General features: G+C 46.9%; 51 protein-coding genes and 2 tRNA genes (2 of these 53 cut by a window edge). 42 read left to right on the top strand and 11 right to left on the bottom strand.

Features of this window, described 5'->3' with window-relative positions; all coding sequences use genetic code 11:
* The 7 genes from ACX1N5_RS03735 to ACX1N5_RS03705 all read left to right on the top strand — a co-directional run.
* On the top strand, window positions 1–306 hold the 3' end of the coding sequence (locus ACX1N5_RS03735; RefSeq protein WP_458799428.1) for an LLM class flavin-dependent oxidoreductase. 1,086 nt of this gene lie to the left of the window's left edge; 306 of the gene's 1,392 nt are visible here — the last part of the coding sequence; its start codon lies beyond the left edge, outside the window; the stop codon is at window positions 304–306.
* A gap of 393 nt (window positions 307–699) precedes the next feature.
* On the top strand, window positions 700–1,950 hold the full coding sequence (locus ACX1N5_RS03730; RefSeq protein WP_458799429.1) for an SfnB family sulfur acquisition oxidoreductase: 1,251 nt from the start codon (window positions 700–702) through the stop codon (window positions 1,948–1,950).
* 915 nt (window positions 1,951–2,865) lie between these two features.
* Window positions 2,866–5,607: a magnesium-translocating P-type ATPase gene (gene mgtA / locus ACX1N5_RS03725; RefSeq protein ID WP_458799431.1), complete on the top strand. Its 2,742-nt coding sequence runs from the start codon at window positions 2,866–2,868 to the stop codon at window positions 5,605–5,607.
* A gap of 433 nt (window positions 5,608–6,040) precedes the next feature.
* Window positions 6,041–6,787, top strand: a complete 747-nt coding sequence (gene msuE, locus ACX1N5_RS03720) for an FMN reductase (protein WP_458799433.1) — start codon at window positions 6,041–6,043, stop codon at window positions 6,785–6,787.
* Window positions 6,788–6,817: 30 nt separating this feature from the next.
* Window positions 6,818–7,918, top strand: coding sequence for a dimethylsulfone monooxygenase SfnG (gene sfnG, locus ACX1N5_RS03715; protein ID WP_458799435.1), 1,101 nt, complete (start codon window positions 6,818–6,820; stop codon window positions 7,916–7,918).
* Between the two features lie 243 nt (window positions 7,919–8,161).
* A complete protein-coding gene (locus ACX1N5_RS03710) occupies window positions 8,162–8,680 on the top strand; it encodes an SRPBCC family protein (protein WP_458799437.1) in 519 nt (172 codons plus the stop codon).
* Between the two features lie 114 nt (window positions 8,681–8,794).
* Window positions 8,795–9,886, top strand: a complete 1,092-nt coding sequence (locus ACX1N5_RS03705) for an NADH:flavin oxidoreductase/NADH oxidase (RefSeq protein ID WP_458799439.1) — start codon at window positions 8,795–8,797, stop codon at window positions 9,884–9,886.
* Between the two features lie 411 nt (window positions 9,887–10,297).
* On the opposite strand, the gene ACX1N5_RS03700 is transcribed toward ACX1N5_RS03705, so the two are convergent.
* Window positions 10,298–11,308 carry a LysR family transcriptional regulator gene (locus ACX1N5_RS03700; RefSeq protein ID WP_458799441.1) on the bottom strand — a complete coding sequence of 337 codons (1,011 nt, stop codon included), beginning with the start codon at window positions 11,306–11,308 and terminating at the stop codon, window positions 10,298–10,300.
* Window positions 11,309–11,434: 126 nt separating this feature from the next.
* Between ACX1N5_RS03700 and ACX1N5_RS03695 the strand changes: the two genes are divergently transcribed.
* The gene (locus ACX1N5_RS03695) at window positions 11,435–12,688 is read left to right on the top strand and encodes an acyl-CoA dehydrogenase family protein (protein WP_458799443.1); all 1,254 of its coding nucleotides are present in this window, start codon (window positions 11,435–11,437) and stop codon (window positions 12,686–12,688) included.
* Window positions 12,689–13,081: 393 nt separating this feature from the next.
* On the opposite strand, the gene ACX1N5_RS03690 is transcribed toward ACX1N5_RS03695, so the two are convergent.
* Window positions 13,082–14,278: an acyl-CoA dehydrogenase family protein gene (locus tag ACX1N5_RS03690; protein ID WP_458799445.1), complete on the bottom strand. Its 1,197-nt coding sequence runs from the start codon at window positions 14,276–14,278 to the stop codon at window positions 13,082–13,084.
* Between the two features lie 355 nt (window positions 14,279–14,633).
* Here ACX1N5_RS03690 and ACX1N5_RS03685 point away from each other — a divergent pair, with 355 nt between their 5' ends.
* Window positions 14,634–15,731, top strand: coding sequence for a sigma-54 interaction domain-containing protein (locus tag ACX1N5_RS03685; protein ID WP_458799447.1), 1,098 nt, complete (start codon window positions 14,634–14,636; stop codon window positions 15,729–15,731).
* Between the two features lie 24 nt (window positions 15,732–15,755).
* Here the strand turns inward: ACX1N5_RS03685 and ACX1N5_RS03680 are convergent, their stop codons facing one another.
* Both ACX1N5_RS03680 and ACX1N5_RS03675 read right to left on the bottom strand, forming a co-directional pair.
* A complete protein-coding gene (locus tag ACX1N5_RS03680; protein WP_458799449.1) occupies window positions 15,756–16,733 on the bottom strand; it encodes an ABC transporter substrate-binding protein in 978 nt (325 codons plus the stop codon).
* Between the two features lie 4 nt (window positions 16,734–16,737).
* Window positions 16,738–17,331, bottom strand: coding sequence for an ANTAR domain-containing response regulator (locus ACX1N5_RS03675; RefSeq protein ID WP_034426382.1), 594 nt, complete (start codon window positions 17,329–17,331; stop codon window positions 16,738–16,740).
* A gap of 510 nt (window positions 17,332–17,841) precedes the next feature.
* Here ACX1N5_RS03675 and ACX1N5_RS03670 point away from each other — a divergent pair.
* The 13 genes from ACX1N5_RS03670 (at window position 17,842) to ACX1N5_RS03610 (ending at window position 33,070) form a co-directional block, all read left to right on the top strand.
* A complete protein-coding gene (locus ACX1N5_RS03670; RefSeq protein WP_458799451.1) occupies window positions 17,842–19,185 on the top strand; it encodes an MFS transporter in 1,344 nt (447 codons plus the stop codon).
* 37 nt (window positions 19,186–19,222) lie between these two features.
* Window positions 19,223–21,769, top strand: coding sequence for a nitrite reductase large subunit NirB (gene nirB, locus ACX1N5_RS03665; RefSeq protein ID WP_458799848.1), 2,547 nt, complete (start codon window positions 19,223–19,225; stop codon window positions 21,767–21,769).
* An 11-nt stretch (window positions 21,770–21,780) separates the two neighbouring features.
* Window positions 21,781–23,391, top strand: coding sequence for a nitrite reductase small subunit NirD (gene nirD, locus ACX1N5_RS03660; RefSeq protein ID WP_458799453.1), 1,611 nt, complete (start codon window positions 21,781–21,783; stop codon window positions 23,389–23,391).
* Window positions 23,392–23,520: 129 nt separating this feature from the next.
* Window positions 23,521–26,289 carry a molybdopterin-dependent oxidoreductase gene (locus ACX1N5_RS03655; protein WP_458799455.1) on the top strand — a complete coding sequence of 923 codons (2,769 nt, stop codon included), beginning with the start codon at window positions 23,521–23,523 and terminating at the stop codon, window positions 26,287–26,289.
* Window positions 26,282–26,896, top strand: coding sequence for a molybdenum cofactor guanylyltransferase (gene mobA / locus ACX1N5_RS03650; RefSeq protein ID WP_458799457.1), 615 nt, complete (start codon window positions 26,282–26,284; stop codon window positions 26,894–26,896). The genes ACX1N5_RS03655 and mobA overlap by 8 nt, the downstream gene beginning before the upstream one ends.
* Window positions 26,897–27,001: 105 nt before the next feature.
* Window positions 27,002–28,009 (top strand): GTP 3',8-cyclase MoaA, encoded by a 1,008-nt coding sequence (gene moaA, locus ACX1N5_RS03645; RefSeq protein WP_458799459.1) that lies wholly within the window; start codon window positions 27,002–27,004, stop codon window positions 28,007–28,009.
* A gap of 1 nt (window position 28,010) precedes the next feature.
* The gene (locus tag ACX1N5_RS03640) at window positions 28,011–28,262 is read left to right on the top strand and encodes a MoaD/ThiS family protein (protein ID WP_458799461.1); all 252 of its coding nucleotides are present in this window, start codon (window positions 28,011–28,013) and stop codon (window positions 28,260–28,262) included.
* 2 nt (window positions 28,263–28,264) lie between these two features.
* A complete protein-coding gene (locus ACX1N5_RS03635) occupies window positions 28,265–28,768 on the top strand; it encodes a molybdenum cofactor biosynthesis protein MoaE (protein WP_458799463.1) in 504 nt (167 codons plus the stop codon).
* Between the two features lie 30 nt (window positions 28,769–28,798).
* Complete coding sequence (gene moaCB / locus ACX1N5_RS03630) at window positions 28,799–29,722, top strand: bifunctional molybdenum cofactor biosynthesis protein MoaC/MoaB (RefSeq protein WP_458799464.1); 924 nt, start codon at window positions 28,799–28,801, stop codon at window positions 29,720–29,722.
* Window positions 29,719–30,948, top strand: coding sequence for a molybdopterin molybdotransferase MoeA (locus tag ACX1N5_RS03625; RefSeq protein WP_458799466.1), 1,230 nt, complete (start codon window positions 29,719–29,721; stop codon window positions 30,946–30,948). The genes moaCB and ACX1N5_RS03625 overlap by 4 nt, the downstream gene beginning before the upstream one ends.
* A 10-nt stretch (window positions 30,949–30,958) precedes the next feature.
* The gene (modA, locus tag ACX1N5_RS03620; protein ID WP_458799468.1) at window positions 30,959–31,726 is read left to right on the top strand and encodes a molybdate ABC transporter substrate-binding protein; all 768 of its coding nucleotides are present in this window, start codon (window positions 30,959–30,961) and stop codon (window positions 31,724–31,726) included.
* A gap of 12 nt (window positions 31,727–31,738) precedes the next feature.
* Window positions 31,739–32,425: a molybdate ABC transporter permease subunit gene (gene modB / locus ACX1N5_RS03615; RefSeq protein ID WP_458799470.1), complete on the top strand. Its 687-nt coding sequence runs from the start codon at window positions 31,739–31,741 to the stop codon at window positions 32,423–32,425.
* Window positions 32,426–33,070 carry an ATP-binding cassette domain-containing protein gene (locus tag ACX1N5_RS03610; RefSeq protein ID WP_458799472.1) on the top strand — a complete coding sequence of 215 codons (645 nt, stop codon included), beginning with the start codon at window positions 32,426–32,428 and terminating at the stop codon, window positions 33,068–33,070. It begins immediately after the preceding gene.
* Here the strand turns inward: ACX1N5_RS03610 and ACX1N5_RS03605 are convergent.
* A complete protein-coding gene (locus ACX1N5_RS03605; RefSeq protein WP_458799474.1) occupies window positions 33,061–34,281 on the bottom strand; it encodes an MFS transporter in 1,221 nt (406 codons plus the stop codon). The two genes, ACX1N5_RS03610 and ACX1N5_RS03605, sit on opposite strands and share 10 nt — an antisense overlap.
* A 117-nt stretch (window positions 34,282–34,398) precedes the next feature.
* Between ACX1N5_RS03605 and ACX1N5_RS03600 the strand changes: the two genes are divergently transcribed.
* The 16 genes from ACX1N5_RS03600 to ACX1N5_RS03525 all read left to right on the top strand — a co-directional run bounded on the left by ACX1N5_RS03600 (window position 34,399) and on the right by ACX1N5_RS03525 (window position 52,744).
* Window positions 34,399–35,328 (top strand): LysR family transcriptional regulator, encoded by a 930-nt coding sequence (locus tag ACX1N5_RS03600; protein ID WP_458799476.1) that lies wholly within the window; start codon window positions 34,399–34,401, stop codon window positions 35,326–35,328.
* A gap of 434 nt (window positions 35,329–35,762) precedes the next feature.
* Window positions 35,763–36,533, top strand: a complete 771-nt coding sequence (gene hutC, locus ACX1N5_RS03595) for a histidine utilization repressor (RefSeq protein WP_458799478.1) — start codon at window positions 35,763–35,765, stop codon at window positions 36,531–36,533.
* A gap of 443 nt (window positions 36,534–36,976) precedes the next feature.
* Window positions 36,977–38,209, top strand: coding sequence for a Glu/Leu/Phe/Val family dehydrogenase (locus ACX1N5_RS03590; protein ID WP_416224749.1), 1,233 nt, complete (start codon window positions 36,977–36,979; stop codon window positions 38,207–38,209).
* 230 nt (window positions 38,210–38,439) lie between these two features.
* Window positions 38,440–39,654: a bifunctional succinylornithine transaminase/acetylornithine transaminase gene (locus tag ACX1N5_RS03585; protein WP_458799480.1), complete on the top strand. Its 1,215-nt coding sequence runs from the start codon at window positions 38,440–38,442 to the stop codon at window positions 39,652–39,654.
* Window positions 39,655–39,666: 12 nt separating this feature from the next.
* Complete coding sequence (astA, locus tag ACX1N5_RS03580) at window positions 39,667–40,698, top strand: arginine N-succinyltransferase (RefSeq protein ID WP_004754719.1); 1,032 nt, start codon at window positions 39,667–39,669, stop codon at window positions 40,696–40,698.
* Window position 40,699: 1 nt separating this feature from the next.
* Window positions 40,700–42,172, top strand: coding sequence for a succinylglutamate-semialdehyde dehydrogenase (gene astD / locus ACX1N5_RS03575; RefSeq protein ID WP_458799482.1), 1,473 nt, complete (start codon window positions 40,700–40,702; stop codon window positions 42,170–42,172).
* 22 nt (window positions 42,173–42,194) lie between these two features.
* A complete protein-coding gene (gene astB / locus ACX1N5_RS03570) occupies window positions 42,195–43,538 on the top strand; it encodes an N-succinylarginine dihydrolase (protein WP_458799484.1) in 1,344 nt (447 codons plus the stop codon).
* A gap of 12 nt (window positions 43,539–43,550) precedes the next feature.
* Window positions 43,551–44,534 carry a succinylglutamate desuccinylase gene (gene astE / locus ACX1N5_RS03565; protein ID WP_458799850.1) on the top strand — a complete coding sequence of 328 codons (984 nt, stop codon included), beginning with the start codon at window positions 43,551–43,553 and terminating at the stop codon, window positions 44,532–44,534.
* A gap of 76 nt (window positions 44,535–44,610) precedes the next feature.
* Window positions 44,611–46,089, top strand: a complete 1,479-nt coding sequence (locus ACX1N5_RS03560; RefSeq protein WP_458799486.1) for an amino acid permease — start codon at window positions 44,611–44,613, stop codon at window positions 46,087–46,089.
* Between the two features lie 380 nt (window positions 46,090–46,469).
* The gene (locus ACX1N5_RS03555; protein WP_458799488.1) at window positions 46,470–47,738 is read left to right on the top strand and encodes a TerD family protein; all 1,269 of its coding nucleotides are present in this window, start codon (window positions 46,470–46,472) and stop codon (window positions 47,736–47,738) included.
* Between the two features lie 23 nt (window positions 47,739–47,761).
* Window positions 47,762–48,337, top strand: a complete 576-nt coding sequence (locus ACX1N5_RS03550) for a TerD family protein (protein WP_004754709.1) — start codon at window positions 47,762–47,764, stop codon at window positions 48,335–48,337.
* Window positions 48,338–48,350: 13 nt separating this feature from the next.
* Window positions 48,351–49,430, top strand: a complete 1,080-nt coding sequence (locus tag ACX1N5_RS03545; protein ID WP_131381931.1) for a DUF475 domain-containing protein — start codon at window positions 48,351–48,353, stop codon at window positions 49,428–49,430.
* Window positions 49,431–49,463: 33 nt separating this feature from the next.
* Entirely contained in the window at window positions 49,464–50,042 is a 579-nt protein-coding gene (locus ACX1N5_RS03540) for a TerD family protein (RefSeq protein ID WP_458799490.1), read from the top strand.
* Window positions 50,043–50,137: 95 nt separating this feature from the next.
* A complete protein-coding gene (locus tag ACX1N5_RS03535) occupies window positions 50,138–51,418 on the top strand; it encodes a VWA domain-containing protein (RefSeq protein ID WP_458799492.1) in 1,281 nt (426 codons plus the stop codon).
* 11 nt (window positions 51,419–51,429) lie between these two features.
* Window positions 51,430–52,146: a TIGR00266 family protein gene (locus ACX1N5_RS03530; protein ID WP_045793407.1), complete on the top strand. Its 717-nt coding sequence runs from the start codon at window positions 51,430–51,432 to the stop codon at window positions 52,144–52,146.
* A gap of 13 nt (window positions 52,147–52,159) precedes the next feature.
* The gene (locus tag ACX1N5_RS03525; protein ID WP_045793406.1) at window positions 52,160–52,744 is read left to right on the top strand and encodes a TerD family protein; all 585 of its coding nucleotides are present in this window, start codon (window positions 52,160–52,162) and stop codon (window positions 52,742–52,744) included.
* 362 nt (window positions 52,745–53,106) lie between these two features.
* Here the strand turns inward: ACX1N5_RS03525 and ACX1N5_RS03520 are convergent.
* Window positions 53,107–53,182, bottom strand: a tRNA-Gly gene (locus ACX1N5_RS03520).
* Window positions 53,183–53,227: 45 nt separating this feature from the next.
* Window positions 53,228–53,303, bottom strand: a tRNA-Gly gene (locus ACX1N5_RS03515).
* A 205-nt stretch (window positions 53,304–53,508) separates the two neighbouring features.
* On the opposite strand from ACX1N5_RS03515, the gene ACX1N5_RS03510 reads away from it, so the two are divergent.
* The 4 genes from ACX1N5_RS03510 to ACX1N5_RS03495 all read left to right on the top strand — a co-directional run bounded on the left by ACX1N5_RS03510 (window position 53,509) and on the right by ACX1N5_RS03495 (window position 55,526).
* A complete protein-coding gene (locus ACX1N5_RS03510; protein WP_131381891.1) occupies window positions 53,509–53,817 on the top strand; it encodes a BolA family protein in 309 nt (102 codons plus the stop codon).
* Window positions 53,818–53,826: 9 nt separating this feature from the next.
* Window positions 53,827–54,216 carry a SirB2 family protein gene (locus ACX1N5_RS03505; protein ID WP_131381890.1) on the top strand — a complete coding sequence of 130 codons (390 nt, stop codon included), beginning with the start codon at window positions 53,827–53,829 and terminating at the stop codon, window positions 54,214–54,216.
* 81 nt (window positions 54,217–54,297) lie between these two features.
* Complete coding sequence (locus tag ACX1N5_RS03500; protein ID WP_116726606.1) at window positions 54,298–55,134, top strand: ParA family protein; 837 nt, start codon at window positions 54,298–54,300, stop codon at window positions 55,132–55,134.
* A gap of 8 nt (window positions 55,135–55,142) precedes the next feature.
* Window positions 55,143–55,526: a hypothetical protein gene (locus ACX1N5_RS03495; protein ID WP_131381889.1), complete on the top strand. Its 384-nt coding sequence runs from the start codon at window positions 55,143–55,145 to the stop codon at window positions 55,524–55,526.
* A gap of 44 nt (window positions 55,527–55,570) precedes the next feature.
* Here the strand turns inward: ACX1N5_RS03495 and ACX1N5_RS03490 are convergent, their stop codons facing one another.
* The 4 genes from ACX1N5_RS03490 to omp33-36 all read right to left on the bottom strand — a co-directional run.
* The gene (locus ACX1N5_RS03490) at window positions 55,571–56,209 is read right to left on the bottom strand and encodes a DedA family protein (protein WP_116726608.1); all 639 of its coding nucleotides are present in this window, start codon (window positions 56,207–56,209) and stop codon (window positions 55,571–55,573) included.
* A gap of 94 nt (window positions 56,210–56,303) precedes the next feature.
* The gene (locus tag ACX1N5_RS03485) at window positions 56,304–56,453 is read right to left on the bottom strand and encodes a hypothetical protein (protein ID WP_458799496.1); all 150 of its coding nucleotides are present in this window, start codon (window positions 56,451–56,453) and stop codon (window positions 56,304–56,306) included.
* Window positions 56,450–56,677, bottom strand: a complete 228-nt coding sequence (locus ACX1N5_RS03480; protein ID WP_458799498.1) for a hypothetical protein — start codon at window positions 56,675–56,677, stop codon at window positions 56,450–56,452. The genes ACX1N5_RS03485 and ACX1N5_RS03480 overlap by 4 nt, the downstream gene beginning before the upstream one ends.
* Window positions 56,678–56,890: 213 nt before the next feature.
* Window positions 56,891–57,671, bottom strand: the 3' portion of a protein-coding gene (omp33-36, locus tag ACX1N5_RS03475) for a porin Omp33-36 (protein WP_131381887.1). The gene runs 119 nt beyond the window's last position; only the last 781 of its 900 coding nucleotides appear in the window; its start codon lies beyond the right edge, outside the window; it ends in the stop codon at window positions 56,891–56,893.

Raw genomic sequence — 57,671 nt, 5'->3', positions numbered from 1 at the left:
AGTGTCGGTGGCAATGGCCCTGTGTTGGTGGGTTCGCCCGAAACCGTGGCGGATGCCTTACAGGAATGGGTCGCAGAAACCGATGTAGATGGATTTAACTTAGCCTATATTTTGGCGCATCAGACCTTTAGTGATGTGGTGGAATTTATTGTGCCTGAGCTACAAAAACGTGGCGTGTATCAGACTGAATATGCGCAAGGTACACTGCGCGAAAAACTGTTTGGGCAAGGGCCGTATTTACCTGAAAATCATCGCGGGGCAGCTTATCGTTTTGGTGAAAAAAATCCGATTGCCGAAGCCAGTTAATCCGTATTTAAAAAATCCATAAGGTGATTTGACGCGCGCTGAGTTTGTATTACTCATCTGGGTGGGAAACTATAAAACCGATATATTTTACTACTGTTGGTTTTTGTGATGGTACTGATGATCGTGATGGGCTTTCTGCTCAAATTTGAAATGACCAAACCTGATGTTGATATGATTGTGGAAAGTAAAACTCGACAGGCTATGTGGGAAAATACGTGGTAGGCCGAGAGCATTCTAGATCTAAAAATCATAAAATGGGCTGTATGGTACAGCCTTTTTTATTGTTGAAAAATCATGTAGTTATTTTGAATAAGCAAAGCATTTTTATCTATAAAATCCCTGAGAAAACAATGCTAACTTAAGGGCATCCAATGATAAAAAGAGTACAACAGCATGACCACATTGAACCAAACGGGCTTTGCATCGCAAACCGCCATTCCACTGAAATTTTTTGAGCATCAGCAAGATGCGCATGTGATTCGTTCCGATGCTGAAGCGATTGCGATTGCGCGTGAACTGGCTCAGGAATTTGCTAAAGAAGCCTCGCTACGCGATCAGGAGCGCCGTTTGCCTTTGCAGGAAATTCAGAAATATTCGCAAAGTGGTTTATGGGCCATCAATATTCCCAAAGCTTTTGGTGGTGCTGATGTCAAATACCGCACCCTCGCAGAAGTGGTCAAAATTATTTCCAGTGTCGATTCATCTTTAGGGCAAATTGCGCAGAACCATTGGGCATTTGTTGAGCATTTACGTTTGGATGCTACCCCAGAACAAAAAAAGTTCTTTTTTGAGCTGATTTTAAAAGGGATTCGTCTCGGTAATGCCTTTTCGGAAAAGGGCAGTAAAACGGTTGCCGATCTGACCACAAAAATTCATAAAACTGAGCAAGGTTATGAAATTAATGGTGAAAAGTTCTTTGCTACAGGCGCATTGCTCGCGCACTGGATTCCGATTGTCGCGGTGGATGAGCAAGGGCGTAGTTATGCAGCGATTGTGCCGCGTGACACCACTGGGGTCGAAATCATTAATGACTGGTCGGGCTTCGGACAACGCACCACTGCCAGTGGTACGGTGCGTTTAAACCATGTATTTGCCCGTGAAGAATACGTGATTCCTGTGCATCAGGCATTTGAGCGTCCAACGCCTGCGGGTGCAATTTCACAGTTTATTCAGGCTGCGGTGGATGCAGGTATTGCACGCGGTGCAATTGAAGAAACCATTCAGTATGTCCGTCAGTACAGCCGCCCGTGGATTGATTCAGGTCTGGAAAAAGCCACAGATGATCCCTACACCATTGCCAATATCGGGGATTTGAAAATCAAGTTGCGCGCCGCTGAAGCCGTGCTGGACTTGGCAGGCGATGCGATTGATGTCGCGATTGCCGATACGATTGAAGCGCATGTTGCCCAAGCGACCTTGCTGGTGGCTGAAGCGAAAGTCCTCACGACAGAAGTTGCACTATTGGCCACCAATAAATTGTTTGAGTTATCGGGGACACGCTCGACTTTGTCTGAGCTGAATCTTGACCGTCACTGGCGTAACGCACGAACTCATACCTTGCATGATCCTGTACGCTGGAAGTTGCATCTGGTCGGCAATTATTATTTAAATGGCGTAGAGTTGCCACGTCATCCGTGGAGTTAAGGGATAAATTGAGTTATCTCAGTCAGTAAAGAAATTGACAGACATTCGCCCCAACAGGCTGCTGCTTTATCAGTAAATACGCTATCTGCTTCATGTAAGCTTTTGCTGACAATGATTCAGGCGATTTGCCAGTAGGCAGCAATGCTGGATTTGTTATGATGAACTCATCAGGAACAGGAAGTTCCAGAACATAAAACAAAAACGATAAGTTCAAGCATCAGGACGTGAGGTACGACAGGAGTTATACCTAGCAATCAAATACGAAAGACCTCAACAGGATGTTGGGGTCTTTTATTTTATGCTTGAGACGTTATTTACGCATGTGTTATGCCAAATGTGTAACTCGTTTTTCAAGTTGACATGAGTCTACATCTTCATAGATTAACCACAAATTTTTTACGGTGAAGTCCTTCAGTGGGTATAAGCTTGAGTCGTTGCTTGGAATATTTATCCGAACAAATGTCAGCACACGGGACTTCATAACATTTCGTTCTGATCTCTTGTTGTTCTGTGAGAGGTCGTCAATATGCCTTTACGGCATACGTCTCATCTACATTGATTGATCAATCGTCGATTAATTGTGTTTTTTCATGAAACTGCATTACTTATATTTCAAAATGCATTTTGGATAAAACAAATTAAAGATTTATTGCACCTGCTTATTGGGTTTCTCACATAAGAGGATTGTAGATATGTATCTATATGATCTGAATAACCTATTTAGAAGATCATTGCATGATGTATCTCATGTGATATTCATTTCCCATTTTTTAGGCAAAGTAACGGTTCCTATACCCCAGCGCAAGATCGGTTTTTGATTTGTTAACGCACGATAAAAAGCTTTGTGTTTTTCATTGTGTATGAACTGATTTTTCTCCATGAATTTTACTCAAAATTCATATTTTGGAGCTCATCATGCGCACATTTTTTTTCAAACAACTGTTTCTGAGTTTTTTAAAAGTACGTCACTTTGGGCGGCATTTTCAGCGCTTTATTAGTCTGGAACATGTGACTCGTGCAAACAAAACACAATCATTTCCACCAGAGCTTACAAAAACGCTCGTTCAGTCTGCACGATATGCGCCCGAGCAGCTTTACCAAGAACTCAATACCAGTCTTGTAGGCTTAGATCAAAATCAGGTTGAACAACGTCAACAACAATATGGCTTAAATGAAATTCAGCAAGAAAAGCCTTTAAGCTGGTGGGTGCATTTATGGTTTTGCTACCGTAATCCATTCAGCTTATTACTGACATTACTGGCATTAGTTTCCTTTTTTACCAATGACATGCAGGGTACGCTGGTAATTGGAACCATGGTTCTGATTGCAACCATTTTACGTTTTTGGCAAGAGCAAAAATCCAATCAGGCTGCTGAAGCATTAAAAGCCATGGTCACCAATACCGCAACGGTGATTCGTCAATCTTCAGGCTCGCAACAACAGATTAATCCAGCCACGTTAAAGGTGCAGACCAGCCAAGAAGTTGCCATTCAGGCGCTGGTACCAGGCGATATTATTTTACTTTCTGCGGGTGATATGATTCCTGCGGATTGTCGGGTTCTGGTGGCTAAAGATTTATTTGTTGCGCAGGCTGCCATGACAGGAGAATCTTTGCCTGTTGAAAAATATGCCATTCAAAAAGATCAAGATGCAATTAACCCATTGGATCTAGAAAACATTTTGTTTATGGGAACCAATGTGGTGTCAGGTTCAGCAACTGCAGTGGTACTGAATACGGGTGGTCAAACTTATTTTGGTGCATTGGCAAAACGCGTTACGGCTAGTGAGCAGGTTACGACATCATTTCAGTTGGGGGTGAATAAAGTCAGTTGGTTACTGATCCGCTTTATGGCCGTGATGGCACCGATTGTTTTATTTATTAATGGTTTTACCAAAGGGGATTGGACGGAGGCCTTATTATTTGCGCTTTCAGTTGCTGTCGGACTCACACCAGAAATGCTGCCGATGATTGTGACATCAACACTGGCAAAGGGTGCGGTGTTTCTGTCGCGTAAAAAAGTCATTGTAAAGCGTTTGGATGCGGTGCAAAACTTTGGTGCCATGGATGTGCTGTGTACGGATAAAACCGGTACATTAACGCAGGATAAAATCATTTTAGCAAAGCATGTGGATATTTGGGGTAATCCATCCAAAAAAGTCTTGGAGCTTGCCTGTCTAAATAGTTATTTTCAAACAGGTTTAAAAAACTTACTCGATGTTGCCGTGCTAGAACATGGTGAAAGTCATTTAATAGTTTCTGATTTACAGACATTCAAAAAAGTCGATGAAATCCCGTTTGACTTTAACCGCCGTCGAATGTCAGTTGTGGTTGAAGATGCATCACAGCAGCACACCATGATTACCAAAGGAGCTGTAGAAGAAGTTCTTGCGGTATGTCGTTATGTCATGCATGACGATGAAATTATCAGCCTTGATGAAAAGTCGCTTCAGCATATCCACGATGTCACCGCAGAGTTCAATGCTGAAGGCTTGCGCGTGGTTGCAGTCGCAACCAAGGCCGGTTTGAGCCATCATGAATATGGCATTGCCGATGAAAGTGATTTGATTCTTGTGGGTTACGTCGCATTTCTTGATCCGCCCAAAGAATCCACAGCGCCTGCGCTTCAGGCACTGTCCGAGCATGGTATTTCGGTTAAGATTTTGACAGGTGACAACGATCTGGTGACAGCCAAAGTCTGTAAAGATGTGGGATTGCACGTGAGCGGTGTCATACTGGGAAATGATATTGAGCAAATGGATGATGCCACTTTGGCTCAGGTGGTCGAGCAATACAATGTTTTTGCCAAACTGACACCTGCTCACAAAGAGCGCATTGTGCGGGTCTTAAAAAATAACGGACATGTGATTGGCTTCATGGGCGATGGCATTAACGATGCCCCTGCCTTACGTAGCGCAGATATCGGTATTTCTGTCGATACAGCTGTCGATATTGCCAAAGAAGCTGCAGATCTTATTTTGCTTGAAAAGAGCTTGATGGTTCTGGAACAGGGAGTTTTAGAAGGTCGCCGTACTTTCTCAAACATGTTGAAATATATCAAAATGACTGCAAGTTCAAATTTTGGCAATGTTTTTTCAGTCTTGATTGCCAGTGCATTTCTTCCGTTTTTGCCGATGCTGCCAATACAATTGCTGATCCAGAACCTTTTATATGATATTTCGCAAATCGCCATTCCGTTTGACCATGTGGATGATGAACTTGTACTCAAACCGCAAACCTGGCAACCTACTGAAATTGGGCGTTTTATGCTGTTTTTTGGCCCAATCAGCTCGATTTTCGATATCGTAACTTTCATCCTCATGTGGTATGTCTTCGGTGCCAATAATATTGCACATCAGACACTGTTTCAGTCTGGCTGGTTCGTGGTCGGGTTATTAACCCAGACCTTAATTGTGCATATGATTCGCACCCCCAAAATTCCATTCTTACAAAGCCGCGCGGCAATGCCATTGATGATGATGTCATTGATGATTATGGCAATTGGGATTTATTTGCCGATGGGAAGTTTGGCTTCGTATTTTAAACTACAGGCATTGCCACCCCTGTATTTTGTATTTTTACCCTGCATCTTGATTGCTTACATGGTACTGATACAACTGATGAAAAGCTTCTACTTCCGCCGTTATGGTTGGCAGTAATCAAGGAATTGTTCAGATACAAGCCATATCGATGAGGCTTTTTTCTTGACTCGAATAACAGCCGATAAACCACATTGGGTTTATGCAAAATGATGCTTTTTTGAGTGAGAATATCGGTAACAGACAGTCGATTTACAAACCGATATTCTTGTTGTAATCGGCGCTGTGAGTTTTGTCGATATGGCTTATCGCCCAGATGGGTATGATGCTGCTGTTCGGGAATTCCCCCGAATTGATCATCAAAAATAACTGAGCTGAATACGAATAACAGCTGCAACAGAATTGCTGTATTGCATTGTAAATGCAAAGGATATCGTTTTTTAACATATCTTAAAAAACGATAAATTTGCCCGTTTTTATTATTTTACGCTGCACACACAAATGTGGATAAATAAACCTCAATAGATTTATATTTCAATTCAGGTTTATGTCCATGTCCAGCACTTCAAATGCAGTCAAACCCTTAAATATTGTCGCTGTTTCAGGCGGCTTAAATAACCCTTCTAAAACCGAAGCACTGGTTCAGGAAATTATTCATGAACTTGGTCAGGCAACCCCGATCAACGTGCATTTTATTAAGTTCAGCGAAATTGGGTCGTTATTGGGCGGTGCGATTTATCGCCATCAATTGCCACAGCGCGTACAGGATGATCTGGCAGCAGTTGAAGCAGCCGATGCCTTAATTGTGGGCACACCTGTGTACCGTGCTTCATTTACTGGGTTATTTAAACATTTCTTTGATTTTGTTGAACAAACTGCTTTGGTCGACGTGCCAGTTTTGTTGGCTGCTTCAGGTGGCAGCGACCGCCATGCCTTGGTGCTTGAGCATCAGTTACGCCCACTGTTCAGTTTCTTTCAGGCGCAGACTTTGCCAATTGGTGTTTATGCCACTGACCGTGATTTTACCCCTGAATACACCATTCAAAGCGCAGCCTTGCGTGATCGCATTATTTTGGCGGTTGCACGTGCCTTACCGATTTTAGAGTGGGCGCCTGCCAAAGGTCAGCGTGCGGAAGTGGTGAAAGCTAAAACAGTTCAAGCCAACCAAAACTTGGGCATTAACCGACAAATTGAACAAGAAGAAGTCTTGCCTTCGGCCGCTGTGCCTGACTTGCAAGCCGCAGAATCCCGTTTACAACATAAAACAGGCAAGACCTCAATTCAGGCCGATGTGGCATAAACCCATCAGTTTCCCAAGGAGAATAAAAATATGGCGCAATCACAACAACAACTTCAGTTTGCTTACTGGGTACCCAATGTTAGCGGTGGTCTGGTGGTGAGTAATATTGAACAACGTACCGAATGGAACATTGATTACAACAAGAAACTGGCACAAACCGCTGAGAAAAATGGTTTTAGCTATGCACTGTCACAAATCCGTTTTACTGCGGGTTATGGCGCGGAAAATCAACATGAGTCTGTTTCGTTTAGCCACGCAATTTTGGCAGCAACTGAAAAGCTCAAGGTGATTGCTGCGATTTTACCAGGGCCGTGGAAACCTGCACTGGCAGCCAAGCAACTGGCGACCATTGATTATTTAACTCAAGGGCGAATTGCGATTAATGTGGTGAGTGGTTGGTTTAAAGGTGAGTTCGACGCGATTGGCGAAGAATGGCCTGATCATGACCAGCGTTATGCACGTTCAGAAGAGTTTATTCGCACTCTGAAAGGCATTTGGACCACCGACAATTTTTCATTTGATGGCAAGTATTATCAGTTTAAAGACTACACTTTAAAGCCAAAACCTGTGCAGCAGCCACACCCTGAAATTTTCCAAGGCGGAACATCACGTGCAGCACGGGATATGGCATCGCGTGTCTCGGACTGGTACTTTGCCAATGGCAACACGGTTGAAGGTATTCGTGAACAGATCGAAGATTTGCGAGCTAAAGCCAAGCAGAATCAGCATCAGGTCAAAGTCGGTCTAAACGCCTTTATTATCGCGCGGGATACCGAAGAAGAAGCGCAAGCGGTGTTGCAAGAGATTATTGCCAATGCCAACCCTGAAGCAGTGAATGCCTTTGCTGATGCGACACGTCAGGCAGGTGCAGCCAGCCCTGAAGGTGAGGGTAACTGGGCAAAGTCTAGCTTTGAAGATCTGGTGCAATATAACGATGGCTTTAAAACCAATCTGATCGGTACACCTGAGCAAATCGCAGAGCGCATTGTGGCGTATAAAGCGGCAGGAGTAGATCTGATTTTGGCAGGCTTCCTGCACTTTATTGAAGAAGTTGAATATTTCGGGCAGCGGGTTTTACCGTTAGTGCGAGAATTGGAACAAAAACAACAACAGGCAAAAGAAGTCGCTTAAATCGGAGGGGGAGATGCGTTTGATCTCCCTGATTTTCTGCATCTAAAACAAAAATACCCAGTAGAGTTGAGCAACTGACAGCGCATTTTCGGATGCGCTTTTTTTATGCTTGATTTTAGATATTAATTTTATCTATGTATTAGATAGAAATTTAAGATTATTTTTATAATAAAACCGCTTGTATGATGGTCACCAGATCCATAGCACAGCGCTGATTGTGAACAAACATGCGAGAAACGGCACATGATGAATTCGATTGTTTGGCCAGCAGGCTATCTTCCTGGCGAAACCGATAATTTCTGCTCCAATGAAGTGATTGTTAAAGGGCTAAGCAGCGCAGAGGTGTGGCCGTATCTGGTGAATGCTTATGAGTGGCCAAGCTACTACGCCAATTGTTCCGATGTCAAACTACCTGAAGGCGCAGTACAACTACAAGCAGACATGGTCTTTTTCCTTAAAACCTTTGGCTTTCCTGTCGATGCCCAAGTGCTGGAACTGGTTGCACCGCAAGCAGGCGAGCCTGCACGTATTGCATGGCATGGCTGGGTGGGCGAAGTCGGTACAACCCAACGTTTGGACGTGTATCACGCATGGCTCGTTGAAGACTTAGATGGTGGTCGGGTGCGTATCTTGACTCAAGAAACTCAACTGGGGCAGCCTGCAAAAGAGTTAGCTCAAGCCAAACCGAATCCGATGATCAATGGGCATCAGGACTGGCTAGAGGGCTTGGTAGCTGCTGCCCTTCAGGCAAAAGATGGCTAATGTCTCTCATAGATTGGTGACTTTGCCATATATGGGGAAATTCTTGAATTTTTCAGACAAATACATGATTTAGATTTGAAATTTAGGCGATTTTATCGCGATTTAGAGGTTAGCATGACGGCATTATTTACTCCCTTTCAACTTAAAGATGTGACGCTACGTAACCGTATTGCTGTCCCTCCGATGTGTCAGTACAGCGCTGTCGAGGGCAAGGTCACCGACTGGCATCTGGCACATTACATCAGTATGGCACGCGGCGGCGCAGGTCTGGTGATTGTTGAAGCGACAGGTGTGTCTCCTGAGGGACGAATTACCCCAGCCTGTTTGGGTTTATGGAGCGATGAGCACATTGATGGTTTGGCACAGATTGCTCAGGCGATTAAAGCCGCAGGGGCAGTGCCAGGCATTCAGATTGCGCATGCAGGGCGTAAAGCCAGCGCCAACCGTCCTTGGGAAGGTGATGACCATATTGCTGCCGATGACCCACGTGGTTGGCAGCCGATTGGTGCATCGGCGATTGCCTATGGTGAAAACTTGCCACGTGTACCAGAGGAAATGAGCCTTGCCGATATTCAACGGGTTCAGGCCGATTTTGCTGCTGCTGCGCGCCGTGCAAAGCAGGCAGGTTTTGAATGGTTAGAACTACATTTTGCGCATGGTTATTTAGCACAAAGCTTTTTTTCCAAGCATAGCAACCTGCGCCAAGATCAGTATGGTGGTGACTTTGCAGGGCGAAGCCGCTTTTTGCGTGAAACTTTTGCAGCGGTACGTGCAGTTTGGCCAGAACATTTACCATTGACCGCGCGTTTTGGCGTGATTGAGTACGATGGCAATGACGAAGAAACCTTGAGCGAGTCAATTGAATTGGTCAAACAGTTGCGTACTGATGGGCTGGATTTACTCAATGTCAGTGTCAATTTTAATATCCCTGAAGCCCGAGTGCCATGGGCAGAACCTGCATTTTTAGCCCCAGTTTCTGAGCGTGTACGCCGTGAAGCCAACTTGCCTGTGGCTGCTTCATGGGGGTTGGACAAACCTGAACTAGCCAACCGTTTAGTGGAACAGCAGCAAATGGATTTGGTGATGATCGGGCGTGCCTTCTTGGCAAATCCGCACTATCCGCTGCAAGCTGCCAAAGCGTTGCAACTGGAAAAACCGACGTGGGTGTTACCTGCACCGTATGCACACTGGTTAGAGCGTTATTAATCGTAAAGTGATACTCACGGAAAAAGTCAGCCTTGTATTAATGCCAGTCAGCTAAACCGTTGACTGGCAATTTTTAGATTTAAGCTGCTACGCCTTGCACTTCGGTTGAAATATATTTCAATCTTGCTCAGGTTCGACCTGAGAAGCATCGCTTCGCAAAGCTTAGGGGATGAATGGCATAGCCATGCAAGGGCAACCCACTTGTGTGGCTATGCTGCTCATTGCAAACATCGGTCAGATGTCATTATCTTTTTAATGTATTGAAAAACAGTATATTAAAGGTGTAGTCCTGACCTAAAACATACAACTGACATGTCTGCATAGTCTCTTATTTTTAGAAATTTTATATCTTGGATACAGGCTCATCTGAATACAGTTTTTCTTAAAAAGTCAGCCTTGTGCTGACTTTTTTCATGTTGTGACCAGCGGAGTGTAGAGCACACAATTTTGTGCAAAATGTTCTTCATTCTGGCAGATTTCTAACATCAGTTGACGCAACCAGCGGTGGCGTGGGTCATGTTCGGTACGTTCATGCCATAGTGCAATTTTACTAAAACTCGGAATCTCCAGTGGCGGTGGCACAATCGCCAAATCCTGACGTTTACAGACCAGACGTTTGGGTACAGTTGCCACAAGGTCGCTATTTTGTAAAATCTCAGGCAGCAGTAGAAAACTCGATGCCGACAGCGTGACACGGCGTTGTCGGCCCAGTTGTTGCAATTGTTGATCGGTAATCCCTGAAAAACTGCCTTGAAAGGAGACCAAGGCATGATCCAACTCACAAAAATGATCTAAGGTTAGGGGCTGTTGCAACGCTGGATGTCCCAAACGCATCACGCTGACATAACATTCATCAAACAGATGCAGATAATGCAAGTCATTGCCACAGCTATGCTCAAAAGTAGACAGCGCCAAATCAATTTCACCCTGTTCCAAGCGCTGTGCTTCTTTATCGGTTGAAGGTAACAAAGCGATTTGCACATGCGGTGCTCGTTGTTTGAGTGCTGCCAAAAATGGCACTAAAATCACCTGATGGGCATAGTCCGTAGCGGCGATCCGTACCGTAAATTCAGCTGTGGCAGGGTTAAACTCTAGCGGTTGTAATAGCAGGTCAATCTGCCCCAGAATCTGCTTGATCGGGCAGATCAGCTCCAAAGCGCGTGGCGTAGGCACAATGCCACGCTGTGAACGGACAAATAATGGATCATCAAAACTGTCACGTAAGCGTGCCAAAATGCTGCTCATGGCAGGCTGGGTAATAAATAGGCGTTCTGCGGCGCGGGTCACGCTACGTTCTTCCAGTAAAATATCCATGGCCTTAAGCAGGTTAAAGTCAAGATGACGCAAGTTTTTGACCATCATTTTTCCCAATTTGGCAGATTGGGCAATCTGGTGCTGATTGCCCAAGTGTTGCTCTGGCAACAGTAATTCAACATGGCGCTGCCTAATCAACAGCAACTAAAAATAAAATTTAAACAAAATCAATTGATTAAAGTTGGCACAACATCTGCAAGAGTCATGTCAAACCGATATAATTAGGATTATGACATGACCAGTTTAACTGCATTACAACAAGATTTATCGCTCGGTACCGATTATGAGGTATTGGCACAGCGCTTTCGCCCGATTTTTCAGAAAATCGCCGAAACTGCCTTGCAACGCGAGCAACAACGAGAACTGCCGTATGAACCGATTCAATGGTTAAAACAGGCAGGTTTTGGCGCAGTACGTGTGCCTGTAGAGTATGGCGGTGCAGGCGCTTCAGTACCCCAATTGTTCCAACTGCTGATCGAACTGGCAAGTGCAGACTCGAATGTACCACAGGCCTTGCGCGGGCATTTTGCCTTTGTCGAAGATCGCCTGAATGCGCACCGTGACCACAGCCAAGCCCACTGGTTTGAGCGTTTTGTGGCGGGTGAACTGGTCGGTAACGCATGGACAGAAGTGGGTGATGTCAAAATTGGCGAAGTGATTACCCGTTTATATCAGGATGAATCTGGACGCTGGACAGTCAGCGGCAAAAAATACTACACCACGGGCAGTATTTTTGCGGACTGGTTCGACCTGTTTGCCCAGATTGATGCCACCAAGCAAAACGTGATTGCGGCGGTGCGCACCTCGCATCCGAATGTCAAAATCGAAGATGACTGGGATGGCTTTGGTCAGCGCACTACAGGTAGTGGCACAGCGACTTTGCATGAGGTCGAGGTTGATCCAGAAAATATTATTGATTTCGATAGCCGCTTTAAGTACCAAACTGCGTTTTATCAACTGGTCTTGCTCAGTGTCTTGGCAGGCACAGCCCATGCCGCAGTTACCGAGTTTAGCCGTCAGGTGAAGGCACGTACCCGTGTCTTTAGTCATGGCAATGCTGATCGGGTCGATCAGGATGCGCAAGTATTGCAAGTGATTGGGCTCGCATCGGCACAAGCCTATGCCGCAGAAGCTACTGCCATTCGTGCCGCAGAAGCTGCACAGCGTGCTTATGAAGCGCACTTTGCCCATGCCGATCAGCGTGAGGCTTTGGAGCAACATGCAAATATTGCCGCCGAACTGGAGTCAGCACAAGCGCAGGTGGCAATTGCACCACTGGTACTGCAACTGACCAGTGATCTGTTTAACGCACTGGGGGCCTCAGCCACCAGTAGCCAAAAAAGTCTGGATCGCTTCTGGCGCAATGCCCGCACCGCAGCATCGCATAACCCACTGATTTTTAAACAACGTATTATCGGGGATTATGCTGTCAATGGCACAGAACCTATCTATGTCTGGCAGATTGGTGGGGGCAGTAAACAGCAATAAACGGTGTGACAGGATCAGTCATTTGGCTGATCCTGTTTTAGTCACTGGAATTAAAAAATGCCGATTCGGTAAAAACCGACTGAAGCATTTAAAAATGAATCAGGAGGATGGAGTCTTCGCATTTTGACTCCTGTTTTAGAATTCACTTGCGATGTCTTACGCTTCGATTGGGTTCAGGTTTGACCTGAGAGACATCGCTTCGTAAGGCTTTCGAGATAAGCAGCATCGCTGCACAAGGGCAACCCACTTGCGCAGCGCATTGCAAAACTTGCTCAAGATCATCTTTTACTAAAAATCTAAAAATAGCATCTTAAAAATATGGGTCTGGCTTAAACCATTGCAGATGATATTTTCATTTCTCCAATTTTTGAAAATATCCCGATTTTACTCAGCTTAACTATAAAAACTTGGCTGAGGAAACTCGGCATTGAGCGCCCATTCTCCCAGTTCCTTGATTTTATAATCCACAGGGTCATGTAGCGTTTGCGTGCGCACATTACGCCAGAAACGGTCGAGACGTAGCGCTGCCTGAGTGGCACGTGCGCCTGTCACTTCAAACATACGATTGCTAATATCCAGACTGACACGGCTTGCCGCCACTTTCGCGGTAGCAACCGCAATCGCCACTTGTCCACGTTGCTCGGTGGTCAGGGCTTCACCAATCTGCCATGCGTGCTGTAACTGTAAAATCGCTTGCTGGTTTAACGCACGCACCGACTCCAGTTGTAACCAGAACTCGCCATAATGTCGCAAGATATACGGGTCTTGGTCAGCGCGTTCCACCCCAGACAAAAACCATGCTCGGCTTTGCGCTTGGGTGTATTGTTTGGCTTCGGCAAAAGCCCCTTCGGCAACGCCCAAAAACATATTGACAAAAGTCAGCTGGGCAATCAAAGGGCGCAGGCAGGCAAATGGTGTACTGAGTGGGCCGGGTTCGAGTAGTAGCTCATGTTGCTCAACGCGTACATGACGAAAAGTAGCACTGCCGCTGTCAGTTTGGCGTTGCCCCATATTGTCCCAGTCATGATGCAGTTCAATCCCTTCGCGTGCCGTTGGAATCGCAGCAAGCAACAGTTTTCCTGTGCCCTGATCAATCCCCGATGCCACCAGCATGTCGGAATCAATTGCACCTGAGCAGAAGCTTTTTTGCCCTGAAAATAAATAGATCCCGTCCTGTTGATGTACTACGGTACGTTGATCTAGCGGGTTTAGGGTATTGCCCCAAAACAGTTGCTGGCTTGCGGTCTGTTGAAACCAGTTTTGCCATTGTTCAGCGCGGGCAAATAGTCGCACCGTTGCCAGCAATAAATGATGAAAACCAAAGACATGTGCTAGTGAGTTATCCACCTGTGCCAAAATTCGCACGCTGTTCATGACATCGAACCAGTTACCATCTAATCCGCCCAAATTTTTCGGAATCGACAGTGCCAGCAAGCCGCTTTCACGAATCAGTTGGCGCTGTGGTAACGGTGAGCCGCCGTCGCGGTCACGTTGCACCGCCGTTTCCGCAAAAGCATCGGCAAGGTGTTGAGTTTGTTGTTGTATTTCAGGGTTAAGTAGCGTAGAAAAATCGGGCAGGTTGATCGACATGATTTAATTCCATATAGCCAAGCAGGGCATCCGTGTGATTGCTTACCATAAAGGGCTTAGGGCGAGCAGGCAAGTTGCTTTTTTAAGCAATGCACTGACTTGGTTGGGTCAATAGTAAGAGTACTGGGTATTACAAAGAGCATGCCAAATAAAAATAAATTAATTTTCAATAGCTTATATTTTTAGCGATTAGAAGGTAGTGTTGCTTGGACAACAGTTGCTGTGACCATGTTGTTAATGCAACAGATACGTTATCTGTAAAAAGAATAAAGATTCAAAAAATTATGATTGGATGTAATTTATCTGCCTCACTTAAAGTAAGGCTTTGATTGTCCAGTGCCTATTTGGAGTTACCATGCCTGTTGTCAAACATCCTCATTCCCGTGAATTGCTGCACTCTGTGCGGGCAAGTGCGATGGTGTTTGAAGATCCGCAGTCACAACAATTGCTAGATTATGTCCAGACGATTGCACCGAGTCAGGCGACTGTGCTGATTATGGGAGAAACAGGCACAGGTAAGGAGTTGATTGCACGGCAGATTCATGAGCTGAGTGACCGCCGTGATCAGGCTTTTATTGCGGTGAATTGTGGAGCATTTTCGGAAAGTCTGGTGGAAAGCGAGCTGTTCGGACATGAAAAAGGCGCATTTACAGGCGCACATGAAGCGCGTACAGGCTGGTTTGAAGCGGCGCATGGCGGCACGATTTTTCTGGATGAAATTGGTGATTTGTCCTTAGCCATACAGGTCAAGTTACTGCGCGTGCTGCAAGAAAATCAGGTGGTGCGTTTGGGTTCACGGCAAACCCGACAGGTCAATTTGCGCGTAATTGCCGCGACCAATGTCGATCTGCAACAGGCTGTGGCTGCGGGTAAGTTCCGTGAAGATTTGTACTATCGGCTGAATGTTGCCAGTGTACAGCTGAAGCCACTACGCCAGCGTCGGGGCGATATTTTGCCTTTGGCACAGCATTTTATTCAGGACTATTGTCAGCAACTTAACTATGCACCTGCGCAGTTAAGTCAGGCAGCACAGAAAGTGTTACTGACGTATGCATGGCCTGGCAATATTCGTGAACTGGAAAATGCCATTCATCGGGCGTTGTTGGTGTGTCGGCAGGCATTGATTCAGCCTGAAGATTTACAACTGAGTGGTTGCCCACAAGCATCGGGACTGGTCAGCCATTTGCCAACCACATCCACCTTGCAGCAAGTTCTATTGCACTGGTTTGAACAGGGGCTGGACAATCTGGATGAGCAGCTCGAAGCCGAGATTACCCAAGCCGCCTATACTTATTGTCATCAAAACCAGATGCATACCGCGCAGTTATTGGGCATCAGCCGTAATATTGTTCGGGCACGCCTGCTCAAACATGGTTTGCTCAAACCGAGTGAGCGCCGCCGTGAACAGCAACGAAAAAGCCTGCCGAGCGTTGCTGCGCGGATGTATTCATGACACTGCACAGCAATCGACTTGAGCCTAAATGATACATGCCTGACTAATGCGCTGAATTTGTGCTTCACTTAACCCCAACTGATCCCACTGGTTCATTTGACTGGTGAGCCAGGCAAAATCGGACAGTTTTGGTGCTGCCGAATGGGTCACATAGTTCTGAATAATATGCACAATGGCATGATAACGCTTGACGTGGGTGTCGGGTGAACAAGGGAACTGTATGATTTCATAGTGAATCAGCATTTGCCACAGTTCGGCAAAATTTTGCAGTTGCTGAATGTCTTGCTGTGCCAAACGTAACGCAGTACCCAACGCCAGTAAGGTTTCAGGGTGGCGCTTTGCCCATTCTTCGGTGACCGCCAGAACCTTGTCAGCAACGTCAGGCACAATATCCAGCCCAGATGCAACAATCTGGCTTTTACCCAAGATTTCACCTTGAGTATTCCACGGTTCACCCACACAAAAACCGTCAATCAGACCCGTAGAGATTGCCTCGACCATGTAGGGTGGTGGCAGGGTCAGTAATTTAATTTCCTTGGCAACATTGCTGTCGGCAAGCGCCAGCCATTCACGTAAACAATAATGATGCAGTGAGTGCCCAAACACTTGCGCCAGACGAATCTGACGTTCGGGTAAGATGGTGGCCAGTTTATGCGCGGTCTGGCTGGCAGAGTCCTGAGCGTTGATGCCCAGTTCATAGCACAGCTTCTGGCTCAGGCTGATGAATGTTGCATTTTGACTGAGAACCAGCGAGGTTTTAAAAGGAATTCCGACCTGATCAGTGCCTGCCTGTGATGCAGGCAACATAGCTGACAGGCAGTGCGCGGCATCTAAAATACCAAATGCCAGTCGGTCACGCAGACTCGCCCACGAAGCTTCCCTGACCAGTGTGACCTCAAGTCCAACCTGCTCAAAAAAACCTTTGTGTTTGGCCCAAAGTATGGCAACCGCATCCAGTAAAGGAATGTAGCCGATGTGCAGATGAGTTTTTTCGATCTTCATGCCGTTAATCCTTAAAAGTCTGGTTGAGCAGTTGCTGTGCTTGAATTAGCTGGCGGGCCAGATCACCCATGGAAATACGGGCATTCATGGCATTTTTACGCAGCAGGCGAAAGGCTTCTTCTTCGGTGAGCTGTTGCAGTTGCATCATCATGTTTTTGGCTTTTTCAATGTCTTTACGATCAGCCAGACGCAGCTTGGTTTCTTTCAGGTCGCTTTCAAGTTGCTGATGTTTTTTATATTGTTCAATCGCAATTTCCAGCACCGTGTCGAGACGTGCGGGGTCAACCCCATCGACAATATAGGCCGTGACGCCTGCCTGAATGGCATGCTTAATCGTGTCACGATTATTGTTTTTGGTAAACAGTACCGTCGGCAAATTACAGTGATTGACAAAAGCTTCGATAATGTCGCGCTGCGGGTGATCCATGTCCAGCAAAATCACATCGGCATACAATGCTTGTAAATCTTGCGGCTGAATGTCTTTAATCAGTAGGCATGCCACTACCTCAAAATCATGTTCGGTCAGGCAGTGCTGCAAATAGCTTGCACGAAATTCATCATCGTCGATCAAGGCGATTTTGAGTTTGGATGTCGACATAGTGGCTAGCTCAAAGGTTGGCTTGACGGGGTAGTGGGCAATTTGATCATGTCAAAGCAAAATCGATGCCATACGACTTGATCTTGCCATGTATTTTGCATCGAATACGACGCTAAAATTTCGGGATTTGATTGCCTAAAAGTACAAGATATAACGAAAAATGCTAATAAAACAAAATAATAAATAGAACACGAGCCAGTGTGATGATGCTGTGCAACTTCACCACTTGCGCCTAGATTTAGTGCGTTTTTGTGGTGCAGTGCACAAAGTGTGCAAAAAAAGCACATACAAGCAGTCCATCATAAAAACATAAATGGATCTTTATCTATTCAAAAACAAGCTGTTTAAAGAGTTGGCATGAGATTTGCTAAGATCTAGGGCATAGATCAAAGATGATCGCCTTTATACCCAATATAACGGCCAACGATGTCCGTTCTGATGAATTCTGCTGACTGCATGGGGTGCATTCGGTGGAGACGTAATTAACGTATCAGTACGCGAGGATTGGTCATGTCGACAAATTTCGAGGCGAAAGCCGCCACTAAAATCAGTTTATTCAATTTTTCTCTACCTGCCATGCGCGCTTTTCACATGAGCTGGCTGGCATTTTTCGTGTGTTTCTTTGCTTGGTTTGCCTGCGCGCCCCTCATGCCCGTGATTTCTGGCGAATTCCATCTCACCAAAGACCAGATTGCCAACATTAATATTGCCGCAGTGGCGATTACCATTCTGGTTCGCCTGATTGTTGGCCCACTGTGCGACAAATATGGCCCACGTAAAACCTACACCACCTTGCTCATTCTCGGCAGCTTACCTGTATTTGGGGTGGCTACCGCGAACAGCTATGAATCGTTTTTATTCTTCCGTTTGCTGATTGGCGCGATTGGCGCAAGTTTCGTGATTACCCAGTACCACACCAGCATTATGTTTGCACCGAACGTGGTAGGAACAGCCAATGCTGCCGCAGCAGGCTGGGGCAATGCAGGTGGCGGTGCAACTCAAGCCTTAATGCCACTGTTGTTGTCTGCCATTGTGATGTATGGCGTTGAGCAAAGCATGGGCTGGCGTATTGCCTTACTGGTTCCAGGGGTAATGATGCTGATCGTCGGTGCTTTGTACTGGAAATTTACTCAAGACTGCCCGATGGGCGATTTTAAAGCGCTACGTGAACAAGGCGTTGAAGTTGGAAGTGCCAAAAAAGGCGGCTGGGCGATTATTAAAGAAGCATCTCGAAACTACCGCGTCTGGATTCTGTTTATCAGCTATGCAGCATGCTTCGGTATCGAAATTTTCATGCATAACGTAGTGACCATGTACTACGTGCAAAAATTCAATTTTGGCTTAAAAGAAGCAGGTATGGCAGCCGGTATTTTTGGTTTGCTGGCGTTATTTGCCCGTGCATTCGGCGGCATTATTTCAGACAGAGTGGCACTAAAACGTGGTCTGGATGGACGTACCGAAATTCTGTTCTTCATGATCTTGGGAGAAGGTCTGTTCCTGATGCTGTTCTCGCAAATGAATGCGCCTGTGATGGCGATCCTGAGCATGACTTTATTTGGTTTATTTACACATATGGCTTGTGGTGCAACTTATGCGCTTGTGCCATTCATTGACCGTAAAGCCTTAGGTGGTGTGGCAGGGATTATTGGCGCAGGCGGTAACGTGGGTGCTGTTGCAGCAGGCTTTATCTTCAAAAGCATGCCTGACTTACAAACCTGCTTAATGAGCCTTGGCATTATGGTGGTGGTGATTGGTTGTGTGGTGTTGTTCATCCGCTTCTCACCTGAACACAAAGCCCGTGAAAAACAACTGTTTGAACAAGCCCTGCTTGAACGTCAAGAAGAAGCTGCTTAATCCAACCCGACAAAAATCACTTTAAAGGACGCCGATGATGAAACTCGTTATGATTGGTCATGGAATGGTTGGACACAAATTTATTGAAAGTGTCTTAGAACATAACAATGATGACCTCGAAATCACCATTATTGCCGAAGAACCGCGTTTAGCTTACGACCGCGTACATTTGACCGAATACTTTTCTGGACGCAGTGCCAAAGATTTATCTCTTGCCCGCGCCGACTTTGCCGATGCTTATGGCATAGATTTACACCTGAATACCAAAGCCATTGCCATAGACCGTCATCACCAGACTGTGACCACGGCAACAGGACAAGTCATTGCTTATGACAAACTGGTTTTAGCCACAGGATCGTACGCTTTTGTCCCGCCGATTCCGGGCAATCAGCGCGAAAACTGTTTTGTGTACCGCACCATTGAAGACCTAGATGCCATTCGTGCAGCCAGTCTGAATGCAACTTCAGGAGTGGTGATTGGTGGTGGTCTACTTGGTTTAGAAGCAGCCAAAGCGCTGCGTGACCTAAACCTACAAACTCATGTGGTGGAGTTTGCCCCACGTCTGATGGCAGTACAAATTGATGATTTAGGCGGCAAAGTGCTGCGCCGTAAAATCGAAAATCTGGGCGTGCAAGTGCATACGCAAAAAGCCACCCAAGCGATTGAAGATGGTGAACATGCTTTCCATGTGATGAAATTTGCCGATGGTTCACAGTTTGAGACCGACATCGTGTTGTTCTCGGCAGGGATTCGCCCACGCGATGAACTGGCGCGCAGCAGCGACTTGGCTGTTGGTGAGCGCGGCGGCATCGTGATTAACGACTACTGCCAAACTTCGGACGAAAACATTTACGCGATTGGTGAATGTGCACTGTGGAATAACAAAGTCTTTGGTCTGGTTGCACCCGGCTATGACATGGCACGTATTGCCGCCAAACATCTGCAACAACAAGACACCCCGATCTTTGCGGGTGCGGACATGAGCACCAAGCTGAAACTGATGGGTGTCGATGTGGCATCGGTCGGTGATGCCCATGCCATGACCCCAAATGCAGTTAGCTATTTCTATGCCGATGAAGACGCACTGGTCTATAAAAAACTGGTGGTTGACCAAGCCAAAAGCAAGGTTTTGGGTGCGGTGCTGGTCGGCGATGCCACCGAATACAGTGAACTGCTACAAATGATGCTCAACGCTTTGCCACTACCTGAACAGCCTGAAAGCCTGATCATGCCGGGCTTTAGCCAAGGGGCAGCCAAAACAGGTGGCAGTGGGGTAGATTTGCTGCCAGACACCGCCACCATTTGTTCGTGTAACAATGTCTCAAAAGCCGATCTGTGCCAAGCCATTGGTGATGGTGCAACTTCGCTCGGCGCACTGAAAAAATGCACCAAAGCCGCAACGGCATGTGGTGGCTGTGCGCCACTGGTCACACAGGTGCTCAAAGCCGAATTACAACGCCAAGGCGTCACGGTCAACAACCATCTTTGTGAGCATTTCGCTTACTCGCGCCAAGAGTTGTATCACTTGGTGCGTGTACATGAAATCAAAAGCTTTGATGACCTGATTCATCAGTTCGGGCAAGGTCTGGGCTGTGATATTTGTAAGCCAACCACGGCCAATATTTTAGCATCTTGCTGGAATGACTTTGTGCTCAAGCCAAGTCATGCAGGCTTGCAAGACAGCAACGACTACTACTTGGGCAACATCCAGAAAGATGGTTCTTACTCGGTTGTGCCGCGGATGGCAGGCGGGGAAGTGACGCCAGATGGTTTGATCGCTGTCGGGCAGATTGCCAAAAAATATAACCTCTACACCAAAATCACGGGCGGTCAGCGCGTGGATATGTTCGGGGCACAGTTGCATGAATTACCGTTGATCTGGGAAGAACTCATCGCCGCAGGTTTTGAATCTGGGCATGCTTATGGCAAGTCTTTACGCACGGTGAAATCCTGTGTCGGCAGTACATGGTGCCGTTATGGCGTGGATGACTCGGTTGGTTTGGCGATTCAACTGGAAAATCGCTACAAGGGCTTGCGTTCGCCGCACAAACTGAAAATGGCAGTGTCGGGCTGTACCCGTGAATGTGCCGAAGCACAAGGCAAAGATGTCGGTGTGATTGCCACTGAAAAAGGCTGGAATCTGTATGTCTGCGGCAATGGCGGCATGAAACCTCGCCATGCCGAATTGCTGGCAGCCGATCTCGATACCGAAACTTTAGTGCGTTATATCGATCGTTTCTTCATGTTCTACATCCAGACCGCAGACCGCTTGCAACGCACTAGCGTATGGCGTGACAACCTCGAAGGCGGTCTGGATTATTTGAAAGCGGTGATTGTGGACGATTCACTCAGCTTGGCAGCAGAATTGGAACAGCGCATGGCGCATGTGATTGGGACTTATCAGGACGAATGGCGCACGGCAGTGGAAGAGCCAAGTGTGCGTAAACGTTTCAAAACCTTCATCAATGCCGATGAACAACGCGACCCACACATTCAGTTTACCCCAGAGCGTGGGCAGATTCGCCCATTGAAAGCCGCAGAACGCGAACACGGTCGTATCGCGATGGTTGAAGCACAGGTTTAAGGAGAGCAGAGATGACCAATCAGCAAATGCAAGAGATGGACTGGATTGAAATCTGTGCCCTTGACGACATTACCCCCAATACAGGCATCGGGGCACTGGTTACCAGTCAGCCAATTGCGTTATTTCGCGTCGGTGACGAAGCGCGGGTGTATGCCTTGAGTGCGCGCGATCCGTTTAGTCAGGCCAATGTGATGCCGCGCGGGATTTTGGGCGACATTCAGGGGGAACGCGTGGTGGCATCCCCGATTTATAAACAGCACTTTAGTCTGGCAACAGGGCGTTGCCTTGAAGACAGCGAACAGCATTTGCTGGTCTATCCGAGCAAGGTCGAAGATGGTCGGGTCTGGGTGTGTAGCCAGCCGATGAAAACCTATCTGACCAGTAACGGGCAACAGCAGGAGAAACAGGCTTTGGTGCTGGTGGGTAATGGTCTGGCAGGCATGCGTTGTCTGGAAGATTTGCTGGACATGGCGCCTGATCGTTACGAGATTACCGTGATCGGGGAAGAACCGTGGGGCAACTATAACCGCATCATGCTGTCACCTGTGTTGTCGGGCGAGAAAAAAATCGAAGACATCATGCTGCATACGCCTGCATGGTATGCCGAAAAAAATATCCGTTTTATTGCCGATGATCCTGCCATCAAGATTGACCGCAGCCATAAAACCGTCACTACACAAAAAGGTGAAGTGGTCGCTTATGACCGCCTGATTTTGGCGACAGGCTCGAAGCCGTTTATTCCGCCTGTGGAAGGTAACGATTTAGATGGTGTCTTAACCTTCCGCGACATTTACGATGTCAACCAGATGATTGAATGCAGCCAAAGCCAACGTGATGCCGTGGTGATTGGTGGTGGTCTGCTGGGGCTTGAAGCCGCCTATGGCTTAAAACGCCGTGGCATGAACGTGACCGTATTGCATTTAACCACGCATATTATGGATCGCCAGCTCGATGCCTGTGCCAGTGCCATGCTCAAAGCCAGCATTGAAGCCAAAGGTATTCGGGTGATCACCTCAGCCTTTACCCAGCGTTTGGCGGGTAATGATGTGGGGCAAGTTACCCAAGTCGAACTGCAAGACGGCACGATTATTCCTGCTGATCTGGTGGTGTTTGCCGTGGGCATTCGCCCGAATATTGCCTTGGCACAGCAGGCAGGCTTACGCTGCAACCGTGGTGTGCTGGTAAATGACACCATGCAGACTTTGGATCCGAGTATTTATGCGGTCGGGGAATGTATCGAGCATCGCGGGCAGACCTTTGGTCTGGTGGAGCCACTGTGGGGGCAAGCCTTTATCTGCGCTTCACATCTGGCAGAGCATGGCAGCCTGACCTTTGCCGCGCAGCCCGTACCGACCCAGCTCAAGGTCAGTGGTTGTGATGTGTTCTCGGCAGGCAACTTTGCTCCTGAAGATGCTTTTGAAGAAATCCTGCTGCACGATGACAAACGCCAGATTTATAAACGCATCATCATTCAGGACAACAAGGTCGTGGGTGCCGTGTTGTTTGGCGACACTGAAGACGGCATGTGGTATGCCGAGCTGATTGCAGATCAGACACCGATTCATCCGTTCAGGAACAAACTGCTGTTTGGTAAAGATTTTGCATTAAAACAAGCAGGTTAATGGTTAAAACAAAAGCTTCTTTCATCGTTATTTACACCCTCTTTATTTTTCTCCCATAGGGAGGAGAAATAAAAGGGGTTGATGAAAGAAGCTTATAGAGGTTGAAAATTTGGCGGCGTGGAATACGGTATGAATAGCATTGCAATGGTAGAACAGCCTCAGCACGGTGACACCCAGACCACTTTTAGCACCTGCCCGTATTGTGGTGTGGGCTGCGGGGTGCAGGTTGATGTGACTCAGACTGCACACGGGCAACAGGTGGCGGTGCGAGGGGATGCCCAGCATCCGTCCAATTTTGGGCGTCTGTGCATCAAGGGCAGCCATTTGGCCGATACACTGGGCTTGCAGACCCGTGTGCTTGAGCCGATGCAGGGACGTCAAGCTGCGCGTCGCCGTAGCAGTTGGGATGCTGCCCTAAGTCAGATTGCTGAGCGCTTTCAGGACAGTATCGACCAGTACGGGGCGGACAGTGTTGCCTTTTATGTCTCAGGGCAACTCTTGACGGAAGACTATTATGTGGTCAACAAATTCGTCAAAGGCTACTTGGGCACTGCCAATATCGACACCAACTCGCGCCTGTGTATGTCCTCTGCTGTGGCAGCACACAAACGCAGTTTTGGCGAAGATCTTGTACCTGCCAGCTATGTTGATTTTGAGCAGACCAAAATGGTGGTGCTGGTCGGCTCCAATACCGCATGGTGTCACCCTGTGCTGTATCAGCGCATCATGCAAGCCAAAGCCGAACGTGATCTGTTTGTGGTGGTGATCGACCCGCGCTTTACCGCGACCTGTGAGCAGGCAGATTTGCACCTGCCGATTTTACCGGGGCAAGATGTCAGCCTGTTTAATGGCTTATTGCAGTATCTGCATCAACATGGTTATACCGACCACAGTTTTGTCGAACGCTATACTGATAATCTTGAGGCGGCTTTAGCAGCCAGTCAGGGCGAGTCGGATTTAGCCGAACTGGCGCAGCGCACAGGCATCCAACTGGATAAGTTACAGCTGTTTTTTGAAAAATTTGCACAAACTTCACAGGTCATGAGCCTGTTCTCCATGGGTGTGAACCAGTCCTCGCAAGGGGTGAACAAAGCCAATGCGATCATTAACTGTCATTTGCTGACAGGGAAAATCGGGCGCACAGGCGCAGCGCCATTTTCCATGACAGGGCAGCCGAATGCCATGGGCGGACGTGAAGTCGGCGGGCTAGCGAATATGTTGGCGGCGCATCTAGATCTGGATGCACCTGAGCATCAGCAACTGGTACAACAGTTCTGGCAAAGCCCGAAAATTGCCACCAAGGCAGGCTTAAAAGCCGTGGATTTGTTTGAAGCAGTGGAGCAGGGCAAAATTAAAGCCCTGTGGATTATGGCGACCAACCCTGTGGTCAGTCTGCCAAATGCCGATCAGGTCAAACGCGCCCTGGAAAAATGCGAATTTGTGGTGGTGTCGGATATTTGTCAAGACACTGACACCACGCAATATGCCGACATTTTATTGCCTGCTTTGGGTTGGGGTGAGAAAGATGGCACGGTCACCAACTCGGAGCGCCGTATTTCACGCCAGCGGGCGTTTTTGCCTGCCCCTGCACAAAGCAAAGCCGACTGGTGGGCAGTGGCAGAAGTGGCACAGAAAATGGGTTTTTCAGGCTTCGATTTTCAGTCTTCACATGAAATTTTCCTTGAACATGCTCAGCTTTCTGCCTACCAAAACAGTGACTTGGTAGGACGTGAGCAGTGCAGTACCTTCCGCTACTTTAACTTGGCTGGGCTGAGTGAACTCAGCGCTGAAGATTATCAGCAACTGCAACCGACGCAGTGGCCAGTGTGGAAGCAGCCACAACCACGCGAGCGCTTATTTGGACAGGGGCAGTTTAGCTTTGCATCGGGTAAAGCCAAATTTGTCGCAACCGCACCCGTTGCTCCTGTCCATCCGACCAGCAGTGATTATCCACTGATTCTAAATACAGGGCGGATTCGTGATCAGTGGCACACCATGACCCGTACAGGCTTGGCGCCTGCATTGGCGAGTCACCGTGCCGAAGCCTTTTGTGAAATTCACCCGCAAGATGCCCTGAAATACGGGATTGCCGAGCAGGGTCTGGTGGAAGTGTTTTCAGCTTGGGGCAAGTGCGTGCTGCGGGCGCAGTTCTCGCAAGGCGTGCGCCGTGGGCAGATTTTTGCACCGATTCACTGGACAGAACAATTTGCCTCCGATGCGCGGATTGGCAAGGTGGTCAACCCTGTGGTGGATGCGATTTCGGGTGAACCTGAGTTTAAACATACCCCGGTCATGGTGCAGCCATTTCATAGTCGCTGGCAGGGCGTGTGTTTTATTCGTGAGGAATATCACGCACAGGTGCGCGAGGCGATTCAGTCAGTGAGCTGGTGGAACAAGGTCACTACGCCGTATGCGGCCCAGTATGAACTGGCAGGACGCCAAAGTTTTAATGACATTACCAGTAACATCAAGGCATTACTGGCTTTTGATGATGACAGTCTGGAATGGCTGGATCTCAAAGACCAGAGCCAGCATTTATGTCATATCGTGGTGCTCAAAGACAACCGTCTTGTGGCGTGTTTGTACATTGCCGACAAAGCCTTTTTGCCCGATCGGGCATGGATTGCCAGCCTGTTTAAACGTGAGCGTTTGAGCGCCACGCACCGTAAAGCCTTGCTGGCCGCAGCACCGATGAATGCTGGCAACAGTGATGGGCCGCTGGTGTGTAGCTGTTTTAAAGTCGGTAAAAACCGCATTCTTGAGGCGATCAAAACCCAGAATATCACCCATGAGAAACAGGTGACTGCCTGCTTAAAAGCAGGTGGCAATTGTGGTTCATGCCTGCCTGAAATTCGTGGCTTAATTAAATCCTGCCAACAGGAGCTTGCCCATGACTGATGCCCCTTATCCCGTGACCGATCTGGTGATTTTAGCGGGCGGACAAGCCCGTCGTATGCAGGGCTTAAACAAGCTGTTGCAGTGTTTTGACAAGCAGATTCAACTGTTAAAAATCTCGCAGCATTTTCGTGGCAAGGTACAGCAGCAATGGATTAACAGCAACCGCGACCATCGCATTTATCAGCATGTGGTGCCGAGTATTCACAGCTTTCAGGATGATAAATCGGGCTTTTTAGGGCCACTTATGGGGCTGAAAAGTGCATGGCGGCATGTGTCGGCAGACTATGTACTGTTTGTGCCCTGCGATGTGACCTATCTGCCCAAAGCGGTACTTAGAAAACTGCATCAAAGTTTGCAGCAGCACCCTGAAGCCGAGGTAGCGTATGTGGAAATCAATGGTGCGGCACTGTATCCATTTTGTCTGTTGAAACGCAGCAGTTTACCAATTTTGAACGCCCAGATTGAGCAAGGCGAATTGAGCCTGAAAAGATGCTTCAAATTGATGCAGGCGCAAGCGGTGAAGTTCCGCAAACATGCACTGATTTTTCACAGTATTAATTCATTCGACGAATTACAACAATATAAACAGTTGAATGTGTTGATTTAGTGCAATGTTGGAATATTTCTTGCATCAATACAGATCATAAAAGATGCGTTGGGCTTTGCCTGATTTGTCCATCTTCCTTTTTTAAACGCTAGGAGTGATCCGTGCATGATGCAGCCTGCCAGTTCGTGGATTGACCAGTTTGGTCGCCAAAAACGTAAACTGAGAATTTCAGTGACTGATCGCTGCAATTTCAAGTGTCTGTATTGCATGCCTGAGCATCCCGAATGGATGGACAAACACAGCCTACTCAGTTTTGAAGACTTGTATGCTTTTTGCCAGTTTATGGTGAAGCGTGGCATCGACAGTCTGCGCATTACGGGCGGCGAACCGCTGATGCGTCAGGGCGTGGTGCATTTTATTGAACAGTTACAATCCTTGCGCGCACTGGGCTTAAAACGCATTGCTATGACCAGTAATGGGCACTATTTACCCAAATATGCACAAGCACTCAAACAGGCGGGTCTGGACGATCTGAATATCAGTCTGGACAGTCTCGACCCACAGCTTTTTCAGCAACTCACCCAGCGCGAGCTGCAACCTGTTTTGGCGGGGGTTGCTGCGGCACAGCAGGCAGGCTTGTCAATCAAGATCAACACCGTGCTGATGCAGGGCATCAACGATTCACAAATCTTGCCGCTGGTGGCTTGGGCCAAACAGCAACAACTACCGTTACGTTTTATTGAATATATGCCACTGGATGGCGATGCACAGTGGCAACGTCAGCAAGTGGTAACCGAGCAGCAGATTTTGCAACAGCTTGCAGCACATTATCAGATTGAGGCTTTGCCACAGGATCATTCACCTGCACGCATCTACCGTTTAGACCAAACCTACGATGTGGGAATTATTTCCACCATTAGCCACGCCTTTTGTGGGCAATGTGACCGTATCCGCCTGACTGCTCAGGGCGAGTTATTTAACTGTCTGTTTGCACCGCAAGGCATTGCGCTGAAGTCTGAGATTGAGGCGTTGGCAGATGATTCCGATACGGCGCGTGAGCAGTTACAGCAGCGCATCGGATCGTATATTTGGCACAAGAAATCAGGTTTTCATGCCATTCATGCTCAAGCGCATGCCCCCCGAAAAATCAGTATGCATATGCTAGGAGGCTAACATGCAAAAAATTTCCGTACAGATTGAAGGTTTTGGCGCAGTGACGCGCTGGCTGCCGAGCGAAGTTCAGCTTGAGTTTGATGCACCTGTACAGATTGCAGCAGTGCTTGAACAACTCGGTCAGCAGCATCCGCAGGCACAAACCGCAATTCAGCAATGTGCCTGTGCCATTGGCGACAGTTTGGTGTCACGTCAGGATGTGCTAAATACAGGCTGTACCTTGGTGTTGTTGTCACCTGTGGCGGGAGGATAAATATGGATTTTGCCCGAATTCAGAATCAGGATTTAAGCCTCGACTGTTTTGCCCCGATTGCAGATTTTCCAGCGTGTGGCGGGATTGGCAGTTTTATTGGTGTGGTCCGCAATCACCATGCAGGGCGTGCGGTTGATGCGCTGTGTTATAGCGCTTATGCGCCTTTAGCGGAAAAAATGATTCGGCAAATTGAACAGGAAGTGCAAGCCAAATATGCCGTTCACTATGTGCGCGTGGTACATCGGGTTGGCAAACTCGGTATTGGTGGCACGGCGATTATTGCGCTGGCTTATGCCGAGCATCGCCGTGAAGCATTTGCCGCCTGTGAAGAAGCCGTAGAGCGGGTCAAGCATGAAGTGCCTGTCTGGAAAGAAGAATTTTATAGCGATGGCACAAGTCAGTTCGTGACGGGCTGCTGTATTCGTAAAGACTATAGTGCCGAGGAGCATGGGCATTCAGATCATTCGCATGCACATACACATAGTCACGCCCATTCCCAGCATTAACCCAATTATTCCTATTTGAGAAACATCGTCATGAAAAACGTTGCCATGAAAGCCGAGAGTTACCGGATTGCAGAAGCCCAAGCGGTGCTGTCTGCGCCGCCGCATTGTATTGAACTCTTGCGACAGGGCAATACTGAAAAAGGTGATGCGCTAAAAACCGCACGTATTGCAGGAATTTTAGCCGCCAAGCGCACCGATGAGCTGATTCCATTGTGTCATCCATTGCCGATTTACCGTGCCGATGTTGAATTTGAACTGCATGAAGCGGCGGTGACTATTGTGGCAACCGTGGAAACCATTGGGCCAACTGGGGTGGAAATGGAGGCGCTGACCGCAGCCAGTCTTGCGGCACTGACCTTGTATGACATGCTGAAACCACACTGTGAGCCTGAAGATTTGCAGATGGATCAGTGCCGTTTGCTCAAGAAAAAAGGCGGAAAATCGCATTTTGTCCGACAGCTCAAACATAGTTTAAACGCCTCGGTAATTGTATTGTCCGATACGGTTGCCGCAGGTAAAAAGCCGGATACCGCAGGGCAGAGCGTCATGCAGATGCTTGAAGACGCCAATTTTAGCGAGATTGCCTATCAGGTGATTGCCGATGACCCTGAGGCATTGCTGGCACTCATCGAACAACAAAAAAACCATTATCCACTGATTGTTACAGTCGGTGGCACAGGCTTAGGCCCGAAAGATTTGACCATTGAAACCTTGCAGCCGTTATTGCAACGTGAAATTCCGGGCTTGATGGAAGCCGCGCGTAGCTTTGGGCAAAAACGTACCCCGTATGCCGCCCTGTCACGTGGCGTGGCAGGTTATATCGACAACAGTCTGGTGATTACTCTACCAGGCAGTCGTGGCGGCGCGAGCGAGTCGCTGACCGCAATTCTACCTGCATTGGTACATCTGTTTGATGTACAAAAAAATATTCCGCATGCGGGAGGCTATCAATGAGTGGCTGTGGTGCAGAACATGGGCTGATTTCGATTGATCAGGCTTTGACCCTGATTGCCGAAACCGTTCAGCCACTTGAGCCTGAGATTGTCGCTGTCGAGCAAGCCTTGCAACGGGTCTTGGCAGAGGATGTGTATGCACCTGTCGACTTACCAATTTTTTCGCAAAGCGCGGTGGATGGTTATGCATTGGCAGCTGCACAGCATCCGATCGATGCAGGGCAATGTTTTCAGGTCATCGGTGAAGTCCGTGCAGGGCAAGTCAGCGAACTACAGCTTGAAGCAGGGCAAGCAGTACGGATTTTTACAGGTGGCAAGATTCCCGAAGGCACAACTACGGTGGCACGTCAGGAAATTGTGCAGCTCCACGTGGAACAACAGATAAAACTGACCGAAGACTTGAATGAACATGCCGATATCCGCGATGTAGGCGAAGAAGTACAGGCAGGACAGGTACTTGCCACTCAGGGACAACGTCTGGGTGTTGGTGCAATTGCGGCACTGTGTATGACGGGTGTGCAGCAGGTTTTGGTCTATCGTCAAGCCAAAATTGCGGTGGTGGTCACGGGGGATGAAGTCGCTAGCCATGTCGATGAATTACAGCAAGGCAAAATTTTCGATGCCAATACCCCGATGCTCAAAGCATGGTGTCAGCAACACGGTTTAGCCGCAGAATTTTTCTTGGTTGCCGATCAGGAAACTGCGCTGACCGAGCTATTGCAGGCTGTGCAATCCCGTTGTGATCTGATCATTACCACGGGCGGTGTGTCGGTCGGGGATTATGATTTTGTGCGACCTGTAGCACTGAACTTGGGGTTTCAGCAGGTGTTCTGGAAAGTTAAACAAAAACCGGGCAAACCGATGTTTTTTGCCTGTGCCCAATCGGCTGAACACACTTGCTATTTGCTTGGATTACCGGGCAACCCTGCGGCGGTGTATGTGGCCTTGCAAGTCTATGTCACAAGTTTGCTGCGTGGTTTAGTCGGGCAAACAGTGAGTCCCGCATGGATCAGTGCAGTGCTGCAACATGAGCTCAAGCCTGATCGCCGCGAGCGTTTTTTAAGAATGTCAGCGCAGATTAAGCAAGGCCAATTACAGGTCACTGCCCTGAAAAAACAGCAGTCGCACATGCTCAGCAACTTATTCGAGAGTAATTTTTTGCTGCGAGTTCCTGCCGATACGGTACTGAGTGCAGGCACATTACTCAACGGCATTTATCTGGATTAGGGTGATAGACATGCGCTTGATTTCTCAACTCAGTCTTTTTATGGTGGGAACATTCACTGCACTATGGGTACATGCGGGTGAGGTAAAAGTCTATGCTGCTGCCAGCCTGACCAATGCCGTGACAGAGATTGCCAAGCTGTATCAACAGCAGCATCCGGGCACTAAAGTCGTGCCTGTGTATGCGGCATCCTCAACACTGGTCAAGCAAATCGTGGCAGGTGCATCGAGCGATATTTTCTTTTCTGCTGATCAGGACTGGATGAGCTATTTGCTGCAAAAACAGGAGGTCAGCCCTCAATACATCAAGCCATTGCTACGCAATCAGGTGGTATTGATCAGCCCGAAAAACCTGAATATCAAGGTTCAGACCAATAGTCATTTTGCCTTTGCCCAAGCCTTTAGCGGTAAGTTATGTACAGGGCAAATGGAATCCGTACCTGTCGGGAAATATGCCAAACAAAGCCTGATCAAGCTCAACTGGCTTAGCAGCCTGCAAGGTCGGATTGTCGGGACAGATGATGTACGCGCTGCGCTGACCTTTGTCGAGCGTGGCGAGTGTGATGTCGGGATTGTCTATAAAACCGATGCCTTGGTCAGCCACAAAGTCAAGATTATCGGGGTACTGCCTGATAACTCGCATGATGCGGTGATTTATCCTGTGGCACTGACCAAAGTTGGTGAGCAAAATCCTGAAGCACAGCAGTTTTATCGTTTTATGAGCCACAGTGTACAAGCCTTGGCTATTTTTAAGCATTATGGTTTTAGCATAAACCGCTAATAGGATGCAGCGATGTTATCGCCTGAAGAACTGAGTGCGTTGGCACTCTCCGCCAAAGTTGCACTTTGGGCGACCCTGTTGTGTTTGCCCTTTGCGATTGCTGTGGCATGGAGTCTGGTGCGCTTGCAGTTTCGGCTGAAATTTTTACTCGAAGCCTGTTTGCAATTGCCGATGGTACTGCCGCCTGTGGTGCTGGGTTATGGTTTGCTGGTGCTGTTTGGCAATCAGGGCTGGATCGGGCATGCCTTGCAGCAGTTCGGGATTCAGCTGGCATTTAACTGGAAAGGGGCAGTTCTAGCCTCCATGGTGGTGGCTTTTCCGCTGATGGTGCAGCCGATCAAGCTGTCATTTCAGCTGATCGACCAGCGTCTTGAGCATGTTGCCGCGAGTCTGGGTGCCAATCCGTGGCAGGTGTTTTACAGTGTCAGTTTACCGATGGCAATTCCTGGCATCATCATTGGCAGCATTTTGTGTTTCAGCCGCAGTCTGGGCGAGTTTGGTGCCACCATTACTTTTGTCGGCAACATTCCCGATGAAACCCGCACCGTGCCGATCGCGATTTATTCGTTGCTACAACAGCCCGATGGAGAGCATATGGCGCTACGTCTGGTGATGCTGTCAGTGGCACTGGCATTTGCGGCACTGATTGCCAATCATGTGATTTTGCAAAAATATCAGCAACGTTTGGGGCGAATGTAAATGCTGAACTGTCAGTTTGAATATCGCCAAGCCGATTTTGCCTTGCAGGTCGATTTGCAGACACAAGCACCTGTATTGGGGATTGTTGGGGCATCGGGTTCAGGGAAATCTAGTTTTTTCAAATGCCTTGCAGGATTGCTGCAACCGCAACAGGGTAGAATTCAGCTCAATCAACAGACTTTATTTGACAGTCAGCAAGGGCTGAATGTGCCTGTACATCAGCGCAATATCGCCTTTATTTTTCAGCAAGCTTGCCTGTTTCCGCATTTAAATGTGTTGCAAAATATTGGTTATGCTCAGCGCTGGAAGCCATCGCAAGCATCGAAATTTGCCAGTAGTTATATTGTGGAATTACTGGGTTTGCTGCCGTTATTGAAGCGCAAGGCACATCAGCTTTCAGGCGGCGAAGCACAACGGGTGGCGATTGCGCGGGCGCTGCTGTCATCGCCCGATTTATTGTTACTAGATGAACCGACGACAGGCTTAGATCTACAACTTCGCCAGCAGCTACTGAGTTTTTTAAATACCATTCAGCAGGAACTGGCGATTCCGATGCTGTACATCACCCATCATGTAGAAGAATTGCAGCAACTGAATGCCCCGCAACTCTGTCTGGCTGAAGGGCATTTGCATTATCAGGATTGAGAGGAGATGCTTTCGACTCGTTGTAAACGGCGACCTTCGACCCAGCGAATCCATAGACTGATCAGCCCCATAATCGCCGCAAGGGTCACCACCGCTTGCCAGCCTGCCACGGCATAGGCTTTGCTGCCGAGCCATGAACCCGATGCCATGCCGGTAAATACACCTGTAAATAACACTGCATTTAAACGCCCGCGTGCAGTCGGTTCTAGGCTATACACAAGGGTTTGATGTGCCACCAGACTGGCTTGTAGCCCCAAGTCAAAGCCAATTGCAGCAATCGCAATTAAAAGCAGTTGAGTATGCATCGACAGCATTGGCAACACCCACATTGCCGTAAACGACAGCATCACCAGTACAGCCCCCAGTTGCGTTACCCGATGTGAGCCATAGCGGTCAGACAATGACCCTGCAATCGGCGCAGCCAAAGCGCCTGCCGCACCTGCAATCCCAAAACCACCTGCTGCTGCACTGCCCAAGTGATAATGCTCCGCCAACATCACGGCAAGGGTTGACCAAAAGGCACTAAACGCCACCGAAAGCAGGCCTTGTGCCAGTGCAGCATGACGCAACGCAGGGTAGTGCCGCCACAAGTGGCGCATTGAACCGAGCAAGGCAAAGTAACCGAGCTGTGCATGCGGCTGAAAGCGTGGCAGCACGCGCCATAAACCCATCGCCACCACAAATACACTAATCGCTGCCAGTTGATACATGGCGCGCCAGCCCCAGTAGGCGGCAATCACACCACTCACGGTTCGCGACAGTAAAATCCCGAGTAACAGCCCTGTCATGACGGTGCCGACAAATTTACCCTGTTGTCCCGCAGGCGCAAGGATTGCAGCACTCGGGACGATGTCCTGTGCCATGGTCGCGGTAATGCCCACCACCAGACTCAACAGCAGCACACTGTAGAGCCCCTGACTCAAACTGAGTACCAGCAAAGACACAATCAGCAATAGGCTTTTGACCAGAATCAGTACACGACGGTCATAGCGGTCGCCTAGTGGAATCAGGAAGAAAATCCCCAAGGCATAGCCGATTTGCGTCAGCATCGGAATCAGCCCCAAATCACCCACTGCGATATGCAAGTCACTGGAAAATAACGGCAAAATGGGTTGAGCATAGTACAGACACGCTACAGCAATACCTGCACCTGTTGCCAGCATAAACACCAATAAGGACGAAACAGATCGGGTGGGGGCAGCAGCAGTCATAATGGCAATCTCTTGATCGGGGCAGGAACAGAGGGCTATTTTTGGGCAAATGCCGGCATTGTGGTAGCGGTGGTCATGGTAAAATAGTTATACGCCAAACGTATAACCATAATCAAAATGAAATCTCTTGAACGTATAGATCGGCTGGAACTGCTGCATACCCTGATTCGGATTGTTGAAACGGGTTCACTTTCGGGAGCTGCACGTCAGCTTGAAGTCTCGCAGGCAACCGTGAGTCGGCGTTTAAGTACGCTGGAGCAACTGCTTGGGGCAAAATTGCTGCTCCGTACCACGCATGCGACCAAACTCACCGATGATGGCGAGCGCTGTTATCAGCATGCCAAAAACCTGATTGATGACTGGCTAAATCTGGAAGAGGAGCTGAAACAGGTGGCGGATGAACCTGTTGGTTTGCTGCGGGTACGCGCTCCGCATGCCTTTGGTCAACAGCAATTGTTGCTGCCTGTTCTGGATTTTTTAAAGCGTTATCCTGCATTGAATATTGAATGGCGGCTCAGTGACGCTGCACCTGATTTTTTAGCTGATCATATTGACTGCGCGATTCATGTCGGTTTTGAACCTGACCCCAATACGGTAGCCATTTTACTGGCTGAAGTGCCACGGATTATGGTGGCAAGTCCTGAACTGTTGGCGCGTTCACCTGAGATTGAAAAGATTGAAGATTTAGAGTCTTTCCCTTGGATTGAACTCAGTACTTATTATCGGCATGAAATTCGCCTCAAAAACCAGCTGACCCAGCAAATTCATAGTGTGCCGATTCAGCCACGGTTAAGTACCGACAGCTTATTTGTCCTGAAAAATGCAGCATTGCGGGGCTTAGGTGTGGCGGTGATTTCCAGTTGGCTGGCGGCTGATGCACTGACAGAGGGAACACTGGTGAATATCTTGCCTGAGTGGCAAGCAGCACCGTTGCCTGTGTATCTGGTCTATCCGTGGGCGCGCTATTATCCTGCACGGTTACGCCAATTTTTAAGCCTGATGCGTGAGGTCATGCCGACCATTTCGGGCATGCAGCAACTGAAATAATCACAGAAGTCGCTATTTAAAATTGGCAATGCTGCTGAGGATTTATGCTATTTTAATTTAAGTTTGACGAATATTTTCCAAAAATTGGAGATATGAATAGGTCATCTGCAACTGTTCGAGCCAGACCAACATTTTAAAGGTACTGTTTTTGCAATATCTTTAATTAGAATATGATGTTAAGCGAGTTTTGCAGATGATAATGGTTTTGCCTACTTTTCCCGAAAGAAAAGTAGGTCGAGCCGAAGGCTAATGCTGAAATATGTGTTAAAACTTTAAGACTCTGCTATCACTATTCATTTATTTTCAATATCTTAAAAAGGTATTGAGTAAACTTAGTTTTTAGTAAAACTTTTGCCCAATCTTGGGTGAATGAATTAGTTTTGTTGGCTTGTGCCTGCGCATTTTATTGTTTATTGATTTTGTTCGAGTTGATCATGACTAACCGTGTTTCTCACCCACAGCAGCAAGCAGAGTTATCGCCATTGCACGACAGCCCGTTGCCGCTGTATGAACAAGTCAAGCAACTGATTACTAAAAAAATCCAAGATGGAATTTGGCCAGCCAACTATAAAATTCCCTCAGAAATGGAGCTGGTCAAGTTACTTGGCTGTAGCCGCATGACCATCAACCGTGCCTTGCGTGAACTGACCGAACAGCGCTTTTTGACCCGTATTCAGGGCGTGGGGTCATTTGTGGCAGAGCGACAAAGCGAAGCGGCACTGTTCCAGATCGACAACATCGCCAAAGAGATCGAAAGCCGTAACCATCGCCATCGTTCCGAGATTATTTTGTTGGAACAGATTCGCGCCAACAAGGAACAATGCCTGCAAATGCAGGTCGCAATTGGGCAGAAACTCTATCATTCGATTCTGGTTCATTTTGAAAATGATATTCCTGTGCAGCTTGAAGACCGTTTGGTCAATGCCGCGCTGATTCCCAATTATATTCAGCAGGATTTTACCCAAATCACTCCGAATGATTATCTGGTGAAACGTGTGCCGATTAGTCAGGGCGAACACATTGTGGAAGCGATTTTAGCCAATGCCAAAGAATGCAAATGGCTGGAAATCAGCAAGACTGAACCGTGCTTATTGCTCAAGCGCCGTACCTGGACAGGCGAGCATATCGTGTCGAGTGCACGCCTGATTTACCCAGGTAGCCGTTATTATCTGAAAGGCAAATTTACCCCGACCATGCGCTACTAAGTTGTCTTGAAAACTCACGAAGTTGTACAAGTCAGATAGAATATGCACTGAAAAATGCGCCTAAAAATTACAAAATGCTTTCGTCTAGTGCGTAAAAAACTGACGAGTTTTGCTGTCAAAATGACAGTGTGATGAAAATGATAATTAAAAATATTATTATAAAATAATGTCTTATTAAATTTTTAAAAAATTTTTAATCCCCTCTCTATTTTTTTAAAAAAAACTGATTTATATTTCAACTTGTATATACAAGTTTATACATATACAGGATGTAGAGAGAGTCATTTTGATGCGCTCTTTGTAGAACTTAAAGCAACGGTAGCGAGTAAATACACGTGGGAAATATGATTTCAGAACAGCTCAAGGCTGAAGCAAACCACAACAAACAGGATTTTGCCGTGGAGACTCATCTCTCTTACGCGCAGCAAAATAACAGTGCATGGATGACCTATCTGGCACAGATCGAACGGGTCAAGCCATTTCTTGGCGACCTCACCCAATATATTGATACCTTAAAAAATCCAAAGCGTGCGCTGATTGTGGATGTGCCTGTGGTCATGGATGACGGTTCCATTCGTCATTTTGAAGGCTATCGGGTACAGCATAACTTGTCACGTGGGCCAGGCAAGGGCGGGATTCGTTTTCATCCCAATGTCGATCTGAATGAAGTCATGGCCTTGTCAGCATGGATGACCATTAAAACTGCAGTACTGAATCTACCATTTGGTGGTGCCAAAGGCGGTATTCGGGTTGATCCACGCCAGTTGTCAGATGCCGAGCTTGAACGTTTGACCCGCCGTTATACCAGTGAAATCAGCCATATTATTGGCCCGCAAAAAGATATTCCTGCGCCCGATGTTGGTACCAATCCACGGGTGATGGCATGGGTCATGGACACTTATTCGATTGAACAAGGTCATACTGTGACAGGTGTGGTCACAGGAAAACCTGTGCATTTGGGCGGTTCATTGGGTCGTGTTAAAGCCACAGGACGCGGTGTGTTTGTCACAGGTTGTCAGATTGCCCAGAAAATTGGTTTGTCGGTTGCAGACAGCCGTGTTGCAGTACAAGGTTTTGGCAATGTCGGCAGTGAAGCCGCGATTTTGTTTGCTGAAACAGGCGCAAAAGTGGTGTGTGTGCAAGACCACACAGGCACGATTTTCAATGAAACAGGTTTAGATACACATGCCTTGCAACAGCATGTGCAGCAGCATGGTGGTGTGGCAGGTTTTGTCGGTGCGACAGAAATTGAAGCAGAGGCATTTTGGGATGTTCAGGCAGAAATCCTGATTCCTGCGGCACTGGAAGGGCAGATCACCGCAGAACGCGCAGAAAAATTACAGGCGCGTTTAGTCCTCGAAGGGGCAAATGGCCCAACCTATCCAGAAGCGGACGATATTTTGCATCGTCGTGGAGTGATTGTGGTACCTGATGTGATTTGTAACGCAGGCGGTGTCACGGTGAGTTACTTCGAGTGGGTGCAGGACATGTCGAGCTTCTTCTGGAGTGAAACCGAAATTAACCAGCGTCTGGACACCATCATGTGTAATGCAGTTGCCGATGTCTGGAACAAGGCACAAGAAAAGCACTGCAACTTGCGTACCTCAGCCTATATTTTGGCATGTGAACGCATTCTCATGGCACGTAAAGAACGCGGGATTTACCCTGGAAAATAATTGAATGCAGATTGCGCCCAAGTGGCGCAAACTGGAAATGGACTCAGTTTGAATAGGGGTGAAAATTTCCCCCTATGCATCATCTGATAGCAGGCAGACTTGCTTTCAGACCTCTATGAGCAGGAGCTAAGTGGTTTAGCTTCGCATAGAACAAACGCGACACAATGCTGCCGTGGCTTGCTTGGTGCATAAAATGAAATTGGCTATTTTTCAATAAATTAGAGGTTAATATGAATCAGCCAATGACGATTACCCGAAATGACTTCAACCAATGGATGGTGCCTGTGTTTGCTCCTGCCAATTTTATTTTGGTCCGTGGCGAAGGTTCTCGTGTCTGGGATCAGCAAGGTAAAGAATATATTGATTTTGCTGGGGGAATCGCGGTCAATGCATTGGGGCATGCCCATCCTGTTGCGATTCAGGCGTTAACTGAACAGGCACAAAAGCTCTGGCATATTGGCAACGGTTATACTAACGAGCCTGTTTTACGTTTAGCCAAACAACTCACCGATTCAACTTTTGCCGAAAAAGTCTTTTTTGCCAACTCAGGCGCGGAAGCCAACGAAGCTGCACTGAAACTGGCACGCAAATATGGCAATGACAGTGGTGTCGAAGGCAAAAACCAGATTGTGGCGTTTAACAATGCCTTTCATGGTCGTACCTTATTTACCGTGACTGCGGGCGGTCAGCCGAAATATTCACAAGATTTTGCACCATTACCAGAAGGTATTCAGCACGTTGCTTATAACGATTTGGCTGCGGCTGCTGCGGTGATCAATGACAAAACCTGTGCCGTAATTGTTGAGCCGATTCAGGGTGAAGGCGGCGTGTTGCCTGCCGATGCTGAATTTTTAAAAGGTTTACGTGAACTGTGTGATCGTCACAATGCCTTGCTAATTTTTGATGAAGTGCAAACTGGCGTTGGTCGTACAGGCGCGTTGTATGCGTATATGAATACTGATGTTGTGCCTGATGTCTTGACCACAGCCAAAGCCTTGGGTGGCGGTTTCCCAATCGGGGCGATGTTGACCACCGATGCCTTAGCGAAAGTGCTGACTGTAGGTTCACACGGCACAACTTACGGTGGCAATCCACTGGCTTGCGCTGTAGCCAATGCTGTATTTGATTTTATTAACAGCCCTGAAGTGCTCGACGGCGTGAAAGCACGTCATCAGCAGTTTGTGGCAGGCATTGAAGCGATTAATGCCAAATATCCAGTCTTTAGCCAAGTGCGTGGCGAAGGTCTGTTGATCGGCTGTGTACTCAAAGATGAATATGCAGGTCAAGCTAAACAAGTCACCAACCTCGCTGCCGAAGAAGGATTATTGGCACTGGTGGCAGGCACAGACGTGGTACGTTTTACCCCATCGCTGATTATCCCAGAAGCGGATATTATCGAAGGATTACAACGCTTTGAACGTGCTGTTGCCCGTCTCGTAAAATAAGGATATTGCCCCATGATGATCGTACGCCACGCCGAGCACCGCGATTTAGACGACATTTATCAGCTTGCCACCAAGGCAGGTACAGGCTTGACCTCATTGCCTCCCAATAAAGATATCTTGTCGGCACGAATCGAACGTACCCGTAACACCTTAAATGGTGAAGCCAGCAAACATGAACAGGGTTATTTGTTCGTGCTGGAAGACCAGTCCAATGGACGCGTGGTCGGGGTCAGTGCCTTGGAAGTCGCGGTCGGTCTGACCGAGCCATGGTACAACTTCCATGTCGGTACACAGGTGCATGCGTCAAAGGCGTTGAATGTCTATAAAGTTTTGCCAACCCTGTTTTTAAGCAATGACCATACAGGCTATAGCGAACTGTGTACGTTGTTCCTTGATCCTGATTATCGGCATAGCAACAATGGCAAATTTTTGTCGAAAATCCGCTTTTTGTTTATTGCGGCATTTCGCCAGTTTTTTCAGCAACGTCTGCTCGCAGAAATGCGTGGGGTATCCGATGAGCAGGGACGCTCACCATTTTGGAATGAACTCGGTAAGCACTTCTTTAATATGGACTTCTCTACTGCGGATTATTTAAGTGGTATCGGGCAAAAAGTCTTTATTGCCGAACTGATGCCACGTTATCCGCTGTATGTGGACTTGCTGCCTGAGAGCGCACGCAATGTGATTGGTAAAGTGCATCCACAAACCTTGCCTGCTTACCACGTATTGGAGGCAGAAGGTCTGCGTTATCAGGGTTATGTCGATATTTTTGATGCAGGACCGACCATTGAAGCCGAACTGGATGACTTGCGTGCCGTCAAGGATAGTCGTCTGGTGTCTGTCAAAATTGGTAGCGTCGACAGCAAAAAATCTCCTTCCCATTATTTAGTTGCGAACGATGCGTACTACGACTACCGCGCCTTGCTGATTCAAGGTCAGTTGCACGATGAAATGCTGTATTTAACCGCCGAGCAGGCACAGCAGCTTGAAGTGATTGAAGGACAATCCGTACGTATTTTGGCACTTAATCCATTGGAAAAATAACATGTCAGAACAAGCTTTATATATTGCAGGAACATGGCTGCAAGGGCGAGGTGCACCCTTAGAAAAAACCAATCCAGTCACGAATCAGTTGATTTGGAAATCAAATTCAGCAAATTCAGCCGACGTGGATGCCGCTTGTCAGGCAGCCCGCAGTGCATTTAAACATTGGGCGCGTCAAAGTCTGGACGTGCGGGTTGAAGTGGTGCAATGCTTTGCCAGTTTGCTAGAACAAAACAAAAACCAGTTGGCGGAAGTGATTAGTCAGGAAACCAGTAAACCGTACTGGGAAACCTTGACCGAAGTGCAAGCCATGATCGGTAAAGTGGCGATTTCACTGCGTGCTTATGAACAGCGCACAGGTGAGAGCAGCACGACTATGGCAGATGGTGTGGCATCGTTACGTCACCGCCCACATGGTGTGCTTGCGGTATTTGGCCCGTATAACTTCCCAGGACATTTACCCAACGGGCACATTGTCCCTGCACTGATTGCAGGCAACAGCATCGTGTTTAAGCCGAGCGAACTCACACCGTGGACTGCCGAAGCAACCGTGAAGTTGTGGCAACAGGCAGGCTTACCGAGTGGCGTATTGAACTTGGTTCAAGGCGGCCGTGAAACAGGCGAAGCGCTTGCACAACACCCTGAAATTGATGGCTTATTGTTTACAGGTAGTGCCAGCACAGGCTACCAGTTAAACCGTCAGATGGCAGGCGCGCCTGAGAAAATCTTGGCACTGGAAATGGGTGGCAACAACGCGCTGATCGTGGAAGATTTTGAAGATGTTAATGCTGCGGTCAATGTCGCCATTCAATCTGCCTTTATTTCTGCGGGACAGCGCTGTACCTGTGCCCGTCGTATTTTGGTGAAACATGGCGCACAAGGCGATGCGTTCATTCAGCGTTTGGTTGAGGTGGCAGGCAAGTTACAGATTGGCGCTTGGGATACTGAACCACAACCATTTATGGGTGGGGTGATTTCATCGGCTGCGGCTGAGCGCATGTTACATGCACAGCAAGCCCTTCTGGATTTGGGGGCAACTTCATTGCTCGCCATGACCCGTTTGCAAGCGGATAGCAGCTTACTCAGTGCGGGAATTTTAGAGGTGACAGGCGTTGCCAATGTACCTGATGAAGAATATTTCGGGCCATTGACCTGTATTCAGCGTTATGACGATTTTGCACAGGCTGTAGAGCTGGCGAACAAAACCCGTTTTGGCTTGGCAGTGGGTTTGATTGCCACGCAACGCGCCTTGTTTGACGAGCTGTTGATTGAAGCCCGTGCAGGGATTGTCAACTGGAATAAACCATTAACAGGGGCATCCAGTGCTGCACCGTTTGGTGGTGTCGGCGCATCGGGCAACCATCGTCCAAGTGCTTTTTATGCAGCGGATTACTGCGCATGGCCAATGGCATCACTGGAAACTGACAGTCTGAGCCTGCCTGAAAAATTAACACCAGGGTTGGTGTTGGAATAAGCCACGGAAATTGGAGAAGAAAATGTTAGGTTATGAAGTCAATTTTGATGGTTTAGTTGGCCCCACTCACCACTACGCAGGTTTGTCATTTGGCAATGAAGCCTCGACCAAACACCGCAATCTGGTGTCTAACCCGAAACTTGCGGCCAAGCAAGGTTTAGAAAAAATGAAAGCCCTGAGTGATTTGGGCTTGAAACAAGGTGTGTTGGTACCCCATGAGCGTCCACATGTGCCGATGTTGCGTAAGCTCGGTTTTCGTGGTGATGATGCCAGCATACTTGCACAAGCGATGCAGTACGCACCGCAACTGCTTTCATCATTGAGTTCGGCATCCTGTATGTGGACTGCCAATGCAGCAACCGTGTCACCCTCTGCCGACAGTGCCGATGGTCGGGTGCATTTTACCGCAGCCAACCTCAACAATAAGTTTCACCGTTCGATTGAAGCGGATACCACTTCGCAGGTCTTGCAGGCGATTTTCCGTGATGAACAACATTTCGCGCATCATGCGGCATTACCTCAAGTGGCACTGTTTGGTGATGAAGGTGCAGCCAACCACAACCGTTTGGGAGGTAGCTATGCCGAGCGCAGTGTGCAGGTGTTTGTTTATGGACAGCAGCATTTTAATGGTGAAGCAGGGCCGAAACGCTACCCAGCACGTCAGACCCGTGAAGCCAGTGAAGCGATTGCGCGTTTGCATCAGCTCGATGCTGCACACACGGTATTTGTACAGCAGCATCCTGATGTGATTGATCAGGGCGTTTTCCATAATGACGTAATCGCGGTCAGCAACCAGCAAGTGCTGTTTCACCATCAACAGGCGTTTTTACATCAGGCACAGGCACTCGATGAAATTCGCCGCAAAATGGCAATGCTAGAGCAAGAACTGATTGCGATTGAGGTGCCGACCCAACGTGTTTCGGTGGATGATGCCGTAGCGACTTATCTGTTTAACAGTCAGATTTTGACCCGTCCAGATGGTGGCATGAGCATTGTTGTACCTGAAGAATCTCGCAAAAATGCGGCAGTTTGGGGCTACCTGAATGACATGATTCAAATGGGTACACCGATTGATGAGATTAAAGTGTTTGACCTACGTGAAAGTATGCAAAACGGTGGCGGGCCTGCCTGCTTGCGCTTGCGTGTTGCCTTGAATGAACAGGAATTACAGGCGGTGAATCCCAAAGTGCTGATGAATGAGCAGCTCTTTATGGCACTCAATCAATGGGTAGATCGTCATTACCGTGACCGTTTAACTCAAGCCGATCTGGTCGATCCACAGTTGTTGATCGAAAGCCGTCAGGCACTGGATGAACTGACGGTATTGTTGAATCTCGGCTCGATCTACCCGTTCCAACAAATCTAGGAGTGGTCAGTGATGCAGGATTTCTTGGCAATGACGCTCAGTGGTCAATTCCCTGAGCCACAGCAGGGGCAGCAGCATGGTTTTGCTTGGCACTGGCTGGCAGAAGGGGTACTGGAACTGACGCCAGTGCAGGACTATCACAAAGTGGTGGTGCTTTCGGCTGGTATTCATGGCAATGAAACTGCGCCGATTGAGTTGTTAAATCAACTGTGTAGCGATCTATTTGCTGGGAAATTGGCATTACAAGTCCGCTTGCTGATCATTTTTGGTAATCCAGAAGCCATGCGTCAGGGACAGCGTTATCTGAATGCTGACCTGAACCGCATGTTTATGGGCGGGGTCAGTGAGTTTACAGAAAGCGCTGAAACTGCACGTGCCAAAGGGTTGGAGCAACTGGTGCAGCAATTTATGCAGCACAGTGACCCACAGGCGATTCGTCTGCACTATGACTTGCACACCGCTATCCGTGCATCACTGTTACCGACCTTTGGTTTGCTGCCGTATAAAAGTGAACCTTTCGACTCTGAATTTTTAAGCTCGCTGGAGGCAGCAGATCTGGATGCTCTGGTACGACACCAGAGCCTTGGACGCACCTTTAGCCAGTTGACCGCAGAAACCTGCCAAGCCTCTAGCTGCACGCTGGAGCTGGGCAAAGCCTTGCCGTTTGGCTGCAACGACCTGAGTCAGTTTCAGGCAACTGACACCATGTTGCGCAGTGTGGTGGCAGGGCAAGCTTTACCACCACGTGGTAAGACCAGTGCGATGCGTCAGTTTCAGGTGCAGTATTCACTGCTCAAGCAACATGACGACTTCAAGCTGTATCTCAGTGATGATGCCCCGAATTTTACCGTGTTCGAGCAGGGAGAGCTATTGTGTACCCAGCAACAGCAGGAAACGCGGGTGCAGCACACACAAGAATGGATTTTATTTCCCAACCCGAACGTACAAAAAGGATTACGTGCAGGGCTGATGCTGACAGAAGACACAGGCGCTTAGCACCCAAAGCTTCCGTCACAGCAGAAATGAAAAGGACTGACAGTTAATTACAGCGCAATGCTGGCTAGGAGTGGCGATGAATCGGGAACATAAAGAGACTCACGCATTAATGGGGGATGGTGATCTGTTGGGTCATCATCATATAGAGCAGGAACCGCAACTTGACCGAGCATTAAGCAATCGGCATATCCAGTTGATTGCCATTGGTGGCGCGATTGGTACGGGACTGTTCATGGGGTCAGGTCAGACCATTGCATCTTCGGGAACATCGGTTTTACTGACCTATATGATCGTTGGTTTTTTCTTCTTTTTTGTCATGCGTGCCATGGGAGAATTGTTACTCTCCAACACCAGCTATAAATCGTTTGTGGATTTTGCCACAGCGTATCTAGGGCCATGGGCGGGCTTTTTTCTGGGCTGGTCATACTGGCTGGGCTGGGTGGTGACCGCGATTGCCGATATTATTGCCATAGGCGGTTATATGCAGTTCTGGTATCCCGATTTGCCTGTGTGGTTGCCTGCCTTGGCCACCATTGGCATTTTAACCACGCTGAATTTGCTGACCGTAAAAATGTTTGGTGAAACCGAGTTCTGGTTTTCCATGATCAAGATTGTGGCGATTATTGCCTTTTTGATTTTGGGTATCAGTCTGGTCAGCATCGGTTTTGTATCGCCAAATGGTGTCAAGGCATCCTTTCATCATATTACCGATCCAGCCTCATTTTTACCGCATGGCATTACGGGCTTTCTCAGTGGTTTTCAAATGGCAGTGTTTGCCTTTTTGGGCATCGAACTGGTCGGGACAACTGCCGCGGAAACTAAAAATCCTGAAAAATCATTACCAAAAGCCATTAACTCGATTCCTTGGCGCATTCTGTTATTTTACATTGGCGCTTTGCTGGTGATTATTTCGGTGATGTCATGGCAGCATGTTGACCCGAACCAAAGCCCTTTTGTCGCGCTGTTTAAACTGGTCGGGCTAACCGCTGCTGCTGCCGTGGTGAACTTTGTGGTACTGACCTCTGCCATGTCTTCGGCAAACAGTGGAATTTTTGCCACCAGCCGTATGCTCTATGGTTTGGCTGTTGAGCAGGATGCACCACAGCGCTTTACCCGATTGTCTAAGGGTAAAGTCCCTGTCCAAGCGATTTTGTGTTCGATGGGCTGTGTGGTGGCAGGCACCACGATTTTATTTATCACGCCAAATGTCATGTCGGCATTTAATATTGTGACCGCATTTACCTCGATTTTAACTGTGTTTGCCTTTGGTATGATTTTGTTATCATATTTGGCTTACCGCAAACAACGTCCTGATTTACATGAACAATCGGCCTATAAAATGCCTGCGGGGATTTTTATGAGCTGGGCAGGCATCGCGTTTATGGTGTTTGTGGTGGCGATTTTATGTCTCGATCATGATACCCGCATTTCATTGTTTGCCTCACCGATTTGGTTTATCGGATTATTTATTGCCTACAAATACCGCAGTAACCGCGACCCAGAACGGACTTGGGTGTTAGAACGCGGACGCCGTATTGAGCCAGAGTCAGACTAAGCCATAAAAATTGTAACTGCCTTGCTTCGTGAGCGTAGGCAGTTGCTTAAACCAAAAAAACAGACTGCTTTCATAAAACATCATAAGGAATAAAAGCATCGCACAGCCGAGTTTCATGTAAGGCAATTTCAGCCTGAACGCTGTATTTGATGAATTTAAGAGATCTCCCGAAACACCCTCAAAGTTTCAATCCTTTGAGGGTTTGTTTTTTTATGCAAGATTCGTTGGGGGGGGAAGACTGATCTGTGATATAAATAAAATCGCTATTTATAATTAAAGTCTATATAAAGTGTTGTTTTTATATAAAGATTTCGCATTAAAAATGCAAAAGACCTTATTTTATTTAGACATCAAACTGAGAACATAACAAAAGGTGTGTGATGCAACTTATCGCAGGTGCAAATACGATTTTACCTACTCCGTCAGTCGAACTCGTGATTCGAGCGCGTGTTCCCCAAGCCATAGATTTAGATATTACCGCGTATTTACTGGAACAGACCACGCAAAAAGTCCGTGGTGATACCGACATGATTTTCTATGGGCAAACCCATACTCCAAACCAAAGTATTCAGTTATTTGAGTCGAGTAGTCAAACTGACTATTTAACCCGTATTCGTATCAATACTACATTGCTCGACACTGCGATTGGTAAAATTGCGATTTGTGCCACACTGAGCGAGCCTGCACATATTCGGGACTTGCAGCAACTCAGTATCGATTTACTCAACGATGGTCATGTAGTTGCAACATCAGAGATCAATACTCAGAGCAAAACCGAAAAGGCGCTGATTTTGGCGGAAGTTTATAACCACAATGGTCGCTGGAAATATCGTTTTGTCGATCAGGGCTTTAATGGTGGCTTAAAACCTTTGGCAGAAAACTTTGGTGTGGAAGTGGCTGAGCCATCTGCAGTCCCACCGCAACCACAGCCGAGTCCGAGCGTTGCACCACCAACGACAAGTAGCAATGCAAATATTTTTGGTCAGCCTGTCAGCTCGACCACGCCTACAGCACAACCGACGCCACCACCAAGTTCGATTAACCTGTCCAAGATTCGTTTAGACAAGCCCAATTCATCGATTAACCTCACCAAATACAATGGTTCATTTGGCAAGATTCAGGTGAATTTGAACTGGAACCGTTCAGGTGGCGATCGTGGCAAGAGTTTCTTTCGCAAGCTCAGTGCATCGCAGTCGGTTGATCTGGACTTGGGTGCCATGATTGAGATGCAAAACGGCGCAATTCATATTGTTCAGGCGCTTGGCAATCGTTTTGGCAGTTATGAAAAATCGCCTTATGCCGAGTTGCAAGGCGATGATCGCACAGGGTCGTCCTTAAACGGTGAAAATCTGTGGATCAATGGCGAACATTGGGATCAGATTAAACGTATTGTTATTTATACATATATTTACGAAGGTGCAGCAAACTGGGCAGCAACCGATGCTATTGTAAATATGCAGCTTCCCAATCAGCCACCGATTGAAGTGCCTGTCAATGAAGGCGGTTACCTCAGTACCTGTGCAATTGTGGAATTAAAAAATGTGGGTGGGCAAATTCAGGCCAACCGTCAAGTGCAATATTTTGATGACCAACAAAAGCTCGATGAACATTATGGCTTTGGTTTTAGATGGACAGTCGGGCGTAAATAGTTGAAATAAGAGGAAACAATAAAATGGCAATTACATTAAATAAAGGCGGCAATCTTTCACTCAGCAAGACTGATCCGTCATTAACCCAAGTTTTAGTGGGTTTAGGCTGGGATGCGCGCGCAACTGATGGCGTCGATTTTGACTTGGATGCATCTGCATTTTTATTGGGTGCGAACGACAAAGTTCGTGGCGAACACGATTTTATTTTTTATAACCAGCCGCGTTCACCAGAAGGTTCAGTTGAACATACTGGCGACAACCGTACAGGTGCAGGCGATGGCGACGATGAAAGCCTGAAAATTGATTTGACGCGTTTACCTGCTGATGTACAAAAAATCATTTTCACTGTAACCATTCATGATGCTGAAGCGCGTCACCAAAACTTTGGTCAGGTGCAAAATGCCTTTATCCGCATCGTAAATAATGCTTCACAGCATGAAATCGTACGTTTTGATTTAAATGAAGACTATTCGACTGAAACTGCAATGGTGTTTGGTGAATTGTATCGCCACAACGGGGAGTGGAAATTCCGCGCAGTAGGACAGGGTTATGCGGGTGGTCTGCGCATGATGTGCCATCAATATGGCATCAATATCTAACTGAGCAGGTTCGATGAAACATTTTCGTTTTTCGATCATTTTCAGCATAGTCTGTCTTGCGTTGTCTGCCTACTGGGGCTTTACCCACGGGGCAGATGCGGGGCTGATGACCATGCTCAAAGCCCTTGCGATCACGGGGATTTTAGCCGTGATGGAAGTTTCACTGTCGTTTGACAATGCTGTAGTGAATGCTTCGGTACTCAAAACATGGAACCAGTTCTGGCGCACCTTGTTTTTAACCGCCGGGATTATTGTTGCCGTATTTGGTATGCGTTTGTTATTCCCACTGTTAATTGTGGGGGTTACGGCAGATATGAGCATTGTTGATGTTGCCCAACTGGCACTGAATGACCCGAAAAGTTACTCTGAAAAACTCTTGGCACATCATCCTGAAATTTCAGCTTTTGGCGGCATGTTCTTGCTGCTCGTGTTCTTAAACTTTTTGTTTGATGATGAAAAAGACTCACACTGGTTTCATTGGTTAGAGTCCAAACTCGCCAATTTAGCCAGTATTCCTGCGATTTCAGTATTTTTGGCACTAATTGCGTTGTTGGTCATGGCGCACTTTGTACCAGAAGCAACCAAACTAGCTGTGATGGTGTCAGGGATCTGGGGGATTGTGGTTTATATCGGCGTGCAGGTGATCGGTCACTTGCTCGAAAGTAGCGATGCCGATGATGAAGAAACTGAAAATAATCAGCAAGGTACATCTTTGGCTGAAACCGCAACCGCGGTAGCAAAAGGCGGCATCGGCGGTTTTTTATATCTGGAAGTTCTCGATGCTTCGTTTAGTTTTGATGGCGTGATTGGGGCATTTGCAATTACCAATGATGTGGTAATTATTATGCTCGGTTTGGCAATCGGTGCGATGTTTGTACGGTCTATGACCGTCTTCTTGGTTGAAAAAGGCACATTGGATGCCTATATATTCCTAGAGCATGGTGCGCATTATGCAATTGGTGCGCTCGCATTTATTATGCTCGCCAGTGGTACGGGTGTACATGTACCTGAAGTGGTCACTGGTCTTATTGGGATTGCCTTTATTGTTTGGGCAGTTCTATCTTCAATCTCTTATAGTAAAAAACAACATTAATTTAATTTGATACAGCAGAAGGAAATTTAAATCATGGCAATTAACTTGTCTAAAGGCGGCAACATCAACTTATCTAAAACCGCACCGAGCATGAACCTTGTCGATCTTGGCTTAGGCTGGAACCCGCGTGTAACCGATGGTAAGGCATTTGATCTTGACGCGGTAGCATTTTTAGTCAGTGAAAATGGTAAAGTCCGCCGTGATGCCGACTTTATTTTCTTTAATCAAAAACAGTCAGACTGTGGTTCGGTCATCCATAAAGGCGATAACCGTACAGGTGAAGGCGATGGTGATGATGAAACTGTATCAGTCAATTTAGCCAAAGTTCCAGCGGACGTGGCAAAAGTGATTTTTGCAGTCAACATTCACGAAGGTCAGCAAAACAGCCAGAACTTTGGACAGGTCGACAAAGCCTATATCCGCGTGATTAACAAAGACAATGCCAGCGAAGAAGTGGCACGTTTTGACTTGTCAGAAGATGGCAGCACTGAAACTGCGATGATTTTTGGTGAATTGTACCGTCATAACGGTGAATGGAAATTCAAAGCTGTTGGTCAAGGTTTCAATGGTGGCTTGGGCGCATTGGCTGCCAGCTATGGCGTTGCTGTATAAACTGCCAAAGTGCTAAAAGAGTAATCTTTTAGCACTTGAAAAATTGTTTGCAAATCAGCTGTTTTTCAAGTGCTAATCGACAAGAATCTATTCACATGGAACTCATTTCAGGGCAAAAGCTCCCGCTGAAAAATTTATTCGAACAACAGCAATTTCGGTTACGCGTTCAATTCAATACTCCGCATCCTCTTGATGTTTCCTGCTTTATGCTTGATCAGCAGGGTCGGCTTATTCATGACGATTATATGGTGTTTTATAACCAGCCTCATTCACCAAAAAATGAGGTCTGCTATAGCGTGAATGGAATGATTCATGAATTCCAGATTAATCTTGCCAAAACCAACTCCAACAAGGTGGCACATCTGGTGTTTTGTGCCACGCTTGAAAATCAACAACTCAGTATGTGCGATATTCAAAGTGGTGTGGTCGAGCTGATCAATAGCAAATCTGAAGTGGTTGCCAATTATCGTCTGCTGGGAAGCAGCTTTAAACAGGAAAAAGCCCTGATGCTGCTAGAGGTGTATTTTAAAAATGATGCATGGCGTCTGGCGGCTATTGGGCAAGGTTTTAGCGGTGGCTTAGACACGCTGGTCGAGCATTTTGGTGCCAAGGTCAGCACACCCGTAGTGCCAGTTGTATCGGGTATCTCGGCTGTGGATTTGCGTAAAAAAATTATTTTAGACAAGGTGCAGGCAGACGCTCCACATTTGCTGGATTTAACCAAAAAATCCCTGATCAGTCTGGAAAAAAATCAGTTAATTGGCGTGCGGGCACGCGTGGCATTGGTGTTGGATTATTCGGGTTCCATGCTGGGACAATATCGCCGTGGTGATGTGCAGCAAGTGCTGGATCGGGTGATGCCACTTGCCGTCAACTTTGATGATGATGCCAATTTTGAATGCTGGGCATTTGCCGAGCGCCCACTGCGTTTAAGTGATGTGTCACTGCATAACCTGCCTGATTTTATTAACTGCGAACAGGGTGGTTATAAAAAATGGCAGGCAGGAGCGTGCATTAACAATGAACCTGCGGTGATGCAGGATGTGGTGCAGTATTTTCTCAAAGAACAGCCAGATAACTTACCTGTTTATATCATCTTTATTTCTGACGGTGGTATCGGCAGTGCGACGCAGATTAAGCGTCTGCTGCGTGAGAACTCTAACCAGCCGATCTTTTGGCAATTTATCGGAATCGGTGGGCGTGGTTATGGAATTTTAGAACAGCTCGATAACTTAAATGGCCGTGTGCTTGATAACTGTAATTTTTTTGCCATCGATCATTTACACAGCCTCTCAGAAAGTGAGCTGTATGATCTGATGCTACAAGAATTCCCACAGTGGCTTGAACAGGCCAAAACAAAACAGATTTTAAATTAGAGGATCACAACATGGCTGAATTTAATTTGGTTGGAACACCTGAACCTTTTTTACATGTATCACTGCGTCAGGGTGAAAAAATTTATTGTGAATCCGATGCCATGGTGATGATGGAGTCTAACTTGGAGTTGGGCGGCCAGTTACGTGGTGGTTTGTTCCAGTCAGTCATGCGTAAATTCACCACAGGTGAATCGTTGTTTCAGCAAGAAATCAAAGCTTCGTTTGGCGCTGGTGAATGTTTGCTCTCACCCAACCTTGATGGTGACATGCAAATCTTAAATATTGGTCAGCAGCAATATGTACTGTCCGATGGGGCCTTTGTGGCATCGACTGAACAGGTCAATGTCAAAGCCAAAGTCCAGACCAATCTGGGTGGCAGCCTGTTTGGGGACAATGGTGGTTTTGTGGTGATGGAAACCTCAGGGCAGGGACAACTGTGCATTTCAGGTTGCGGCACGCTGATGGAAGTTGAGGTCAATCCGCAAAATGGGGAAACCGTGATCGACAATGGTCATGTGGTGGCTTGGGATTCATCATTAAATTATAGCATTGGTATGCCAAGCTCCCGAAATCGAGGCATGCTGGGCAATTTGTTAAATAGTGTCACCAGTGGCGAAGGTATGGTCTTAAAGTTTCAAGGCTATGGTAAAGTCATTATTTGTTCGCGAAATCGCAACAGTTATATTACTTGGTTGGCGTCAGTACTCAATTTAGGCCAACGATCATAAAATAGGAAAAAACATGAGCATTAGCTTAGTTAAAGGTCAGAAAATTTCACTTGCAAAACAAGATGGTTCAAGCCTGTCTAAAATATTTTTAGGTGCAGGTTGGGATGTTGCCAAAAGTGGTGGTTTATTTGGCATGTTTGGCGGTGGCAATAACAGCATTGATCTGGACGTATCGGCAATCACTTTTGATGCCAACAAGCGCCAAGTCGACAATGTCTACTTTGGACAATTGCGTAGCCGTGACGGCAGCATTGTACATTCGGGCGATAACCTGACAGGTGCAGGCGATGGTGATGACGAAGTGGTTTATGTTGACTTAAGTCAAGTTCCATCGAACGTCACTTCGATTGTCTTTACCATCAGTAGTTTCCGTGGTCAGACCTTTGAAAAAGTGGAAAATGCATTTTGTCGCTTGGTCGATCAAAATAGCAATCAGCAAATTGCACACTATAATCTATCCGCCAAAGGCAACTATACGGCATTGATTATTGCCAAAGTTTACCGTCATGATGGCGCATGGAAAATGTCCGCGTTAGGCGAAACCTGCAACGGGCGTACCTTGCATGACATCGTACCGCATGTGGTGAATTATCTATAAATTGTCATATTTGAAGCCAAGCCTGAGTTGAGTGATCAGCTCAGGCTTTTTTAATGGCTGGTATTTGATCTTGAATCAGCTTGAAGCCAGAGATAGAAAGATCATAGTTTTATGTTTTTTAAACCAAAAAATTACGTTAAAGATCTATATAAAAATATGAAAAGGATTGGAAAAATGTGTCGCCAGAATATGAAAAGCACAAACTTTAAAAAATGATAGCGATACTGAAACCCGAACAGCAGTCTTATTTTGATTTGGGGGTGATGTTGTGAGAGATGTACTCCATCTTTATGGAGTTTTCTCCTGAGAGTAAATTACGCAAAGAAAAAGGCACTTATCTTTTGATAAGTGCCTTTTGAATTTGGAGCGGGAAACGAGACTCGAACTCGCGACCCCAACCTTGGCAAGGTTATGCTCTACCAACTGAGCTATTCCCGCATATTGAGCAGTTTTTACTAAAACTTACACTAAAAAAACCAAATCTGGAGCGGGAAACGAGACTCGAACTCGCGACCCCAACCTTGGCAAGGTTATGCTCTACCAACTGAGCTATTCCCGCGTGAGGCATATATTACATTAAGTAGATTTAGAATCAACTCATTTTCTAGGTTTATTGAATTAATTGCATAAAATAAAAGCAAAATCTGAAAGATTTTAAATGCTGATCGCAATCTAAATGGTTTCACCAACTAGAAAACCCTGTGAATTTATCAAAAATTGCTATACTCAAGACATGATCTTTTTATGTAACAGGACAGTTTCTCATGAGTTTAGAGCAACAATTAATTGAGCGGTTACAACAGCTACAGCCTACCCATTTAGAAGTGATTAATGAATCAGCAGGGCATGGAGGGTATTATCCTGGAAAAGAATCACATTTTAAGGTGGTGATTGTCAGTGAGGCATTTGCAGGCTTGCGTCTGGTTCAGCGTCATCAAAAAATTTATGCACTTGCCGCAGAATTACTGGCACCCAGTGCAATCCATGCTTTAGCGATTCATGCGTATCTGCCAAGTGAATGGGAAGGTCAGGCACCTGCCAGCCCAGAATGTGCCCATGCACCTAAAGTTTAAGGATACTGCATGAATACGTTGCTCTTATTAAAAATCCTGCATGGTGTAGGCGTGGTATTGTTACTGTTGATGCTCGCGCTGAGCAGCAGACACCTATTTCGTATGCAGGATGAGCAGCTTGCCGCCAAAACACCGCGTTTGGTGATTGCATTGCAGCATTCAACTTTTACGCTGATGTTGTTGACGGGGGGCGCGTTGTTATGGATGAAACATTTTCAGGTGCAACCTTGGTTTTATGCTAAAGCCGCGCTATTTGTCGTTATTTTTTCTTCATTAATCAAGGCATTTCGCCGTAAAGAAGGGATTTTGCTGGTACAGCGCCGTGCGGGTATCGTGATTGCTTGGATTGCCTTGTTCGCAATTTTACTGTTGGTGAAGATCAAACCCGTATTTTCATAATTGTTGGACAGCTTTCATCACGGGCAAAAAGCTCTAGGATAGACTAGGGCATCAGACCATTAAAATAATTAGGACAAAACTATGCTGACACGTGTCATTTTCAATCAGAAAGGTGGAGTTGGGAAATCTAGCATTGCGGTGAATCTTGCCAGTTTGAGTGCCCATCATGGTTTAAAAACACTGGTGATTGACCTTGATCCGCAGTCCAATGCCAGCCAGTATCTGCTTGGAGATGCCGCCACATTTAATGGCCGCCAGCAGGCATTGGAACCGAATATTGAAAATTTTTATCAGGAAGTTTTGGGAAGCTCCAATAAAAGCCTGATCGGCAATACCCTGGGGGCGCTGCTCAAATCACGCTCACAAGGTCTGGAAAGCTATACCCATCAGTCACCTTTTAACCATCTGGATATTTTGGTGGCTAGCCCAAGTCTTGGCGCACTGGAACACAGTCTGGAAAGCAAACATAAGATTTATAAACTGCGCGATGCCATTGCCGAGCTGTCTGGAAAATATGATCGTATTTATATTGATACGCCACCGGCCTTTAATTTCTTTACGCTATCGGCGCTGATTGCTGCCGACCGTGTGCTGATTCCCTTTGATTGTGACGTATTTTCACAACGTGCCTTACAAACACTTATTGAAAATATCTTAGAAACGCAAGATGATCATAACCAACGACTGGAAATTGAAGGGATTGTGGTGAATCAGTTTCAGGCTCAGGCAAAATTGCCGCGAGAAGTGGTACAGCAACTTAAAGATCAGGGTTTACCTGTCTTGAATAACATGTTGCCGCCTTCGATCCTGATGAAAGAATCACATCACAAGAATAAACCTTTGATTTACCTTGCACCCGAACACAAACTCAGTCAGGCATATTCGGCTTTGTTTGCAGAAATAGAACAACTTTCCTGAGGTGAGATATGAACAAATGGGCGATAGCAGCAAGTCTAGTGATTGGTATAGCATTGACAGGTTGCGCCACAACAGTCAAACCCAGTTACGTGTCGCCTACCCAGTATCAGGCACTGAACTGCACACAATTACAAAGTGAATATGACCGTATTCAGCACTATCTTGAACAAGGTGTAGAGCCAGAAAAACGCACTGGTGTCGGGGTAGGGGTCGGTGTTGGTGGCGGCTGGGGACGAGGCGGCTGGGGTTTTGGCCCGACCTTTTCGGTCAATTTGGGACAGTCCTCTAATACTAAACGTAGTGAAATCGCCCAGTTAATGGGACAGCAGGATGCCATTGTACAAGCTGCGCATTTTAAAAATTGCCGAATTTTGACAGTGAAAAGATCATGAGAATAAAAAAGGTCGATGCTTCGACCTTTTTTTATTTTTTTAGTTTAGCTGGCTCTGTTGGCGCGAATTTTTGCCCGCACAAACTCAATAACGGCAGGAAGTAAGCTAAATACAATAATACCGAGCATCAGGTGGCTAAAGTTATCTTTGACAAAAGGATGTGTTCCAAAAAAATAACCGAGCGTAATAAATGAACCAACCCAAGCCAATCCGCCAATCGCATTAAAAGCTAAAAAGTGTTTGTAGTTCATACGGCCTGCACCTGCAACAAAAGGTGCGAAGGTGCGAATAAACGGCATAAAGCGCGCAATAATAATGGTTTTTCCGCCGTATTTTTCAAAAAATACATGAGTTTTAAGTAAGTGATCTTTTTTAATAAAGCGTGATTCCATTTCAAATATACGCGGACCAATATAGCGCCCGATGTGATAGTTTAAGGTATCACCCAGCACGGCAGCGATAAACAGCAAGCCGATTAACAGCCATGGGTTCATTTGCCCTGTAGAGGCTGCTAGAGCACCTGCTGCAAATAACATGCTGTCACCTGGTAGAAAAGGCATAACCACCAGGCCTGTTTCGACAAAAATAATCAAAAACAGGATGGCATAAATCCAGACACCGTATTGTTTTATAAATTCAAGAAGATGTTGATCGATATGTAAAATGAAATTGATGAGTTCCATGTGGAAGTAAGGGCAGCAAAGGATAGCTAGATGCTAGCAGCCCCTACATGGAATGTCAGTAACCAAGCTGTACCATTTTTGCGCGAGCTATAGTTTATTTTTTGATAAAGTCTTGACCATCAATAACAGCATGCCAGTGCCCTTTTAGCAAATAGGGCGCTTTATCGATTTTAAACCGATTACCAAATTCAGGAGTACCAGCTTGAATGTATTGAGCATTGAGTACAGTAATTGGCGCCGTCATTGCAGATTGTTCAGTACTTTCAGATTGGCTATGTGCTGTACGTTGCTGTTATATTGGCTTTCATGATATTGCAATTGACCATCACGCTGAATCTTGAGTTCACTATGTGGACTTTGCCAAGTTCCAATCCAGTGATCTTGACCCTTTAAAATAGGGCTGGTTTGGGAACAGGCGATCAGTGTGATACAACATCCAATAATCACCACAAGATTATGTAATCGCATAGGTTGACCTATTCAAATTTTTGTTTTGATTGCTATGTTAAGAAATTTAATAGGGAAGTCATTTCAAGATTTACATGATAAGTGTAAAAGGCTTTTTTAAAGTTGTGAAAAAATGCAGTTTTTCAGACAGCGTAAACCTAATATTGCATTGGACGTATACGCAACAAAAAAGGGCTCAGATGAGCCCTTTTAGTTTTAGATTAAATATCTAAATTAGAAACGTGCTTTGGCATTCAAACCGATAGTTTGAGTGTCAAGGTTGTAACCAGTTGTATGGCTAGAGTTTGCATTGGTATAAGTTGCGCCAACAGAGATTGCAGGTGTGATGAAGTAATTCACGTTTGCACCCCAAAGTTTGTCAAACACAGCTTGTGATTCAGAAGTTCCTGCAAATGAAGCACCAACGCTTAATTTTGGAGTCACATAAAGATCAGTGTTGAACTCATAAGATGTTGCTTGACCAAACACGATACCTGCGTCAAAACCAAGTGACATGTTAGTACCATCGATAGCACCTACGTATTTAGTACGTGCAGTGATCGCATCTTGTTTGTCATTGATAGAAGCAGTTTCACCTACAGCGTTTACAAAACCTTTGTTCAAGATACGGAAAGTATCTAGAGAGAACTGGTTCGCAACATTGGTGTAACCAACAGCAAGCAAGAAGTTGTTAGTTGGCATTGCACCGACTTCTAACGCATAACGGTCGCCATGGTCATCACGAGAAATGGCATTTTTACCATCTACATCAGTGTGGTTGTAAGACGCGCTTGCATATAACGGAATTGAAGCAGTGTAAGGAGTTGTGAAGTAAGCTTCACCTTTCACGCCATAAGTACCAAGATGGTAGTTAACCCAATTTTTCTCGTTATATTGCTCGTAGCTGTAACCAACAGATACATTTGATGCTTTGTTCAAGAACGCAGCTTCAGCTAAAGGGCCTTTAGAAGCATCTACATTTTTAAAGTAGTAAGTGCCTTGAAGGTCACCAGTA

This window comes from Acinetobacter sp. ANC 4636 (assembly GCF_054454555.1).
The sequence above is the reverse complement of the archived record's forward strand: the minus strand, read 5'-3'. Positions and strand labels throughout refer to the sequence as shown.

Coding starts and splice junctions, on each gene's coding strand:
- moaA (WP_458799459.1), top strand. CDS start 27,002: ATGATGCAGCCTGCCAGTTCGTGGATTGACCAGTTTGGTCGCCAAAAA.
- ACX1N5_RS03495 (WP_131381889.1), top strand. CDS start 55,143: ATGAACAAATGGGCGATAGCAGCAAGTCTAGTGATTGGTATAGCATTG.
- ACX1N5_RS03525 (WP_045793406.1), top strand. CDS start 52,160: ATGAGCATTAGCTTAGTTAAAGGTCAGAAAATTTCACTTGCAAAACAA.
- nirB (WP_458799848.1), top strand. CDS start 19,223: ATGAAACTCGTTATGATTGGTCATGGAATGGTTGGACACAAATTTATT.
- ACX1N5_RS03545 (WP_131381931.1), top strand. CDS start 48,351: ATGAAACATTTTCGTTTTTCGATCATTTTCAGCATAGTCTGTCTTGCG.
- ACX1N5_RS03695 (WP_458799443.1), top strand. CDS start 11,435: ATGACCAGTTTAACTGCATTACAACAAGATTTATCGCTCGGTACCGAT.
- nirD (WP_458799453.1), top strand. CDS start 21,781: ATGACCAATCAGCAAATGCAAGAGATGGACTGGATTGAAATCTGTGCC.
- ACX1N5_RS03635 (WP_458799463.1), top strand. CDS start 28,265: ATGGATTTTGCCCGAATTCAGAATCAGGATTTAAGCCTCGACTGTTTT.
- astA (WP_004754719.1), top strand. CDS start 39,667: ATGATGATCGTACGCCACGCCGAGCACCGCGATTTAGACGACATTTAT.
- mgtA (WP_458799431.1), top strand. CDS start 2,866: ATGCGCACATTTTTTTTCAAACAACTGTTTCTGAGTTTTTTAAAAGTA.
- ACX1N5_RS03710 (WP_458799437.1), top strand. CDS start 8,162: ATGATGAATTCGATTGTTTGGCCAGCAGGCTATCTTCCTGGCGAAACC.
- hutC (WP_458799478.1), top strand. CDS start 35,763: ATGACTAACCGTGTTTCTCACCCACAGCAGCAAGCAGAGTTATCGCCA.
- moaCB (WP_458799464.1), top strand. CDS start 28,799: ATGAAAAACGTTGCCATGAAAGCCGAGAGTTACCGGATTGCAGAAGCC.
- ACX1N5_RS03530 (WP_045793407.1), top strand. CDS start 51,430: ATGGCTGAATTTAATTTGGTTGGAACACCTGAACCTTTTTTACATGTA.
- sfnG (WP_458799435.1), top strand. CDS start 6,818: ATGGCGCAATCACAACAACAACTTCAGTTTGCTTACTGGGTACCCAAT.
- ACX1N5_RS03685 (WP_458799447.1), top strand. CDS start 14,634: ATGCCTGTTGTCAAACATCCTCATTCCCGTGAATTGCTGCACTCTGTG.
- ACX1N5_RS03555 (WP_458799488.1), top strand. CDS start 46,470: ATGCAACTTATCGCAGGTGCAAATACGATTTTACCTACTCCGTCAGTC.
- ACX1N5_RS03655 (WP_458799455.1), top strand. CDS start 23,521: ATGAATAGCATTGCAATGGTAGAACAGCCTCAGCACGGTGACACCCAG.
- ACX1N5_RS03730 (WP_458799429.1), top strand. CDS start 700: ATGACCACATTGAACCAAACGGGCTTTGCATCGCAAACCGCCATTCCA.
- astD (WP_458799482.1), top strand. CDS start 40,700: ATGTCAGAACAAGCTTTATATATTGCAGGAACATGGCTGCAAGGGCGA.
- ACX1N5_RS03535 (WP_458799492.1), top strand. CDS start 50,138: ATGGAACTCATTTCAGGGCAAAAGCTCCCGCTGAAAAATTTATTCGAA.
- ACX1N5_RS03540 (WP_458799490.1), top strand. CDS start 49,464: ATGGCAATTAACTTGTCTAAAGGCGGCAACATCAACTTATCTAAAACC.
- ACX1N5_RS03490 (WP_116726608.1), bottom strand. CDS start 56,209: ATGGAACTCATCAATTTCATTTTACATATCGATCAACATCTTCTTGAA.
- modA (WP_458799468.1), top strand. CDS start 30,959: ATGCGCTTGATTTCTCAACTCAGTCTTTTTATGGTGGGAACATTCACT.
- ACX1N5_RS03510 (WP_131381891.1), top strand. CDS start 53,509: ATGAGTTTAGAGCAACAATTAATTGAGCGGTTACAACAGCTACAGCCT.
- astB (WP_458799484.1), top strand. CDS start 42,195: ATGTTAGGTTATGAAGTCAATTTTGATGGTTTAGTTGGCCCCACTCAC.
- ACX1N5_RS03560 (WP_458799486.1), top strand. CDS start 44,611: ATGAATCGGGAACATAAAGAGACTCACGCATTAATGGGGGATGGTGAT.
- ACX1N5_RS03605 (WP_458799474.1), bottom strand. CDS start 34,281: ATGACTGCTGCTGCCCCCACCCGATCTGTTTCGTCCTTATTGGTGTTT.
- ACX1N5_RS03505 (WP_131381890.1), top strand. CDS start 53,827: ATGAATACGTTGCTCTTATTAAAAATCCTGCATGGTGTAGGCGTGGTA.
- mobA (WP_458799457.1), top strand. CDS start 26,282: ATGACTGATGCCCCTTATCCCGTGACCGATCTGGTGATTTTAGCGGGC.
- ACX1N5_RS03485 (WP_458799496.1), bottom strand. CDS start 56,453: ATGACGGCGCCAATTACTGTACTCAATGCTCAATACATTCAAGCTGGT.
- ACX1N5_RS03670 (WP_458799451.1), top strand. CDS start 17,842: ATGTCGACAAATTTCGAGGCGAAAGCCGCCACTAAAATCAGTTTATTC.
- ACX1N5_RS03705 (WP_458799439.1), top strand. CDS start 8,795: ATGACGGCATTATTTACTCCCTTTCAACTTAAAGATGTGACGCTACGT.
- ACX1N5_RS03675 (WP_034426382.1), bottom strand. CDS start 17,331: ATGTCGACATCCAAACTCAAAATCGCCTTGATCGACGATGATGAATTT.
- ACX1N5_RS03610 (WP_458799472.1), top strand. CDS start 32,426: ATGCTGAACTGTCAGTTTGAATATCGCCAAGCCGATTTTGCCTTGCAG.
- modB (WP_458799470.1), top strand. CDS start 31,739: ATGTTATCGCCTGAAGAACTGAGTGCGTTGGCACTCTCCGCCAAAGTT.
- ACX1N5_RS03590 (WP_416224749.1), top strand. CDS start 36,977: ATGACCTATCTGGCACAGATCGAACGGGTCAAGCCATTTCTTGGCGAC.
- astE (WP_458799850.1), top strand. CDS start 43,551: ATGCAGGATTTCTTGGCAATGACGCTCAGTGGTCAATTCCCTGAGCCA.
- ACX1N5_RS03600 (WP_458799476.1), top strand. CDS start 34,399: ATGAAATCTCTTGAACGTATAGATCGGCTGGAACTGCTGCATACCCTG.
- ACX1N5_RS03640 (WP_458799461.1), top strand. CDS start 28,011: ATGCAAAAAATTTCCGTACAGATTGAAGGTTTTGGCGCAGTGACGCGC.
- ACX1N5_RS03625 (WP_458799466.1), top strand. CDS start 29,719: ATGAGTGGCTGTGGTGCAGAACATGGGCTGATTTCGATTGATCAGGCT.
- ACX1N5_RS03550 (WP_004754709.1), top strand. CDS start 47,762: ATGGCAATTACATTAAATAAAGGCGGCAATCTTTCACTCAGCAAGACT.
- ACX1N5_RS03480 (WP_458799498.1), bottom strand. CDS start 56,677: ATGCGATTACATAATCTTGTGGTGATTATTGGATGTTGTATCACACTG.
- ACX1N5_RS03500 (WP_116726606.1), top strand. CDS start 54,298: ATGCTGACACGTGTCATTTTCAATCAGAAAGGTGGAGTTGGGAAATCT.
- msuE (WP_458799433.1), top strand. CDS start 6,041: ATGTCCAGCACTTCAAATGCAGTCAAACCCTTAAATATTGTCGCTGTT.
- ACX1N5_RS03690 (WP_458799445.1), bottom strand. CDS start 14,278: ATGTCGATCAACCTGCCCGATTTTTCTACGCTACTTAACCCTGAAATA.
- ACX1N5_RS03680 (WP_458799449.1), bottom strand. CDS start 16,733: ATGAAGATCGAAAAAACTCATCTGCACATCGGCTACATTCCTTTACTG.
- ACX1N5_RS03585 (WP_458799480.1), top strand. CDS start 38,440: ATGAATCAGCCAATGACGATTACCCGAAATGACTTCAACCAATGGATG.